46 protein-coding genes are annotated in these 55,421 nt (G+C 43.7%); 37 read left to right on the top strand and 9 right to left on the bottom strand.

Annotated features, from left to right (window positions below; all coding sequences use genetic code 11):
- Positions 1–431 precede the first annotated feature (431 nt).
- The gene (locus HC733_RS12700) at positions 432–1,196 is read right to left on the bottom strand and encodes an isocitrate lyase/PEP mutase family protein (protein WP_190365419.1); all 765 of its coding nucleotides are present in this window, start codon (positions 1,194–1,196) and stop codon (positions 432–434) included.
- A gap of 349 nt (positions 1,197–1,545) precedes the next feature.
- The gene (gorA, locus tag HC733_RS12695; RefSeq protein WP_190365418.1) at positions 1,546–2,904 is read right to left on the bottom strand and encodes a glutathione-disulfide reductase; all 1,359 of its coding nucleotides are present in this window, start codon (positions 2,902–2,904) and stop codon (positions 1,546–1,548) included.
- Between the two features lie 144 nt (positions 2,905–3,048).
- Here gorA and prlC point away from each other — a divergent pair, with 144 nt between their 5' ends.
- The 19 genes from prlC (at position 3,049) to HC733_RS12600 (ending at position 23,997) form a co-directional block, all read left to right on the top strand.
- Positions 3,049–5,094 carry an oligopeptidase A gene (gene prlC / locus HC733_RS12690; protein ID WP_190365417.1) on the top strand — a complete coding sequence of 682 codons (2,046 nt, stop codon included), beginning with the start codon at positions 3,049–3,051 and terminating at the stop codon, positions 5,092–5,094.
- A 124-nt stretch (positions 5,095–5,218) separates the two neighbouring features.
- On the top strand, positions 5,219–6,367 hold the full coding sequence (locus HC733_RS12685; protein ID WP_190365416.1) for a response regulator: 1,149 nt from the start codon (positions 5,219–5,221) through the stop codon (positions 6,365–6,367).
- 95 nt (positions 6,368–6,462) lie between these two features.
- Positions 6,463–7,233, top strand: a complete 771-nt coding sequence (locus HC733_RS12680) for a class I SAM-dependent methyltransferase (protein ID WP_190365415.1) — start codon at positions 6,463–6,465, stop codon at positions 7,231–7,233.
- 140 nt (positions 7,234–7,373) lie between these two features.
- Entirely contained in the window at positions 7,374–9,299 is a 1,926-nt protein-coding gene (locus HC733_RS12675) for a methyl-accepting chemotaxis protein (protein WP_190365414.1), read from the top strand.
- 379 nt (positions 9,300–9,678) lie between these two features.
- Entirely contained in the window at positions 9,679–10,242 is a 564-nt protein-coding gene (locus tag HC733_RS12670) for an RNA polymerase sigma factor (RefSeq protein ID WP_190365413.1), read from the top strand.
- A gap of 149 nt (positions 10,243–10,391) precedes the next feature.
- Positions 10,392–10,934, top strand: coding sequence for a UpxY family transcription antiterminator (locus tag HC733_RS12665; protein ID WP_342366015.1), 543 nt, complete (start codon positions 10,392–10,394; stop codon positions 10,932–10,934).
- A 2-nt stretch (positions 10,935–10,936) separates the two neighbouring features.
- Complete coding sequence (locus HC733_RS12660; protein ID WP_190365412.1) at positions 10,937–11,365, top strand: glycoside hydrolase family protein; 429 nt, start codon at positions 10,937–10,939, stop codon at positions 11,363–11,365.
- A 3-nt stretch (positions 11,366–11,368) separates the two neighbouring features.
- Complete coding sequence (locus tag HC733_RS12655; protein ID WP_190365411.1) at positions 11,369–13,348, top strand: ATP-binding protein; 1,980 nt, start codon at positions 11,369–11,371, stop codon at positions 13,346–13,348.
- On the top strand, positions 13,326–13,964 hold the full coding sequence (locus tag HC733_RS12650; RefSeq protein WP_190365410.1) for a Pvc16 family protein: 639 nt from the start codon (positions 13,326–13,328) through the stop codon (positions 13,962–13,964). Before HC733_RS12655 ends, HC733_RS12650 begins: the two co-directional genes overlap by 23 nt.
- Before the next feature lie 95 nt (positions 13,965–14,059).
- Positions 14,060–16,609, top strand: coding sequence for a hypothetical protein (locus HC733_RS12645; protein WP_190365409.1), 2,550 nt, complete (start codon positions 14,060–14,062; stop codon positions 16,607–16,609).
- A 108-nt stretch (positions 16,610–16,717) separates the two neighbouring features.
- Positions 16,718–17,224, top strand: coding sequence for a hypothetical protein (locus HC733_RS12640; RefSeq protein WP_190365408.1), 507 nt, complete (start codon positions 16,718–16,720; stop codon positions 17,222–17,224).
- A gap of 13 nt (positions 17,225–17,237) precedes the next feature.
- On the top strand, positions 17,238–17,726 hold the full coding sequence (locus HC733_RS12635; protein WP_190365407.1) for a hypothetical protein: 489 nt from the start codon (positions 17,238–17,240) through the stop codon (positions 17,724–17,726).
- A gap of 54 nt (positions 17,727–17,780) precedes the next feature.
- Positions 17,781–20,030, top strand: coding sequence for a GNAT family N-acetyltransferase (locus HC733_RS12630; RefSeq protein ID WP_190365406.1), 2,250 nt, complete (start codon positions 17,781–17,783; stop codon positions 20,028–20,030).
- Between the two features lie 284 nt (positions 20,031–20,314).
- A complete protein-coding gene (locus HC733_RS12625) occupies positions 20,315–20,767 on the top strand; it encodes a hypothetical protein (protein ID WP_190365405.1) in 453 nt (150 codons plus the stop codon).
- Positions 20,768–21,072: 305 nt separating this feature from the next.
- Complete coding sequence (locus HC733_RS12620) at positions 21,073–21,582, top strand: scabin-related ADP-ribosyltransferase (protein WP_190365404.1); 510 nt, start codon at positions 21,073–21,075, stop codon at positions 21,580–21,582.
- A 14-nt stretch (positions 21,583–21,596) separates the two neighbouring features.
- Positions 21,597–21,833 (top strand): hypothetical protein, encoded by a 237-nt coding sequence (locus HC733_RS12615; RefSeq protein ID WP_190365403.1) that lies wholly within the window; start codon positions 21,597–21,599, stop codon positions 21,831–21,833.
- Positions 21,834–21,893: 60 nt separating this feature from the next.
- Positions 21,894–22,733 carry an REP-associated tyrosine transposase gene (locus tag HC733_RS12610; RefSeq protein ID WP_190365402.1) on the top strand — a complete coding sequence of 280 codons (840 nt, stop codon included), beginning with the start codon at positions 21,894–21,896 and terminating at the stop codon, positions 22,731–22,733.
- A gap of 103 nt (positions 22,734–22,836) precedes the next feature.
- Complete coding sequence (locus tag HC733_RS12605) at positions 22,837–23,175, top strand: hypothetical protein (RefSeq protein WP_190365401.1); 339 nt, start codon at positions 22,837–22,839, stop codon at positions 23,173–23,175.
- A 219-nt stretch (positions 23,176–23,394) separates the two neighbouring features.
- A complete protein-coding gene (locus tag HC733_RS12600; protein WP_190365400.1) occupies positions 23,395–23,997 on the top strand; it encodes an alpha-ketoglutarate-dependent dioxygenase AlkB in 603 nt (200 codons plus the stop codon).
- Positions 23,998–24,110: 113 nt separating this feature from the next.
- Here HC733_RS12600 and HC733_RS12595 read toward each other — a convergent pair whose 3' ends face one another.
- The 5 genes from HC733_RS12595 to HC733_RS12575 form a co-directional block, all read right to left on the bottom strand.
- Positions 24,111–24,887 carry a M48 family metallopeptidase gene (locus HC733_RS12595; RefSeq protein ID WP_190365399.1) on the bottom strand — a complete coding sequence of 259 codons (777 nt, stop codon included), beginning with the start codon at positions 24,885–24,887 and terminating at the stop codon, positions 24,111–24,113.
- A complete protein-coding gene (locus HC733_RS12590) occupies positions 24,865–25,236 on the bottom strand; it encodes a TM2 domain-containing protein (RefSeq protein WP_190365398.1) in 372 nt (123 codons plus the stop codon). Before HC733_RS12590 ends, HC733_RS12595 begins: the two co-directional genes overlap by 23 nt.
- Before the next feature lie 9 nt (positions 25,237–25,245).
- A complete protein-coding gene (yidD, locus tag HC733_RS12585) occupies positions 25,246–25,470 on the bottom strand; it encodes a membrane protein insertion efficiency factor YidD (protein ID WP_190365397.1) in 225 nt (74 codons plus the stop codon).
- Entirely contained in the window at positions 25,463–25,687 is a 225-nt protein-coding gene (locus tag HC733_RS12580; protein WP_190365396.1) for a DUF4177 domain-containing protein, read from the bottom strand. Before HC733_RS12580 ends, yidD begins: the two co-directional genes overlap by 8 nt.
- 280 nt (positions 25,688–25,967) lie before the next feature.
- Positions 25,968–26,714: a hypothetical protein gene (locus HC733_RS12575; RefSeq protein ID WP_190365395.1), complete on the bottom strand. Its 747-nt coding sequence runs from the start codon at positions 26,712–26,714 to the stop codon at positions 25,968–25,970.
- A 185-nt stretch (positions 26,715–26,899) separates the two neighbouring features.
- Between HC733_RS12575 and HC733_RS12570 the strand changes: the two genes are divergently transcribed.
- Complete coding sequence (locus tag HC733_RS12570) at positions 26,900–27,316, top strand: hypothetical protein (protein ID WP_190365394.1); 417 nt, start codon at positions 26,900–26,902, stop codon at positions 27,314–27,316.
- Positions 27,317–27,319: 3 nt separating this feature from the next.
- On the opposite strand, the gene HC733_RS12565 is transcribed toward HC733_RS12570, so the two are convergent.
- A complete protein-coding gene (locus HC733_RS12565; RefSeq protein ID WP_190365393.1) occupies positions 27,320–28,081 on the bottom strand; it encodes a substrate-binding periplasmic protein in 762 nt (253 codons plus the stop codon).
- A gap of 120 nt (positions 28,082–28,201) precedes the next feature.
- On the opposite strand from HC733_RS12565, the gene HC733_RS12560 reads away from it, so the two are divergent.
- The 15 genes from HC733_RS12560 (at position 28,202) to HC733_RS12490 (ending at position 51,310) form a co-directional block, all read left to right on the top strand.
- Positions 28,202–28,600 carry a 3TM-type holin gene (locus HC733_RS12560; protein ID WP_190365392.1) on the top strand — a complete coding sequence of 133 codons (399 nt, stop codon included), beginning with the start codon at positions 28,202–28,204 and terminating at the stop codon, positions 28,598–28,600.
- Between the two features lie 287 nt (positions 28,601–28,887).
- The gene (locus HC733_RS12555; protein WP_190365391.1) at positions 28,888–30,639 is read left to right on the top strand and encodes a phage tail sheath family protein; all 1,752 of its coding nucleotides are present in this window, start codon (positions 28,888–28,890) and stop codon (positions 30,637–30,639) included.
- Positions 30,640–30,773: 134 nt separating this feature from the next.
- Positions 30,774–31,220: a phage tail protein gene (locus HC733_RS12550; protein WP_190365390.1), complete on the top strand. Its 447-nt coding sequence runs from the start codon at positions 30,774–30,776 to the stop codon at positions 31,218–31,220.
- A 49-nt stretch (positions 31,221–31,269) separates the two neighbouring features.
- A complete protein-coding gene (locus HC733_RS12545) occupies positions 31,270–31,725 on the top strand; it encodes a phage tail protein (RefSeq protein ID WP_190365389.1) in 456 nt (151 codons plus the stop codon).
- A gap of 24 nt (positions 31,726–31,749) precedes the next feature.
- Positions 31,750–31,938 carry a hypothetical protein gene (locus tag HC733_RS12540; RefSeq protein ID WP_190365388.1) on the top strand — a complete coding sequence of 63 codons (189 nt, stop codon included), beginning with the start codon at positions 31,750–31,752 and terminating at the stop codon, positions 31,936–31,938.
- 2 nt (positions 31,939–31,940) lie between these two features.
- Positions 31,941–32,675, top strand: a complete 735-nt coding sequence (locus tag HC733_RS12535) for a CIS tube protein (RefSeq protein ID WP_190365387.1) — start codon at positions 31,941–31,943, stop codon at positions 32,673–32,675.
- Position 32,676: 1 nt separating this feature from the next.
- A complete protein-coding gene (locus tag HC733_RS12530; RefSeq protein WP_190365386.1) occupies positions 32,677–34,326 on the top strand; it encodes a phage baseplate assembly protein V in 1,650 nt (549 codons plus the stop codon).
- A gap of 30 nt (positions 34,327–34,356) precedes the next feature.
- Positions 34,357–34,761, top strand: coding sequence for a GPW/gp25 family protein (locus HC733_RS12525; protein WP_190365385.1), 405 nt, complete (start codon positions 34,357–34,359; stop codon positions 34,759–34,761).
- A gap of 89 nt (positions 34,762–34,850) precedes the next feature.
- Positions 34,851–38,030 carry a hypothetical protein gene (locus HC733_RS12520; RefSeq protein ID WP_190365384.1) on the top strand — a complete coding sequence of 1,060 codons (3,180 nt, stop codon included), beginning with the start codon at positions 34,851–34,853 and terminating at the stop codon, positions 38,028–38,030.
- Between the two features lie 124 nt (positions 38,031–38,154).
- Positions 38,155–40,890, top strand: coding sequence for a hypothetical protein (locus HC733_RS12515; protein ID WP_190365383.1), 2,736 nt, complete (start codon positions 38,155–38,157; stop codon positions 40,888–40,890).
- A gap of 14 nt (positions 40,891–40,904) precedes the next feature.
- Complete coding sequence (locus HC733_RS12510; RefSeq protein WP_190365382.1) at positions 40,905–45,875, top strand: hypothetical protein; 4,971 nt, start codon at positions 40,905–40,907, stop codon at positions 45,873–45,875.
- 2 nt (positions 45,876–45,877) lie between these two features.
- The gene (locus HC733_RS12505) at positions 45,878–49,684 is read left to right on the top strand and encodes a contractile injection system tape measure protein (RefSeq protein WP_190365381.1); all 3,807 of its coding nucleotides are present in this window, start codon (positions 45,878–45,880) and stop codon (positions 49,682–49,684) included.
- A 28-nt stretch (positions 49,685–49,712) separates the two neighbouring features.
- Complete coding sequence (locus HC733_RS12500) at positions 49,713–50,294, top strand: hypothetical protein (protein ID WP_190365380.1); 582 nt, start codon at positions 49,713–49,715, stop codon at positions 50,292–50,294.
- Positions 50,295–50,347: 53 nt separating this feature from the next.
- Positions 50,348–50,818 (top strand): hypothetical protein, encoded by a 471-nt coding sequence (locus HC733_RS12495; protein WP_190365379.1) that lies wholly within the window; start codon positions 50,348–50,350, stop codon positions 50,816–50,818.
- A gap of 186 nt (positions 50,819–51,004) precedes the next feature.
- Entirely contained in the window at positions 51,005–51,310 is a 306-nt protein-coding gene (locus HC733_RS12490; RefSeq protein ID WP_190365378.1) for a hypothetical protein, read from the top strand.
- 132 nt (positions 51,311–51,442) lie between these two features.
- Here HC733_RS12490 and HC733_RS12485 read toward each other — a convergent pair whose 3' ends face one another.
- The gene (locus HC733_RS12485) at positions 51,443–53,242 is read right to left on the bottom strand and encodes a S8 family peptidase (RefSeq protein ID WP_190365377.1); all 1,800 of its coding nucleotides are present in this window, start codon (positions 53,240–53,242) and stop codon (positions 51,443–51,445) included.
- Positions 53,243–53,646: 404 nt separating this feature from the next.
- Between HC733_RS12485 and HC733_RS12480 the strand changes: the two genes are divergently transcribed.
- Together HC733_RS12480 and HC733_RS12475 are read left to right on the top strand one after the other, a co-directional pair.
- Complete coding sequence (locus HC733_RS12480) at positions 53,647–54,471, top strand: TnsA endonuclease N-terminal domain-containing protein (protein WP_190365376.1); 825 nt, start codon at positions 53,647–53,649, stop codon at positions 54,469–54,471.
- Positions 54,461–55,324, top strand: coding sequence for a hypothetical protein (locus tag HC733_RS12475; RefSeq protein ID WP_190365375.1), 864 nt, complete (start codon positions 54,461–54,463; stop codon positions 55,322–55,324). The genes HC733_RS12480 and HC733_RS12475 overlap by 11 nt, the downstream gene beginning before the upstream one ends.
- Positions 55,325–55,421 lie beyond the last annotated feature (97 nt).

Below are 55,421 nucleotides of genomic sequence, written 5' to 3'. Positions count from 1 at the left end.
TTAATCTCCATTTTGCAAGGTTTTGAGGGGTGAGAAAACAAACGTTGCAAAATGAGGATAGTAAGATCGTTTAGATCATCAAGAAGATCAATGCATTAAGTGATTTTCAGTGTCGACTACATAACACACACTAGCAAGCTAAACATGTGTGGCGGATGCGTATTTAGCTCTGATTAGTTATTTATTTTTTAGCAACTTATATGATGTGTGGTGGATTTACAATACGGTTTTGTGCCTAATTGTCAAACAAAGGGGCAAAAGCCAAGTGCCATCCGACGCTTTAACCGTTTTACACAAAGGACTAAATAGAGTCACAAGTAGCCTTTTTCCTCGTGATATTTTTAACGCATGATTATGCCTGAATGTAGTTGCCCATAATGGTATTTATAAATGTCGGATGGCGTGGCTTCGCCACTTATCCAACCTACTCGCTAATTATCAAATAACGTAGTAAAAGCACCAGAAGCGGTGATGGCGGTTAAGGTTGCTTTAAATGAGCTCAGCATCGCTTGGTGAACAAAGTTACCCATGCTGATACGCTTTACGCCAAGGTTTTTTAACGTATCAAAGTCAACCAACTCAGGTACACACATAACATTAATTGGTAGCGTTGTTACACTTGTTATTGCTTGTATATCGGTGGCTAAATGCAGACAAGGATAAAACAGCCCATCGGCCCCAGCTTGTTGATAAAGCGCAGCCCTGTGCAAACTGGCTTCAAGTGGTTTTTCAACATTAAGCAAATAAGTATCACTGCGCACATTAATAAATATATCCACTTGCGCTTGTGTTAGCTGCGCCTTAATTGCGCTGAGCTTGTGTGCAAATTTTTCTGCATCAACCAGTGTTCGTTGGCCGTTTGCTACGGTGCTGTCTTCAATATTAATGCCCACCACACCCAGCTTAGCCAACTTAATGATGTTATTAGCAACCTCTTGAGGCGAATCTGCATAACCCGCCTCAATATCAACGCTCAGTGGCAAACTTGAATGCTGAGCAATGGCGGCCACTACGTTTAGTAGCTCAGCAAAGCACACCTCTTCACCATCTTGTTTACCCAACACGTTTGCAATCGCCGCACTGGATGTGCCAATCGCTGCAAACCCCAACTCTTGCGCAATCTGCGCACTGGGCACATCCCACACATTACAAAGCAGCAACGGTTGTACTTGGGTATGTAACTCTTTAAAAGTCATTGTATTTCCTATTATTTATCAAAACCTGTTTGTTGAGGTGAATAATAGAGGGAGGCAGTGATGACTACGCGCCATTTGTGGAACTGAACGTGAAAAAGTGGGGGAATTTTATGCTACGGTAGGTTGGTATAAGCGAAGCGCCATCCGACATTTTAACCGTTTTACGCAATGGGCATATTTGTTTGTAAGGCGCAGCTCGTCGGCATGTAATTGTGCTTTATGGTGTTTCTCAATGTCGGATGGCGTGGCTTCGCCACTTATCCAACCTACTCGCACAGGTGTTCAGGCACAAAAAACGCGAGTGTGTTGCTACTCGCGTTATATTTTAAATTGGTTTAATATCAAAATCTTAACGCATTGTAACAAACTCTTCTGACCCCGTCGGGTGTATAGCCACAACCGAATCAAAGTCTGCTTTGGTAGCGCCCATTTTCATTGCTACGGCAAAACCTTGGATCATTTCATCAACGGCAAAGCCGATGCCGTGTAGGCCAACTACTTTTTCGTCTGGCCCTGCGCACACTAGCTTCATTTTGCATGGCTGGCGGTGTTGGGTTACGGCGGTGTACATGGCGGCAAAGGTGGAGGTGTATACCTTAATGTTGTCTTCGCCATATTGTGCAATGGCTTGTGGTTCGGTTAAACCAATGGTGCCAATAGGTGGGTGACTGAATACCACGGTGGGTACTAGGTTGTAGTCCATTTTGGCATCGGGCAATTCTGGATTGAACAAGCGCTCTGCCAGCATGCGGCCCGCTTTTACTGCAACAGGGGTTAGCTCAATGCCGCCTTCCATAATATCGCCAAGGGCATAAATGCCTTTTACAGAGGTATTTTGGTATTCATCTACTTTAATAAAGCCACGTTCATTGGTTTGTACATCGGTGGCTTCTAGGTTGATGAGGTCGGTCACAGGCTCACGGCCGATGGCCCAAATTACTTGGTCTACGCTATGCGATTGGCCATTTTCTAAGTGTAGCGTTACCGAGCCATCGGCTTCTTTAGTTAATGCTTTTGGTATTGCGTGGGTGTGCAGTGTTGGGCCTTCTTTTTCCATCACTTCTACTAAGGTTTCAACCACCATTGGGTCAAAGCTGCGCAGTGGGGCATGTTTGCGTACAAACAGATGGGTTTCTGTGCCTAGACTGTTTAACACACCGGCCAGCTCTACGGCAATGTAGCCTGCGCCAATCACGGCAACGCGGCGTGGTTGTTCATTAAGAGCAAAAAAGTCATTAGAGTCTATGCCGTACTCTGCACCGGGAATGTTAGGAATGCTAGGGCGACCACCTACGGCAATACTGATATGATCGGCGGTATAGTGCTCGCCGTTCACTTCCACGGTGTGGTTGTCTACAAATTTGGCAAAGCCGTTTACCACGGTTACGCCATTTTTAGCCAGATATCCTTCATAGCCTTTGTGAATACGGCCAATGTAGGCTTCGCGGCTTTCAACCAGTTTTGCCCAGTCAAAGTTTTTTAACTCAACATCAAAACCATAGTCAGGGGCGTAGAGCTTAATGGCTTCTGCCACTTGGGCACCGTGCCACATTACTTTTTTAGGTACGCATCCTACATTTACACAGGTGCCGCCCATGTGCTTTGCTTCAATTAAAGCCACTTTCGCACCGCGCATTGCCGCACGGTTTGCCGATGCAATGCCACCACTACCGCCGCCAATGGCAATATAATCAAAATGTTGAGCCATAACTTCCTCTTAAATTCTTGAAAAATACACTACGCTTTGGGAATGTAGACCTCGATACGTAGGAAAAAATAACAGTCTAACTTGTAATTGCGGCGTTTGCCCCAATTTCAACTCAATAAGCCTAAATAACGATAGAGAAAAAATATGAGTAACCCATTAATTGGGCTAGAAGGCCTACCACCGTTTTCTAAAATTCAGCCGGAGCATATTGTTCCTGCATTAAAAAAAGCCATTGCTCATTGTCGTGAAACCATTGACGAAGTATTAAAAAACGACGCTTTTACATGGCAAAACTTGGTACTTCCAATGGAAGAAGCCGACGATAAATTATCTCGCATGTGGTCGCCTGTTTCTCATATGCATTCAGTTGTAAATAGCGATGCTCTGCGTAAAGCTTATGATGAGTGTTTGCCGTTGATCTCAGAGTATTCAACGTATGTAGGCCAACACCAAGGTTTATACCAAGCTTATAAATCTATTAAAGAGTCTGATGAATTTGCAAAGATGAGTGTGGCGCAGCAAACAACCATTAATAACGAGTTAAGAGACTTCGCCTTATCTGGTATTGCTTTGAGCGAAGACAAGCAAAAGCGCTATGGTGAGATAAGCGCGCGTTTGTCTGAACTCGCCGCTAAATTTGGTAATAATGTGATGGACGCCACGCAAGCTTGGCAAAAACACATTACCGATGAATCGCAGCTGTCAGGGTTACCTGAGTCAGCATTGGCACTTGCCAAGCATACTGCGCAAGCAAAAGGCCTTGAAGGGTGGGTGTTTACCCTAGATTTTCCATCATACCTACCGGTAATGACTTATGCAGATAACCGCGAACTGCGTGAAGAAGCCTATCGTGCGTTTGTTACAAGAGCATCTGATCAAGGCCCAAATGCTAATGAGTTTGATAACTCGCAGATAATGGCAGAAGCGCTGGCGCTGCGTCATGAGTTGGCGCAATTGCTAGGTTTTGAAAGCTATGCGCACAAATCACTGGCCACAAAAATGGCTGAGTCGCCAGAGCAAGTGTTTGCGTTTTTAAACGACCTTGCTGCAAAGTCTAAACCTCAAGCGCAAGCGGAAGTGGCTGAACTGGTCGAGTTTGCAAAGAGTCAGCATGGCATCGAGCAATTAGAAGCTTGGGATTATGGCTACTACGGCGAAAAGCTTAAACAAGCTAAGTATGCAATCTCTGATGAGCAGCTGCGTCCTTATTTCCCGGCAAACACGGTGTTAAGCGGTTTATTTAAAACCGTAGAGCGCTTGTTTGGTATTAAAGTAACTGAAATCAAAGAGTTCGATTCGTATCACCCTGATGTACGTTTTTTTGCTATCCATGACAGAAACGGCGAGCTTAGAGGCCACTTTTACCTAGACTTGTATGCGCGTGAAAACAAACGTGGTGGCGCGTGGATGGATGACTGCATGGGCCGTAAGGTGCGTGCTAACGGCCAGCTGCAAACACCTGTGGCTTATTTGGTTTGTAACTTTAACAAAGCGGTAGGCGATAAACCTGCGTTGTTTACCCATGACGAAGTCACCACGTTGTTCCATGAGTTTGGTCATGGTATTCACCACATGCTTACGCAAGTTGACGCCGCTTCTGTTGCGGGCATCAATGGCGTGGCGTGGGATGCGGTCGAGTTGCCAAGTCAGTTTTTAGAGAACTGGTGCTACGAAGAAGAAGCGCTTAGTTTTATTTCTGGTCACTACGAAACTGGCGAGCCGTTACCAAAAGAGTTATTGGATAAGCTATTGGCTGCTAAAAATTATCAATCAGCCATGCAAATGCTGCGTCAAATTGAATTTAGTTTGTTTGATTTCCATATTCACGCAGATTATAAGCCGAGTACGCAGTGTAATATTCAGGGCATATTAAACGCAGTGCGTGAAAAAACCGCGGTTATTAAAGCGCCTGAGTTTAACCGTTTTCAACATAGCTTTAGTCATATTTTTGCTGGTGGCTACAGTGCGGGTTACTACTCATACAAATGGGCGGAAGTGCTCTCTGCTGATGCATTTTCTAAGTTTGAAGAAGAGGGCATTTTTAACGAGCAAACGGGCCGTGAGTTTATGGAGCACATTCTTGAAAAAGGCGGTTCTGAGCCACCTATGGTGTTGTTTACTCGCTTTAGAGGCCGAGAGCCGCAAGTGGACGCGTTATTGCGCCACAGCGGCATAAACTGTGCCGCTTAACGCATAAAGCGCATATAAAAACGAACAAAGGCACCAAATTTGGTGCCTTTGTTGTGTTTAGCGTTCGCAAATTCGTTTTCTAGGTCTATGCTTTTTAAAGAATAGAGCGAATTAGGGTAGCGATATGAGCAAGTTGGTGTTGGCCATTGATGATGACAAGTTAGCGCATTGCATTATTGAAGAAGCGCTCTCGTCGTCGTGTCGATTACTACACGCAAAAAATGGCGAAGAAGGAATACGCTTAGCACAAAAATACCAACCCGATATCATCTTGCTTGATGTAGAAATGCCCGGCATGAAAGGCTTTGAAGTATGCGAAAAAATGAAAAGCATGGAGCTGCTAGCCGATATCCCCGTGATGTTCTTATCATCCAAAGGCAGTCTTGCTGAGAGAATGAAAGGCTATAACTCAGGAGCCGCAGACTATATTGTTAAACCCTTCGAAAGCTTAGAGTTGTTAGCGCGTATCGAAGTGCTTGATACCTATCGACAGCAATCCGTTCAGCTAAAACAAGACATGCAGCGCGCACAAGTCACCGCCGAAATAGCCATGACTGACTCAGGAGATATGGGGCGCATTATGCGTTATGTGGGTCAATCGTATCATGCCCATGACCTCACCTCATTGAGTGAGTACTTTTTTGAGTTTTTTGTACCACTCAAATTAGATGTAGCGGTGGTGTTTTGGTATCACGACAGTGAGGTGTTTTTTTCTCACAATGGCACCATTCAGCCCATTGAGCAGGAGCTACTTGAAAAGCATCGTGATAGCAGCCGGTTTGTGGATTTTGGCCAGCGCACAATCATCAATTACCCTAAAGTCTCGCTTTTAGTTAAAAACATGCCGATTGACGACCCCGCTTTATATGGCAGATATAAAGATTTACTCCCGCATATTTTAGAAGCCACCAATGCAAAGCTCAAAGATATGGAAATAAGTGAAGATGCACTTAACAAAGTGGAGCAAATTGGTTTTGAGTTTGAAGAGCTCAGTGAGCAGTTACATGGTGTAGACGAGCAACATGCCGTTAAGGTTGCAGAGTTTATTGAGTTGACCCACAGAATGCGCAGTCAATTGCCAAGTGATCAGGCGGTGCAACTTGAAAAACTACATGAACACTTTGAGTTTTTAAATCTTGAACTGAATTTGATTAAATCAAAGTTAAACGAAATTACCAGAGTGCGTTATCAGCTCATCGAAAGCTTAAATAAAATATCTAAACCGTGGGGGGAAGACGAGGTGGCTGCGCAAACCGACATCGAGCTATTTTAACACCTTGAGGGTGCTGTAAAACTTTATGTAGCCAGAGGCTATTTAGCACGAAGTGCTTTAGGTATACTAGCGGCGCATGAACACAGGAGTTTGCAGTGCTTATTCATACCCCATTTGTTGAAAACCATCCTTACCTGACCGGTCTTGAACAGCGTTTTGCTTTAGGGCAATGGGCTGCACAGTCAGATAACATTGATAATCCTAAGTTTAAGTTGATATATGATGAACTTGGCTTGCAATTAATCAAAGCGGACGAGCCAAAACTTGGCGCTGTGCTTGTTGACTTTGTGACAGGAGCTGCGGCACATCGTCGCAAGTTTGGTGGTGGTAAAGGTCAAGCGATTGCAAAAGCGGTTGGATTAAATAAAGGTGCAACACCTCATGTACTTGATGCAACCGCAGGTTTAGGACGAGATGCCTTTGTACTTGCATCGCTTGGCTGTAAGGTTACTTTGCATGAACGCCACGCGGTTGTTGCTGCGTTACTTTATGATGGCTTGCAACGCGCATATCAAGATGCAGAGATTGGCCAATGGATGCAACAAAATATGCAAATGCAATTTGGTTCAAGCCATGATTTATTAGCAAGCACTGAAGTACAGCCCGATGTGGTTTATCTTGACCCTATGTTTCCTCATCGTGAAAAATCCGCCTTAGTTAAAAAAGAAATGCGGGTGTTTCAAGACTTAGTTGGTAGCGATGACGATGCCGATAACTTACTTGATTTTGCCTATCAGCTTGCGCACAAGCGGGTTGTAGTAAAACGTCCAGACTATGCACCTTTTTTAAATAATAAAACCCCCAGTATGCAGATCAAAACCAAGAAAAATCGTTTTGATGTTTATGTAAAAGCGGCAATGAAATAGCGGTGTTACATTGGGTTGTACAGTATCTATACGATGAAAGTATGGTTTTACATCTAGACGGCTAAATTAAGAATAAATTACATCAAATTGTCATAAAAGAGTAATACTCTACGCGCGCTTAAAATTTATAGGGTGTGCTTATGCGTGTTTCGTCGTTTACTCGGTTATTGGCAATTTTATTGGCATCAGCCAGTGTGTTTCTAGCTGCTGTGCTAATATGGGCTTCTCAGGTGCTCAGTGCCCTCGATAGCCAAAACATGGCATATACACAACTCAAAAATACCATTTTAATTGACCTTGAAGGCAGTATTGAAGATTACCTCGGTACAGGAGATGGGCAATACCTTATTCAATCTTCAGATCTTATCAAAAAAATAAAACAGCAATATTTGAATGCGCTTCCCGCCTCATTGAGCGAAAAAATGCATATGCAGCTTGATCAACTTGATACAGATATAAATGGTAAATATCGTGCGTTGGGAAAGTTGTCGGGCAATGAAATGGCACTGCTTGATAATGCGCTTAGACAAATGGCAGGCTCCGCTTCGTCGCTTATCAATTACACGTTAAAAGCATCAGGTCATGAGTTGGCACCACAGTACTACGAACTCGCTGCGGATTATTATGCGCAAGTGAGCAACTTAAGTATTTACACCTATCAATTGGTGATGAGCTTTGATGAAGACACCGAAAAAAATCTTCAGCAAACGGTTTTGCGTTTGCAGCAACTGGCAGATCAAATCGCCAATTTAGACAATTTAGGCGTGATGTCTGAGGTTGATGAAGATGAATTATTTCTAGGCACGGAAGCGGAAGATTTAGCAGAAGAGATCAAAGCCGAATTAAATAGCTGGCCAAATCGCTTTGACCGTGATTTGCGAGCCACATTAACTCAGGCTAAAAAGCGCCAGTCGGGCATTCTTAGTTTGCGCGCCGATATTAAAGAGGTTTCGGGTGTGATGCTCTCTGCTGAGCAACAGCTCAAAGTACAACAAGATGCGCTGTCTGAACGCGTGTTGATCATTTTTGGTGTTGCCATTGGATTGTTAATGTTACTTGCTGGTGGTATGTATTTAATGCAGCGAAGCCAAGTGCTGCAACCTTTACGTCATTTACGTGATGGTTTTGCCTATTTGATTGAAAGTAACGATTTAAAGAATATTCAAAGTAAAAACCCAAATACCGAACTTGGCGAGATAGCTACTTACTTTAACCAGTTAATTGAGCGCCAGCGTGATGAAGCACAAGAGCGTGAGCAAATGCTTAAAGTGATCAACGAGTTTATGCAGCAAATGAGTGATCACTTGGCGAAGATCAGCAACCAATCAGACACCACTTACGCACGTGTTGAGCAAACGCAAACAATGCTTGAGCAAGTAAAAAGTCTAGGCAGCGAAGCGAGCGAGATAAACAGCCAAGTATCTGATAACGCCAGCCAAACCTTTAGCGCCATGAATCAAAGTGTCAGCTTTGCCGATGCAATGCTCAGTGCCAGCTCTAAAAATCAGCAACGGGTAGAAGAGGGCTTAGCAAGCTTAAACGAGTTGCTAAATGGTGTGGCCGATGTGGGTAAAGTAATTGAAATTATTCGCAACATTGCCGATCAAACTAATTTATTAGCACTGAATGCTGCCATTGAGTCTGCGCGTGCAGGCGAGCATGGACGCGGGTTTGCGGTGGTTGCCGATGAAGTGCGCAAGCTGGCACAGCAAACCCAAGACTCGTTAACCGATATAAATGCACAACTGAATATTTTGGGTGAAAACTCCAGCCGCGTTTCAACACAAATTTCTGCATTAGCCGAAGATGCCGAGCTGCAAACCAATCATGCGCAAAAGTTAAAAACCAACTCAGAAGGGGTGGCGCAAAGTGCGCAAAATGCCAACCAAGTTGCCTCTCATGCCATGGAAATTGCACAGCAGCAAAGTGGATTGCTAGATAATTTCAGTGAAGAAATGGACCAAATGAAAGCGCAAGTGAATAGCTCAAGCCAGCAGGTATGTGATATTCAAGCGCGTTTACAAGAGCAAATGCAGCAAATTAAGCACAGCTTAGGGCTGGTTTAATCTTTTGTTTTATCTGCAAGCAGGTTTATGCCTGTTTGCATCCCCCCTCATTGTTGATTTTATATTCTATTTCAAAACGCCTCACATTAACGTAACGTATTCATACTTAGTTGTTTTTATCGATAAATGGAGTTGTCGTAATACATGAGTTTGTTACGGTTCAGTATGTTTTAGTTTGACGTGTAATGCTTTGTAATAGACAGTGTACCTATATTAATAATAAGGTCATCCTTATCTCGAAACCACCTTCTTAAAAATTGATTTTAATCATAAAGTGCTAACTAAGGTTAATTTTAAGTGTTAGTTATGTGAATTTTAATTCACATAACTTTGGTTTCTACGTCATCGCTTCGTAAATTCAATTTCAAGCGGAGAGATGATGTTAGTATCAAGGAATTCTTACTTAGGTGCGCCAAGTCGTACCAACCCTCATGTTGAGTTTTGGGGGGTGTGGGCAGAATATAACGAGCGAGTTTTGTCGTGCTGCTATAAATGGCTACACAATGATAGTGGCATGATAGAAGATGCCATGGCATTAACTCGTGAAAAAGCTTATCAAGCCTATGGTAATAATGCTGGCAATATAGAAAACACATTTGCTTGGTTATGCCGTATTGCACACAATGTATGTATGGATGTTCACCGTTTAAATAGCAAAGAAAATGATTTAGTGGGCATTGTTAGTAGTAGCCCTTCTCAATTTTATTTTAGCGAAAACTACTCACCTACACTCGAAAATGATTATGAGCGTCATGATCTTTATCAGCAATTATCTCATGCAATAAATAACCTACCAAATGATCTTAAGCAGGCTATTCAATATAAATTTATTTATGAAATGGAATATGCCGAAATTGCAGAGCAGCTGCAAATAAGCCAAGAAAATGTGCGAAAACGCGTGCAGTTAGCGAGAAAAAAACTTAGCGCACTGCGAGTGTGCTAAGGGCATGTGCAGCACTTTAAACCCCGTTAAATATTTTTTATCGGGGTATTCACAAACGTCGATTTAGTTCGTTATCAAAATAGCAAAAAAGCGAATGTCGCTTTTAGTTTTAATCAAAACGCTTTTACATCATCTCATCTGGGAGTGATGTGGCGGAGCTTGGCTGGAGTATTTTAATGAATAATCAAAGACAGTGGTTTGTGGTGTATAGCAAAGCCAATTGTGAAAAGAAGTTTGCCGATCAGGTTTGTAAATTACAAAGCGATTGTGAGGCATTTTTACCAGTAATAAAACAGAGTAAACAGTGGAGTGATCGAGTTAAGGTTATTAATACTCCATTATTTAAGTCTTATGTTTTTGTTTATATAGACGGTAACGAATTTCAGCAGTTAAAGCGTTTTTCTGGATTCGTTTCTTATGTCAAATTTAATAATTTACCTGCCATTATTGCTCCAAATGAAATCGAAAAAATAAAACAATTTGTTTTAAATGGTAATATTGTCGAAGTGCTTGCAAATCGTTTAATTAAAGGCTCGCATATTGAAATAATCAGCGGCAGCTTAAAAGGCTATCGCGGGAAACTAATAGAGCGACGTAACAAGAAGTTCGTAGCCGTAGAAGTAGAAGGTTTAGAGCAAAGTATGTTGCTTACTTTACCCGTTGAATTACTAAAACCAGTGATAGAGGATTAACCATGGCAGTATTAACAGAGCAAGGATTACAAACACTTAAAGAACAGCTATTACGATATGAGGGCCTATCGTTAACACCTTACCAATGTACGCAAGGTAAAATAACCATAGGCATTGGCCGTAATTTAACTGATCGTGGGATCACACTTGAAGAGGCTCACTTTTTACTGAGTAATGATATTAAAGATGTGCAGCTTCAAGTAAGTAGTAATATTAGTATTTTTGAAGCGCTCAATGAAACCAGAAAGCTGATTTTACTTGATATGGCGTTTAACCTTGGTGTGGCGGGTTTATGCAAGTTTAAAAAGATGATTGCGGCACTTGAAAGGCAAGACTATGACGTTGCTGCTCGCGAAATGTTAGATTCGAAATGGGCAAAACAAGTTGGCCGTCGCGCGCAAGAACTCGCTGCCAAAATGATTGAGGGCTAATACATGCCAAGCCATGCCTTTAGCCTTGATAGCGAACAAAGCGCGCTAGAGCGAGAAACAGCGCATCGGCTTTATGTGTTTGCTAGCGCATTAAAATCCCAAGATGAGCAAATAGGCGATGCGTTTGCTAGTTTGCATCAAGTGCTCGATAAGTTAATTGCTACACCACGCTTTGTGCACATTATGCGGCTATTTTCACTGTCTAGCATGCAGATGAGAATGTTAGCGCTGGTGTATTTGCAAGCGCAAGACCCGGATGTAATTGCACCATTTTTAGGCCTCAGTTGGTTTGAACAAGGCCCCACGCTTAGCCTAGATAAGCTATTGACTTTGGTGGATACAACACTTAACAAGCAACAAGCCATGCTGGACATTAATCAAAGCTCAGCGGTGTTTGAATGGGGCTTATTCAGATTGCAAAATGAGCTGCCAAGTTTACAGCAGTGTGTTTATCTTGCGCCTTTTTTGCAGTCTTTTTTGTGCTTGGGAGCGCATGATAGTAAGCAGTTAAATTATTTTTCACTGGGGCAATCTCAAGTTGACCCAGTATTTACACAATGTGGTTATACGCAATGTGATTTTTTGCAATCCGATTTGGTGCAACTGCAAGGTGGTGATGAGCAACTCAACCACTGGTTTGTCGCGCAAAGTGCCGTGCAGCTCGGTGCAAAAGCCGCGTACTTTATCGGTGAGCAAGGGGAGCATTTGCACTTTGCTGATGTGGTGAGTGAACTGGCAAGTTTGCAACTATTGGTAAATGGTGAGCCTGTATTGCTGTACTGGCCTAATTTAACTGCATTACCAAAAGCGTTTCAACGCAAGTTGGCTGCCCTTGTTAACACTATGAGTACCTTAACATTAGTAACACAAAGTGAAGAAGCTCTGCTGAGCGACACTTTTGGCAATATACGCAGTGAACATATTCGAGAGCCGAGCTTGCAACAGCGAGCACAAGCTTGGTTAACATTGTACGCTGCAGATGTAAGCTCTGAGCAAGATAAAATCTATGCCAATCAACTTGCTGCTAAATACCCAGTAGCGCTTGCTAATATGCAGCGCTTGGCTGATAAAGCCTGGCAACTAAGCGAAAGCGACTATTGGCAAACACTACAAGGGCTGTGTTTTGAAGCACAAAGTCAACATTGCGATGAATTAGCTAAGCTGTGCCAAGCACGCTACACCCTAAAAGACATGATGTTGCAAGACAAAGTTGCCTTGCAACTGCGCGAGCTGGTGGCGCGGGTGAATATGCAAACCACTTTGCAAGCGCGATTGCCAAGGTTTAATCAAGGCTGTAAAGCGCTGTTTTGGGGGAAGCCCGGCACGGGTAAATCGATGGCTGCCGAGGCCATTGCAGGCCAGCTGCAACTGCCTTTGTACATTGTTAACCTTGCTAATATTGCCAGTAAATGGATTGGCGAAACCGAAAAACATTTGGCCAAATTGTTTGACTCTGCTGAGCGTAACAATGCGGTGCTGATGTTTGATGAGGCTGACGCCATTTTTGCTAAACGTAGTGAGGTGGAGTCAAGCCACGATAAAAATGCCAATATGGGCGTAAGTTATTTATTGCAACGCATGGAGCATTACTCTGGGTTACTGCTACTGAGTACCAACTTTAAGAACAATTTGGATGAGGCGTTTTTAAGGCGTTTTCATGGGGTGATTGAATTTACGCTACCTACCGAGCACGAGCGAGTTGCCGTTTGGCGTCGTCACTTAGAAGGTAACGCCGACAGCCACTTACAGCAAGGCATCAACAAACTGGCTGAGTTGTTTGAACTGAGCGCCGCACAAATTATCAATATTTGTGAAGTGGCACTGCTACAAAGTTTAATGGCCAATAAACCCCTTATTAGTCGCAACGAAGTCGCCATAGCCATTCACCGTGAAATGGCCAAACAGCACGGCGGCTTTATGGCCCAGCAATCTCTAACCTCTTGGTTACACGGAGACAAACATGGATCCAACGCTTATTTATAAAGTGCAGCAAGCACTCAAAGCCTTACTTGAGCAAACTGTTTTACCCTACAGCAATAACGCCTTACTTGGCCTAGGAGGGTCACAAACCAAGCTGAGTTTTCAAGCGCCAGACAAGGCATTTTTTGACAAAATGGTGAGCGACATTCCGGTTATTAATTGTTACTTAATTGGCATTAGCGAGGATATTCAGCGCCGTCAAAGTGAGCCACCGCGCACGCAAATGAACTTTACGCAAACCCACCGCACCCGATTTATCGAGCCAAGATTTATCTCGCTGAGTTACATGATGACGGTGTGGAGCAAAGACGAAGAGCAAGGCGCTGAAATTGAACATTTGTTTTTAAGTCATTTAATCGCCGGTTTAGGCAAATTTGATTTTATTCCAGAAGACATCATGCAAGCGCAGCAAATTGATATTTCGCCTTACGGTGTACGCAGCCAGTTATTTGGCAACGAACACAGCGAAAAAATCACCGGGCAAGTATGGCAAGCACTTGGCAGCACGCCAAAACCCACCGTTATCTATTCGCTATCACTTCCTATGCCAGTGTTCGACCCTGTTCAGTTGCCTATCATCAAGGAAATGAACAACAAACTTGATAACAAACCCAGCTAGTTTCTTCTTTTTCCCAACATTCATTCTTTATTCGGCTAGTGTTGAGCGCTCGCTCTGCGGCTGACATTTATATTTAAAGATCACAAAGGACAATTATGAGTACTTCAGATCGTAATGCTGAAATAAAAAGCTATTTCCAGCGTGGAGATATTCCAACGCAAGAAGACTTCGGCAAACTCGTTGATGCCGCAACCACAGATAAAATTGCGAATCAACGCTTACCTGAGCAAATAGACCTTAGTGTACTTGGCCAAAGCTCGTCATTAAAAGCTAAAGCGCTTATCGGCGATGGCGCGCAAATCACCAATCTTGCTAACGAACACTTACCTAAACAAATTGATTTAACCACGGCAACCGGTGATGGCACGGCGAGTTTAACAACAGAGCAACTTACCGCGACAACGGTTAATGCTACCACTTTGATTGGCGATGGTGCGCAAGTGACTAATCTTGCCAATAGCAATTTACCTAAACAAATTGACTTAACCACGGCAACCGGTGATGGCACGGCGAGTTTAACAACAGAGCAACTCATTGCGACAACGGTTAATGCAACTGCTTTGATTGGCGATGGTGCACAAATCACTAATCTTGCCAATAGCAATCTACCTAAACAAATCGATTTAACCACAGCAACTGGTGATGGCACGGCGAGTTTGATCGCGGATAAAGTTTACGCCACGTTAATCGGTGATGGCTCACAAGTGACAGGGTTAGATGTCAGTAACTTAAGCGGTGGCAAGATTGATAACAGCTTATTGAATGAAGCGAGCCAATCAACACAAGGGATCGCAAAGTTTGCAACGGCCAGCGACTTAGAAAATGGCACAATAGACAGCGTAGTCTCAGCAGGAGATCTAAAAAGTGCGTTAGATACCAGTAAAAGCTACGTTGATAATGAGTTGGCGCTACTCCAAGCAGGCGTAAAGTTTAAGAAAGAAGTCGCGACAGTTTTCACTGATAATTATGATTTAACTGTAGGTGTGCCAACAGAGCCTGTTAATGGTTACCTTATCCAAACTGGCGATAGGGTGTTGTTTAGTGCTCAAACTGAGCTTTCAGAAAACAAAGTTTGGGTAGCACAAGCAGATCAAACATGGTTACTGGCAGATGATTTTGACAATACGCCTGAGCAAGAGCTATCTGCTGGCATATCTGTTGAAGTGTTAAAAGGCGGAGACCTAGAATACAGTATTTGGACAGTGAGTGAAGTAAGTACAGTCGATACGCACGTGCTGTTAACATGGCGAAAGCGTAATGATGTTATTAATTACCAACCTGGAGACGGTATCGTTTTTGATGGTTTAACGATTAAGGGCGATCAAACTTGGGTTGAAGGGGTGGTACAAAACACCGCCATTAACGTGAGCAGTTTACAAGGCGAAATCGCCAGTAATCAAATTGCGAACACCATTGAAAACAAGACGTTTTCTGGCAATGGGACCGGGCTAACAGAATTAAATGCAAACAACATAACCAGCGGTAGTCTTGGCATAGAATATTTGCCTTCACAACTAGATTTTACGCGCGGTGATACGGTTCCTAACTCAAGTATTCAAGCTGGCAAGTTCATTGGTGATGGCAGTGAACTATCCAATATCAGCATAGGTAGCTTACCAGTGGCTAGCTTAGAAGAAATTTTAGCTGGCGATCAGAGCAAACTCACCACCGCACAGCATGGTGCGTGGTTAAATCAAAAAATTGATGTTTTAAGTTGCCTAACACGCATACCTTTACCTATTGCTTGTATTGAAACTACACAAGACATTGATATTGATAATGTGCCTAGTGAAATAGATGGGTATGCACTTAAAAATGGCGATTTAGTGCTTTTTAACGCACAAGTTAACCAAAGAGAAAACCATATTTGGCAAGTCAACAAACTCACAGAAGGGTTCAGTGCACAGCCGACCGACTTATATTTACCTACAGATATGCGACAAGGCGATGCAGTTATTATTAGCCACGGTGACAGGTATCAAAATCAGGCATTTTTGCTAAAAACACATCATAGAACAGAAAGTGGTGACGTATATAAATGGCAGGCCACAGAGACGTTATCAATTGCTGGTACTGGTTTAGTGCAAGACAACAGCCGCTTTAGTGTAGACTTTGCTAGTGAAGATGATGTTACCAATGGAGCATTAGATAAAGTGGTTGGTAGTGCCTTGTTGCAACAACAGCTGACCACTCTTACCCCAAGTCAGTTGCAATTTTCAGGTGCTAATCAACCATCGGTGCAAAGCATTGCGCAAAATTTAGAGGCTATTGGTGCGCAGGCAGAGCAAACCTTACCGACGGTGTCTGCAGTAAATACATTGCTAAATAAGATCCAAGCAGTGGACTCACAGAGTCATAACACAGACTTTACCATTGAGCATAATACCACCTGCTTTTTGCAGTTGAATGCTGGACAAGAGGTAACGATAACATTGGATGAGTCAGTGAATCACTTTAGGATTATAGACTTTGCCAGTTGGGACAATACCAATGCAATTGTATTGAGCCAGGCTTCGCAAGCAAACACGCTAAAGCTTCAGCTAGAAACCAGTTTAAAGAAAATTGATTTTTATAAAGTAGATAATGGATGGCATATTTTTGACGGCATGGGTAACAAAGGAGAGTTACAGGCATCACCCGCGTAAAAATGCCTTTGATGGGCCTTGTCTTTATCACTATTCGGCTCGCTATCAATCAGTATAGCGACGACAAAACTCCCCGCGGGAAACCGCTTCTAACCAAAGGAAATTCCTATGAATAACTTCGTTAACGTGATCCAAAAACTGGAAGAGCTGAGCGCTCGTGATAGTAATCAAACTCTGAATATCAACCAATTAAGCAGTGCGCTATATAAGGTGCGAACCGATATGGCCCAACACCTTGATACACAAAGCACCGACCTGCATCGCATCGAAGATATTGCTGATGTACTGGGATATTCGGGCCGAGTGCAGGTAAAACTCACCGAATGGCCTACAGATCAATTGGCTAACCCATCTCTAGATCTTGTTTTGCTAGGCTTAATGGACGTTTTTATAGATGATCGTATCCTTATTCAAGAGGGACAATGGCAAGGTATATACCAAGTTAAAGATCAAGGAGGCACGCGAGTGATCGATCAAACTGATCGGCAGCTTATCCCTGAAGATGCGGTTGTTGTTGTTAAGCGCTTAGATGGAGTTGGTGCAGTTATTGAGCATATTATTTGCCAGTTATCAGGTAATGTGTGGACTGAACGCGTTATTCTTGCTGCACCTTAATTTGTGAGCTCCCATGTTTACCACATTGCGTGAACGACTGAAGCGCTATTTTATTACTGGGGCAAAACCTACTCAGGCGCAGTTTGCCGAGTTTTTAGATGCAGCGCTCATTCAAAGTGATGATGGCATTACTAAGCAGGCGTCGGCAGCAGGGCAAATACTGGCCTTTTCACTGCCAGAGCACCATCAAGCTAACACGGTTTTTCAACAAAGTGTGTGTATTCAAGGGGATTTAATCGTTGAGGGGCAGCTACTCGGTGCCCCTTCATCGAGCACGACAACAACACCAACAAACCAAGTTTACAGCGCACCGGTAAGCCAACATGCAGGTTATGCCAATACTCAATCAGCCAGTATACCTATTGGTTGTATTTTACTTTACTGCGGCGTGCACATTCCCGAAGGTTTTCTAGCCTGTGATGGTTTAAATGGCACACCTAATTTGGCACCGTTGGTGGATAACCCCGTACAACCCATTCGTTACATTATTAAAATGCGTTGATTACGCATTCAAGATTCTAGATTTTAACGTTAAAAGCATTGAACAGGAATTAATATGCTTGAAATAGCCACGCTTTCGCCAGCCCCCCAAGCGACACCTATACCAGAGAACGCGACATTTGCAGGGGAATATAAAGCCACGCTAGATGCCGATATTTGGCCTATCACCTCAATCGTGCAGACGCAAGCAAGCTGGTTTAATCAAGCATGGTTAGAGGCTTATGCGCAAACCATCGTTGCTTGGCTGTACGATGGTATTAATAACCAGTTATTTGACTTAAATAAGCCCATTTATATATTGCAAGTACAAGCAAGTGCTGGGCAATTTGGTTTAGCTTTGCTAGATAAACTGACTGCAGCACTAACGCAGCCTGAATTTAAAGGTGTAAAGCTGTGTTATCTCTTTGCTGACTCAGAACTATCTCAGTTAGCCAAGCTCACCGAACATCCTTATTTTGAACATTATCAGCAGCAGAATCTAGTGAGCACCTTGCACTGGCAACTAGAAAAAAATCTGCCGCTACCTCAGTATGATGATGACGGAGGTAGGCTTGATTTTAGTGCTAATCCCACCGTGTTTATTGCCAATGGTGTATTATCGCAACTGCCACAAATGGTGCTGCAAGTGCATTATCAGGACTTGTATTTAGCTGAGGTCGCTAAAGTGACGTTAGAAAACAAAGCACCGTTAACACTACCTTTAGCGTGGCAAAAATCAGGTACTCAACAACATGAAGAACCTAAATCTAACACTCACACGCAGTTGGTTTATCGTTGGCAAAAAATGACCGTAGAGCAGGTGATGTTACAACTCCCTGAGTTAGCTCAAGTTCATTTTACTCAGATATTACACTCCTATTCACAGCAAGGCATTTGTCAAACATTCTCCTTACCTGTTTCGGCGCGCAGCTTATTCTCTGAACTAGAGCAATCACTGTGCGACGGAAGTTTAATGTTAGTAAGCGATTTTTCGACAACCTCAGAGGTGGATATCACACTTCCCAATAACGACGATGCTGCGGGTATAAAGCTTCCGCTCGATTTCTCGACATTAATGGAAGAAAACACCCCATTTTTACAGTGGTTGGCCCGCAGTCATCAATTTAAAAAATCTAACCTGATGTGTGTTAAATCGAGTCAAACACAGCAACTCTATAGGCATACACAGCAGGCGTTTTATCGCTACTTTGCTGAGCAATCGCCAGAAGATTGTGAACGCATCATACAAAGCCTAACTGGGGCGATTAAGGCTCTGGGGGATACGCAAGTATTAGCGTTCATGCGCCAATATGATTATGAACCTAAGCTACTTGCCATTTTTTTACCACGCCTACTAGAGCAGGGAGTAGCGGCCGACTTAAGGCTAACGTGGCATCAAGTATTAGAGCGGGTTTGGCAAGCTTATGTACCTTCAAATAAACGTGATGAATTTGTATTTCAATTGGGGCTTTTTGCCATTGATTTAAGTTATTGGCCCTTAGCGCGGCAGTGTTTTTTGACTTTAACGGAATTGGATGGACCCATTACGGCTTGTTTACATAACTTAGCGCTGGTGGCACATGCAACGGGGCAAGAAGCACTCGCCAAACAGTGTATTGAGCTTGCGTTGGAATTAAACCCAGATGATAAACAAGCGCAACGGTTGCATAACGATATTACGGCATATCAAGCGCGCCAAGCACAGCTTACTTGGTTCGATGATGCAGTAAACCACAGCGTTGGGCTGAACGATGGTCAGCAACTGAAATTGCTGCCATTAGGTCAACAAAGTTTGGCCGAGTTTTATATGCAATATCGCCGTAACGACGTTGCTCAGCGCCTTCGCGGCGTAAAAATTGAGAGCTTTTCACAACTTGAACAGCTTTGGTTCCATTGGCAGCAAGAAGGTGATGAAGGACTAAAAGCACACTTTGCTTTAATACACAGTGAGTTGGGCTTTATAGGAGGGGTTGTGATTGATTTAGAATCTCAGCCTGAGCGTACACAAGGTGAGCAGATTGAAGAGCAAATAGAACCATGCTCAACTGCTGCTGTTGGTGCTAATTTATCATTTTGGATAGGTTGTGATTATCAAGGTCAAGGTTTTGGTAAAACAGGTGTTGAACTCGCGGTTGAGTATATTCGCATGCTTGCTCCGCGTATAAATATCACACAATTAGCTACTTCTGCATGGAAGCATAACACCGCTTCACGACGTATTTTGCAACACGTAGGGTTTGAAGAATGCGGCAATGTAAAAGGTGAAGGGAGTGAGCAGGAAGTTTTTTATTGTTTGGGTTTAGGCTTTGAAAATAAATGTGGGTAGGGAGGGCAAGTATTACTTTTCACCTTTTTAGTTTTCCCTCGGGACACACTCCCCAGTTTTTCATTCGCTAAAGTCACTAGAAAGGAGGCAAAACGGAACCTGTTGAAACCTAAAGGCTATTGACTCTATTGTAAAAAATCAAGATGCGACCCCAAAGTCATCCGACCCCAAGGTCGTCAGCTTTTGAAAGTGACTATAAGGCCTACGTATATAAGTAGAACACAGAAAAAGTGTAGAGCTACTTAACCCATCATTCATCGTTTATAAGAGTAATTGGAGGAAAAATGAAAAAATTATTAAAAGACGCTGTATTTAAAGGTGTTGAAGTAAAATATTTCCGTGCAATGAGCAAAGTTGACTTTGAAAAACTAAAGCAAACTCAAAAACTAGTTTCACCAGCTGGACAGAGAAATATCAAACCTCAGACAGTGAATATGACTACCAGATTGAAGCATGTGTATGTTGGACCATCTAGTGATACTGAATGGAACTCTCCATATGTATCTTGTAGTGCGGATATACGAACCGCTGTTGGATACTATGATGATCTACTTGCTAAGAAAATTGATGCTGTTGTTGCCGAGTTTACTGCGCCTAGGAAAGATGCATATCACTATGCGATCAACAGAGGTCTCGAACCAGAAGTTTTAATTGAAGGAGAGGTACCTGTGAAAGATGTTAAAGAAGTTCCTGAGGGCTTGTTTGAGCGATTTAGCGACATAAGCCAAGATCAATAGACTTTCTAAATTGTATTAGCTCAGTACTCCAGAAAGTCACGGGATCAGGTCTAGTGAAATGGTTCGCCTCAATATCACCTGCTAAGGTGTTGTTGAGAAGACAAGCGGGATGTTCAAGTCATGCTTTTTGCCTCTAAGTGCACACTGGAATTCTCAGTTTTTCCACTCTCTAAAATCACTAGGAAGCGAGCTAGATTAAATCTTACGGTGCTTAAGATTTATTATTTCTCATAGCAAAAGGCAAGATCTGATCCCAAAGTCCTCACAAGAGCTAACAAAATACCATTTAATGAAGGAGCCACAACATGCAAGAGCAAGAACAAACTGTTTACAGGGGAGATAAACGTTCTCCTGAAGTCGTATTCTCAGATGGTTTTAAGGCCCGCAAACCTAAAGATGATAGTGTAACGTTACAAGAATTTTGGGACAATAACACGCCATCTAGGTGGATTAGTACAACAGTAGATTGGTTTACAGCAAGAAAGTTTTCAATACCAAAAGGTAATACTTACGAGATACGCACTGCTGATGAATTGATACCAGCAACTACGAGCAAGTTCAATGAAGCAGAATTGACAGCGAAGGATATAATAAAAAACACAGATATCCGCTATAACTTAAATCTTTTTAGTGGATATAAGTTTAATCCTTACTATAAGAATTATGACCTTCAACATGAAGCTCTAGAAAGAGCACGATTGTTGGCAAGAAACAAGTATCGACGTTTAGCGTGGTTTGTTTTTGTTCCGACCGCAATGTATTTCATATCGCAAAATTTCTCACAGCCAACAGTGCTTAATGATAGTGATGAGTAAAAATAGGAGATAATATGATTAAAAGTCTTTATAAAAAAGGTGTTGAGAAGGTTTTTGGTGTTCAAGGAGGGGTGATCCCAAAATCTCTAAAAGATTATGGTTATTTGTATCGAGCCGACAGGCGTTCTTATGATGAAATCAAAAAAGCTGGAGGGTTTAACCCTTTATCACCTGATTACAGAGCTGTCTTGACGCAAAAAGTTTGGGGTCACAAAAAGTTTGGGGTCAGGTCTTGCTTTTTGCCTTTTTAGTTATTTTCCATCACATCAACTAGACTCATTATCCCAACCATTTATGTTCATGGAAGAACAATGGCAAGACCACTACGATTAGAGTTTGCTGGTGCGTTATATCATGTAACGTCGCGCGGTAATGAGAGAAAGCCGATTTATCTTGAACCGACTGACTTTGAACTATTTTTGGCGCAGTTAGGGCGAGTATGTGAGCGGTTTAATTGGCACATTCACGCTTATTGTTTGATGACCAACCACTATCACTTACTTGTTGAAACACCTGAAGTCAACTTAAGTGCAGGTATGCGGCAGCTCAATGGGGTTTATACCCAGTCTTTTAACCGAACTCATCGCCGAGTAGGGCATTTATTCCAAGGGCGTTTTAAATCGATATTGGTGGATAAAGACGCCTATTTACTTGAACTAAACCGATACATTGTACTTAATCCCATCAGAGCAAATATGGTCGATACCCTAGAGCAATGGCCTTGGAGTAGTTGGCATGGCGTAATGGGGTTAAGTGATGCGCCCAAGTGGCTCAACGTTGATAGTCTTTTAAGGCATTTTTCAGTTAACCGCCAGTTGGCTCGGTTACGCTTTGCTGAGTTTGTTGCAAATGGAAGAGGGATAAACATATGGCACAACATTACTAACCAAGTGTTTTTAGGTAGTGATGCTTTTGTTCAGAGTTTTTTATCAAATGAAGAGGTGCTGAAGGCTGATTTATCAGAAGTCCCTAAAAAGCAAGTTCGGGCGAAAGCATTAACCTTGCGACAATATGAGCAAACCAGCCGTAATCGCAATGAAGCAATACAACAAGCCTACTCATCAGGGCACTATAGCCAAAAAGCGTTAGGGGAGCACTTTAATCTGCATTATTCTCGAGTTAGTCGAATAATAGCAAAAGGCAAGACCTGACCCCTCAAATCGACATTATTCTCGAGTTAGTCGAATAATAGCAAAAGGCAAGACCTGACCCCTCAAATCGGGACCCCTCAAATCGGAAAATATTGCAGTATCGGTGTCTGGCAGCTCCGTTGCAGAGTTTGCTCAGGATAACAAGCAAATAGTGCTCAATGTATTAGATACATCCAATGCGCACTCAAACAAGCTTAACCATTTTTCTTCTGTGCAAACATCTGGGAATGCTTACTTTTTATCTGACAATCAAACACATATTGACGTTTTGATGATCTGGAGTAAATCCGCAGTAGATATCAACAATGAGTCATCAGTAGGGCAGCTCATGATGGGTGGACAGACGCTCTTTGCTGCTTTTAGTAACTCAAGGATCAGTGGGCCATATGGTATCTATGGCAACGTCGTTTTTGAGCTTGAAAATTCAAGTGCTGAGAATTAGCAAACTATAGATAAGCCACACGCTATTTTTACTGGGAACAATGCCACGGTTAATGGGATATTTTACCCAGGGTGGAGTTGGTCGGGGCAAGACGCTGCGCAAGAATAAGGTGAATTAGAAGCAGCTCCTCACTTGAGGAGCTGATCTTCAAGTGGGTATCTGGCTCCTGAGTGAACATAAGCTAAAATGAAGTTTAAAATTAGCGAAAAGGAATATGCAGTGAAACTTCCCCTAACTTGTAACGCTTATTACGACTCTAACTTTATGTCAGATGAATTGAGCACATCATTATTTAATTGGCTCATGAGTGAATTTGATTTATCTAAACCCGAAGAGCTGGAGTTTCCAGATGGTACACGAGGTACCATATTACCTTGGCGTATGATGTTTTTAGAACCTAATTTAGCCAGCTCGAAGCAATTTCCTTTGCATCATGGTCGCCGAGCAGCCACGTGCTCTGAGCTTGAACAACTGCGACAGCAAATTGCACAATCTACAGGTGTTAATTTGGAAGTTGCGGTGTGTCTATATTATCCAAATGGCGAGCAAAGCCTTGGCTTTCACTGTGATTTACCCGCTTTTGGTTCAACCGATGTTATTGCCTCAATAAGTCTCGGTGCTCCGCGAGAGTTTTTAATTCGCGCCAACAATGATCATAACGAACAACATAGTCTTATCTTAGAACATGGTTCATTGTTAGTGATGGGGAAGGGCTTTCAAGATACTTATCAACATGCCTTAGCGCATGGTACTGCTGATACAGGGCCTCGGTTTAATATCTCATTTAGGCAATTTGGGCATGCTCACGCTGCCGTTGCATAACAAAAAACATGCTACATATTGGGTAATAACTCAAAAGCTAACGGTGTACGTTAGCCTCATTATTTTCTTCGGTACAGGATAGGATAAGTGCGAAAACTACCGCACCTTGGCTGCTAAGGGGCGGTACGCTCAATCTGTTCTATTCGTGCATCAAAGCTAGGGTGTGTGCTTAACCAGCTGAACTCACTGTTATGCTCTTTTTCTAGTTTTGATAAGACGGATTTGATAGCTTGGTCGCTGCCGTATAGCGCGTTGAGTTTAGCTAAAGCATATTTATCAGCTTCAAGCTCTGCTTGTCTTGAATAGCTGTTGTGTATACCAACCACGGTACCTTGTAGTGCGATGTCTGAGACGGCAGAAATGTCTCCGAGCAAAAAAGATAAACTCACGTACACAATCGATGAACTCACAAGCGATTCCATCACATGGTTGTGTTCAATATGGCCAATTTCATGCAGCAACACGGCACTCAGTTCTTGCTTGTCAGTAGCGAGATTAACCATGGCATCGGTTATTACAATAGTACCATTGGCTAACGCCATGGCATTTGCTTGGTCATTCCAATTGCGAAATTTTAACTTAAACTCTCGTTCACTATCTGATTTATCTTTGACCAACTCATCAAATAGTAGTTGGAGTTCTTGCTGTTTTGCCTCGCTGAGATTGCTATTCTTAAGTTCTGCGTTATCCAGTGTAGAAAGGCTATTTTTATCAATGGCTTGATAAATCGATTTTGGAATGGCAGCGGCGATTTTCTCAGCCAGATAAGGAATTGATTGGGTGTAAAATTGGTAGCCTGCAAATACGACCACAATCAACGCACTGATAATTATCCATAGCCACTGTTTTTGCTGCTGTGCGTTAATTCTAGTCTCTAGACTTGAGTTCATTGATAACGTCTTCCATTACTTTAATGTTATGTTTCCTAACTATTTTCTGGCTTCTAAATAGTTGCGGTAGTTCAATTAAAAAAACCAAAACTATGAGAACCCAGCCACCGATAACGAAGGTCGCCAGGCCTATCAACATGAGTATAAAATTGATAAAACCGCGGACCATTTTTCCAAGATAAAAGTGGTGTAATCCTGCTGCAAAAAAGTAATTTAATACCGCATACGTATCAGGGTCTTTGACAAGCTTTTGTTCAAGCTGATAATAGCGTTTGCGAGCGTCTTTTGATAATGATGAAACGGCGTCACGCAGCGCCTCTTCTCTGTCTCTTAAACTTGTATCATCCATTGTATGTTCCTAGGGGAGAGGATCTGATTTTACTTCTATACAATCAGGATCGTTGCAGCGGCGTATGCGACTTAACCCCAATCGTCCACCTTTGAGTAGGCCATACTTTTCAATTGCTTGGTAAGTATACTCGGAGCAAGATGGGGTAAAGTTGCATGTTAGATTAAAATGCGCTTTGGCTCCGCCATTAGCCTGATAGCGACGAATAGCGGAGAGAATAACGCGTTTAAGCACGTTTTCGACCAAGTGTTAGGATCACCGCTTCACGGCTCCAAAACAGCAAAAATCGTTTGTTTTCTATCACTTGAAACACCAGTTGCCAGCCATCTTGCGCTTCACGATTCAACGTAGCTTCTAGCTTTTTTAAAGGTAGGCCGCTTGAACCGAGTAGTAATGTACCACAGCCACCTTCAACTACGTGGAGCACTTTATATTCGTCGTATTGCGTCATAATACTTCCCTGATTAAGTTTAATTGTATAATTGCGAACATCATTCTAGCGACAATAATTAAACCAAACAACTACTTAACAACAGCTTTTTATAGCTAGTTTAAAGGGGGAGTACAGTGTAAGTGATAGTTTGAACGAGCAAAAGACAAGGCCCTAAGCTCATAAACACTCAATAACTGAACTTGGGTTAAACTGCAACGGCACAGGTAAGTGTAAACACGTGCCGTTGATATTATCTTCTAATTAAGAAGTGAGTGTCGTGATAGCACCATTGTTTAATTTAAAATACTTCAACGCTATATTCACGGCGCTGTTGTTGTTCATTAATATGCCAAACTTCCACTGCGCGCGTTGTACCACCAGTGCTTTTGCAAATTAACTCGCTGACCAGCACTTTCGCACGTGCATCGTATTTAGCGTCGCCAGTGACACTGAACGCATCGCTCTGCAAGCCAAACTTATGGCGCTCACTTAGAAGCTCTGGCGCTTGACCGACTAAAGTTGCTGATCGGCAATAGCCATTAGGTTCATTGGTCGTTAGGTTCAGTTGCGCGTTGTAGGTTACATCTTGAAAATAGCCAGGGTTATGTCCGTCGGAGTCAATCCAATTAGCGACATCAAGTTGGCTATTGAACAGTACTTTCGGTGCTGCTGCCAGTTTGTGTCTGAGTGTTTGGCGGTTGCCAAATTCATCGGTGCATGTTGCTTCAACATATTTCTCTTTATCTTCATATCCTTTGGGAATGTTTCCTGACAAAGTCTGAAATTCAGCCGTGAGCACACTGATAAGCGCATCGGTATTTTGATCGTACACAGCAGCGCTTTGACATGGTCTACGGTTGGTATAATGCGGTGTATAAATACGTACATCATAGGCTGAACTGGATTGCGTCACCATTGCTTCTACGGGGGCATTGTTAAAGGTGGTAACACGGCCAGCATTGCCATCGGTGTCATAAACAATGTGTGATGCGGCTGCGTTGCAACTTAAAAATCCAAGAGCCAGCGCTATAGCGAGTTGTTTCATGGTCATTTCCTTATTTTGAAAAAGTGATTGAGTGAAAAGCTCGTCTCTACATTAAGGTCAAAGTTGTTCCTTTAAAAGTGAATTATTCGATATTTAAATTAACAAAATCGCACTTGTTATTCACATTGTTAAGCGTTAGGCGTCTATGAAGTAACAGTTCGATTTTTAAAAAATTAAGGATCAACATGCCACTTGTATGTGTAGATGGTGCGGCCATTAAAATAACGGTGAATGGTGCTCAACAACTGGTAAAAACCAGTGACAAAATTCCCTCAGCAACAAAAAACAAGTTATCTCAAGGGAATAAAGCCGTGCTTGTAGAAGACGATGTAAAACAATGGCTACAAAAATTTCAATCTAACTATGACAATGCTGCGTTTAAAGGAGGGATTGCCATGGGTAAAGCAATTTCAGGCAAACCTAATTTAACCGTTAAAGGCAAGTCTAAAACTGGGCTAGTGACCAAAGATACGAAGATTATGGCGTTGTTACAAGTTTCTAAACCTGCGCAAAACCCACAAGGCGTGCCAGATCCTGCGCCCATGATTAACATCAGTATTGAGTTTACCGATGCAGGACAAACTAAGTTAACAGTAGCGTAGAAGTTAATAAGATTTAACGGCCTCAATGAATCGATTTTCTTCGATGTACGCTGACAAAATCTGATTGTATTCACCATTTTGTTGAATTTTACTCAAGCCAAGGTTAAAGCGTTTAATGATCTGCTCGGCATTTGGATTGGCTTTACTCACGCCAATATGAAGTGGCCATCGAATAATGGCAGGAAAGTACGCTTTTAATTGATTAAATTCAGGATGTTTCGAGCGTTCGTATTCAAAGGCGAGATAATCTGCGATGGCAAGCTCAACCCTTCCTTTGTTCACCAGTTCTAAGCAGGTATGTAGGCTCAGTACATCAGTTATGGTTAATTCATCAATACCATCAAGCAATGCGTGATAACTATACCCGCGTACGGTGGCCACACTTCGAAAGCGAAGACTTTCAATGCCTTGATAGTCGATTGGGGTGGTATTGTTACTGATCAGTACCAGTTCATTGTGAAAGTAAGGGGTGCTGAAAAGCATGCTTGCACGCCGTTGTTCTGTTGTCCAAAGTGCGGCGACTAAATCTATTTGGTTATTTTCAGCCATCTTCACAATACGGCTGAATGGCGCTGTTTTAAATTCAAACTCAATGCCTTGCGCTCGAAATGCCGCCGAGACAAGGTCATTAATAAGACCATGGCCATTTTCATTGATGTAAGGGGGCCAAGTATTGTGCCCCCCCGTCAGCTTGGTTATTTCAGGCTGCGCTTGAATAGAAGTAAAAAAGAGTAAAAGAACTAAGTAAATGAGCCGTATTGTCATAAATATACCTGCCAACAGCCGCTTATTACTGAGTTTAGACCAAACACGTAAATTTACTGTACTGACGGTGTGTGACTTAAGTTTACCGTCGTTATTCACAATCATAGATAGGAGATGGCAATGGGATTATTGTCAGCGTTATTTACGTCAAACGCACAGGCACCTGTCGCTGCTATAGGTTCTTTGCTCGACGAGTTATTTACCAGTGATGAAGAAGCATTGAATTTGGAAATACTCAAGCAGCGGGTGGCACAGCAACCCAATCTTGTGCAAAGCAAAATCAATCAAGTACAAGCTTCTCATCGCAGTTTATGGGTTGCTGGTGCGCGGCCATTTTTAATGTGGGTATGTGGCTTGGGGTTTTTGTTTGCCTTTGTAGTGAACCCTATTTTGCAGTGGTTGTGGCCACAAGTTGGGACGCCGCAATTACCACTTGATGCCATGATGGAGCTAACTTTAGCCATGCTGGGGCTGGCAGGGTTACGCACCGTTGAAAAACTACAAGGTGTAGCGCGTTAAAACGCTTAAACGTACCTCAGTTTTAAATTACTCAAACTTTATTTTCACACTTCTTATATTTCATCGTCTTCTTAGCACAAGTTAAAAAATTCATCATCAGTTGTGACTGATGAGGCGGAGCCGTGGGGCAACCCACACAGTCTTTTGAGTGCCAAGCAAGGCCCGCCAACTGTTTATCCATTTTTTATTGGTGGGTAGGCCTTAACTAAAGACTTGCTTGGCACTCATCCCATTATTCTTGCCAATTTGGCATTTAAGAATGCGTTCTATTAACTAAAGGAAATACTATGTCTCAATATAAAACCCCTGACGTCTACGTTAGAGAAAAGTCAATTCTACCGCCGTCGGTTGCTGAAGTGGCTACGGCTATCCCAGCATTTATTGGTCACACTACTAAGCTAAATGAAGCCCGTGATGCAGCTAACTTCTTAAACAAGCCAGTGCGTATTACCAGCATGGTTCAGTTTGAAGCTAACTTTGGTGGCCCACACAAAGAGAGTTTTACACTAACGCCAAGCTCTAAGGTGTTTGACATTATTAATGTAGAGGCTGTTAAGGCAGTAAAAGATGCCGATGGTAAAATCACACAAAAAGCTGAGCCTGCAAAATTAGAAGCGGCAAAGTTTTTCCTTCACCAAGCAGTAAGCCACTTTTTTGCAAATGGCGGCGGTGCATGTTATGTGGTATCAATTGGTGCAGCTGGCACGATGGCGTCAAAAGAGGATTATAGCGCTGGTATTGAGCTGTTAAACAAAGTCGATGAAGTTACTCTTATTTCATCGCCTGAAGCCATTGGTCTAGATGAGGTCGGCCACTATGAGGTGCAAAATAAAGCATTAAAACATGCCGAAAAGCGTATGGACCGCTTTGCACTGGTTGATGTGCAAATGCAAGAACCGGCTGATGGAAAAACAGCCATCAGCCATGACTCTGAGCGCTTGCGCGCTAAAGTCACGCAGGGCTTAAAATATGGTGCCTCTTACTATCCATACTTAACGACGACCATGGCTCGCAGCTACAACGAGGCGGCGGTGATGGTAATGGTTGAGCAAACCGTTAATGCCGTGGTAGAAAAGGATAGTACTTATACATTACATTCACCGATAGCAGGTTTTGATCAAGCCGCAACTATAGCAGATCTTACTTGGCAAAAACTTGCAAATACATATACCTATGAAGATTCGGCACAAAAAACTCACCACGTAAGTATGTCTGATGTGTATATCAAAAATGCCGCCGGTGACAAGTATTATGAATTGCTAAGTTTGAAAGAGGTGTCTTTTAATGCAGAAACCAAAAAATTAGAACCCAATGAAAACCCTAAGTTTGCTGAGGCACTTGAGCATGCAGATGTGACACTTGAAAGTTACCCACTTAAGTTACTTGGCGATCCTAATTACCTTTTCTCATCTGCGAGCCTTTACAACCAAGCTAAAGCAGTACTTGCAAAAAATTACCTTGTGCTTCCTCCTTCACCTGCCATTGCAGGCGTGATTGCCAAAACCGACAAAGACCGTGGCGTATGGAAAGCGCCGGCTAACATAGCACTATCTCAGGTACTTGCGCCAACGCTTGCGATAGACAGCACAGAACAAGAAAACCTCAACGTAGATGCCACTTCGGGTAAATCAATCAATGCTATTCGTACCTTTGTAGGTAAAGGCACTTTAGTGTGGGGCGCTCGTACACTGGCTGGTAACGATAATGAGTGGCGTTATGTGTCGGTTCGTCGCCTATTCAATACAGTTGAAGAGTCGATTCAAAAAGCCACGCAATTTGCAGTATTTGAGCCAAACACGCCATTTACTTGGTTAAAGCTTAAAACCATGATTGAAAGTTACCTTGAAAACTTATGGCGTCAAGGTGCGTTCTTTGGTGAATCACCAGCTCAAGCGTTTTTCGTCAATGTGGGCCTTGGTCAGACCATGACAGAAGACGACATTAACAACGGCATCATGAATATCGAAATTGGCCTTGCGGCGGTGCGCCCAGCTGAGTTTATTGTGCTGACGTTCTCACATAAGAGCCTAGAAGGCTAATGAACCCAACCAAGATTGGCTAAGGCTCAGGTTGATACGTTTCTTTGGGTCATTAGCCAGTCTTTTCTTATTTTATTTATATCCCTAAGTTGCTAAGCAGCTTAGGCACGAAGATTATTATTTTTGGAGTTTTTATGGCTACTACAGCAGCAGATATCGCAGCAGAATATCCGATCCCAGTGTATAGATTTGTCGTTAGTTTTGGCGCGGAGAGCATTCCGTTCTCTGAAGTCTCAGGCTTAGACATCGGCGTTGAAACCATCACTTATAAAGATGGTTACGGCAAAAAACACATGCCTGGGCAATCAACCGATGTGAACATCACCCTCAAACGTGGTCTTGTGCGTCAAAAGAGCCAGTTCTATGACTGGATCTCATCTATCAGCCTAAACTTGGTTGATAAAAAAGACATCACAATTTCACTGACCAACGAAGATCGCTCGCAGCCATTGGTGACTTGGAAGGTGATCAATGCTTTTCCTAAAAAGCTTACTGCGCCAAGTATCAATGGTGGTTCAAACGAAGCCAGTGTTGAATCGTTAGAAATGATGGCAGACGACATTAAGATCGAATTCCACTAATTTTATTCTCCTTGTCTTGGGCACAGCAGTGCCCTTTTTGGACATTATTATGATTCAAGAACTTACTACACCTATGGTGGGGTTTCGCTTTGCGGCATTGATCACCTCTGCGGCAATACCCAACCCAATAGATATTTTCTTTAAAGAGATCAGTGGTCTTAAAGTCAGCCGTTCACTGGATTACGAAGGTAACCGCGTTTCAGTTAAAAGTGAGCGGCAAGCTAGAACTTTGACTTTCAAACGCGGCGTTTTACGCACGGGCAGCACTTTGGAGTTAACCAACTTTATCAGTTTACCGCAGTGGAATCAGTTTGCAGTGCGCAACGATATTTTGATCACGCTTTTAAACGATAACAATTTACCTACTAAAGCTTGGCTTGTTACCCGCGCGTTTATGGAAAGTTGGGAATGGGATAGCCTAGATGCAACTCGCAATGATGTACTGATTGAATCGATTAGTTTCAGCTACCAAAGCTTGGTAACGGTGCCCATTCCTTTTACTTAATTCTCATTACGGGGGTAAAACAAAGTGGAAATTCAATGTGATGCTATCAGAGTTAAGGCTAAATTGTCTGAACAGCCTGAAAATGAACCGCAAGGGAAAAATGCTCAGCAACAGCCCTGTACACGTGATAGTGCAATAGAACAATTAGAACAGTCTTTAAAGCGCTACGTTGACAAACAATTTCAGCAATTTACGAAACAAAGAAGGCCATAGACATGTTAGGAATTGGCTTAAACTCTGCGGGGGTGCCACTGTGCGATGTCACCTTTTATAGCAAAAGAGCGCGCGGTGCTGGTAATCAGCTAAAAAAATTAACACTTCCGTATGATACAAAAACCTTACACACCACATATCGCAATGACATTGTAAAATCGCGAGCGATAGGGGCTGAAAGTGGTGCAACTCGATACCAAAAATCTTCACCTTCGCAACTGACGATTACTTTTATTTTGGATGATACGGTGATCGAAGACCCTGCTTCTTTTACGGCTAAATTGCTGGGGGAGATTGAAACAGAAAATACCATACAAACGCTACTGGAATACGGAACCGCTGTACAAAGCGAAACCCATGAGCCAGCATATGTCACTATTCTGCCCTTAAACATGACACTCAATGATGGGCCAAATATGAGTTTCAGTGGCATGATCTGTAGTACCTCAGTTGAAACCGAATTAGTTGATAACAAAGGACGCCGTTTAAAAGCCAAAGTTCATTGTTGTGTAGTGGAATGTTTGCCTGAAAAAGAAATGAAACTGAAGTCAGGTAAAAGCTCCCCAGATCTTACCCATGTTATCCAACATAAAGCGGGCGACTCTGTCTTGATACAAAGTGCCAAAATTTACGGTGATCAACAGTTTGTACATCAAGTGGCTAAGGCCAATCGATTAGCGTCTATTCGCAGCGCTGAAGTGGGGGCGTCTATCCTTTATCCACCGTTGGAGCGTTAACATGGACTTGCGATATACCATTACTGTGGCAGGCAACACGGTTAGCGACAAAGTTGCGGTACGTGAAGTGCGGGTGAAAAATGGCGTGAACCAAATTTCACAACTGTGTTTGCTGATTGAAGATGGCGACATGGCCGAAGAAACTTTCACCAAAGCAGATGAAGACTTATTTAAAATGGGCAAAGCCATTGAGGTCAAAGCGGGCTTTGGTGATGGTGAACAGACACTCATTTATAGCGGCATTATTACCGCGCAAAGTATAGGTTATGAGTGCCAGCCATATTTGCGCATTGAGGCCAGAGCCGATGCCATCAAACTTTGTCAAAATGCCATGAGCAAGCTGTATGACGAAAAGACCAAAGATGGCGACATACTCAGTGATCTATTGAAAACCTACGGTGCGGCGGCGGGGACCATTGCGACGAGCCAAATTGAACACCAACAATTTTTGGTGGTGGATGAGCAGCCCTGGTCGGTATTTATGCGCCGTGTGTTGTGCAATGGCTTTGCTTTTTTTAATGATGGCAAAAATCAGGTGGTGGATTTAGCCAAACACACGCCAACGGCCTATGAGTTTAATGTCGCGATGGATGGTTGCGTAGACTTTGAGTTGCAGTGTGATGTGAGTTCACACTTGAAAAAGCTGCAATACAGTGGTTGGGACATCAAAGAGCAAAAACTCAATGATAATGCCGATCCTGTCGCGCCAGCGGCCAAATTTAAAAGCCATGCTGATGCCGATACGGCCCTTGCGATTCCTGACACTTTGCGCTTAGCACAAGCACCAATAGATAAGTTAGAGCTCGCAGCTAAAGCCAGTGCTGAGCAATATTATCGTATGCTCGATATGTACCAAGGATATGTGCGAGTGGACATGTCAGCCACTAAAGCCCCTGTGAACGTCAAACTTTTGGATGCATTAACGCTCTCGGGTGTTGGCAAGCAATATGCGGGCGATTATGTGGTGGGCGAAATGCAGCATCATTTATCTAACGATGGCTGGTTTTGTGACTTTATGTTTGGTGTACCGCTGACGTTAAGTCTTTACTCACAATACGCTAACACACCCTACACGCCAATGCTGATTGGGAAAGTAGCTAAAATTGAGGAAGATGAACATAAACTGCACCGTATTCCCATTTTACTTCCTAGTGTAAGTGGTAATAAAAAGGTTTGGGCACGTCTGGTCAGCCCTTTTGCTGGTGTTAAAGAAGGTTTGTTCCTACCACCGAGTCAAGGACATGAAGTTATTATCGGCTTTATTGGTGGAGATAGTCGACACCCAGTTATTCTCGGTGCGTGTCACAACCCCAAAGCGGAACCACCTTTTAAGTATGACGATAACAAAGAGCAACGAGGTTTGTTCTTCAATATTGATAGCAAAAACGAAAAAATGCTTGCGTTGCAATTTACTCTCAATAAAGAACTCGAAAAGTGTGAATTAAAGTTGCAAGTAGGTGCTGAACACAAAGTCTCTTTTGATGGAAAGAATGGTTTCAAAGTGATCCAAAAAGACATGACTACGTTGGTGGCGGGCAAATCAATGTTCATCGAAACTGCCGATAAGCTCACTTTAAAAGCCAAGAAACCTATTAATGTTAAAACCTCAGACAGCATCACCCTTGAAGGTAAAGGAGTCGATGTGAAATAGCCTCCATTGAGGCCAAAACAAGGAGCAACTATGTTAGAACAAGCATTTTTAGGCACTGGCTGGGGCTTCCCCGTACGCTTTCGAAGTGCCAGTAGTGGGCCTGTGATGGATAGCGGTGAAACGTTGTTAAAGCAGGCTATTCACTTAACCTTAAATACCTTGGTGGGGGAGCGACCGCTTTGGCCCGAGATGGGTTCAGGCCTTGCCAGTTACTCATTTGCCGATGCCAATGAACAAAGTTTGGCGCAGCTTAGGCAGGAAATAGCCACAGTATTACTCAATCATGAACCGCGTATCATTTTGGAGTCTATCGACTTTGATAGCAGTGAACTGTATGACGGCGTGCTGTTGATCCAACTTAATTATTTAATTCGACAAACCAACAGCCGTAGCAACATGGTTTTCCCATTCTATTTGACCGAGCAATCGGTTTAACGCTTGCCACAAACAACTTATTCGCACTTTGAGAGCAATTAACAACTCGTTTTGCTCAATTCAAACCTTTTATTGATCAAGGTATTATCATGACTGTGAAGTCTAACAACACAACCACCTTGGCGGCGCTTACTGCCGTCAATCCAAGTGAAGTGGGGCGTAGTCAACTTGGACGACAGGTAAAGGCGCTGTCGCGCTCATTTTTTAATATCGAACCGCGTACGGTAGAGGCTTGGCTTACGTATTTATCTACATTGGCAAAGCAGGTTAACTACATTGACGAGCGCCTATTAACGGCCAATGGTTCTTGGGAAGCCTTATTGCCAGAACCTGAAAAACTGGCGGGTCTTGCCAAACTCGTTGAGCAAGGAGAGGCAGACGAGCACATTAAAGCGTTAGCGGCGCGCCCTGATATGGCAATGTTGCTTACCTTTATTGATTTACTCACCCATAGTAATAAACAATTTAATCAATTTGTATCGCGTCATTTAGCACATTTTTACGCGCATGTTTTACGCTTTGAGCCCTTGCCAGCAACGCCAGACAGTGCCCATTTAGTAGTATCTTTAAACGATACTGACGCATTAACTTTGCCTGTGGGCACTGAGTTTGATGGTGGTAAGGACGCCGATGGTAAACCACTGGTTTATAGCACCGAGGAAGTGGTTACCATCAACCAAGCACAAGTCGATTATGTGGCAACGGTAAATAAAATTAAATCGAGCCAGTTGGTCGATATTAAACATCAAGTTTTACTGGACTCTGCGCAAGGCGTACTACTTGAACAAAGCCAGCCTACCTTTGGTCAGGCGCTTGAAGGGCAAGACGCCAATATAGAAATTGGCTTTAAAATTGCCTCGCAGGATCTGTTTCTCAGTGGCGGCACACGAACAGTCATTCTCGATTTTGGTGACCAAACCGAGCTGCTGAATTGGTTGTCGTGGTTTGATTTTTACATCACCACCAGCGAAGGGCTCAGTTTAGTTAACCTTGCCCATATCAATGTTGTAGATCACAAGCTTTCGCTTAGCTTTGATGCGTTGTTTCCTGCCATCACGGCACTTGCAACTGCACCAATTGGTGCAGACAATGCGTTGCCATTTATCGCTTTAGTGCTTAAAAGTGAGCATTACCATCTGCTATATGGTGACGACTCGAGTGTTTATGCGCGCATGAATACATTTACCGTCACGCAGGTGAGCTTAACCACACAAGTATCAGGGCTAGATGGACTGATTGCCAACAATGGTGAAGTGGATTTAGATACCAGTAAACCGTTTGAGCCATTTGGATTGTCACCTAGGCTTGCGACAAAAGTGCATTTTACCCACCCTGAGCTGGTGACAAAAAATATTGTCAGTGCCAGTGTGGAGTTTGCTTGGCTCGACAGGCCTCAGAGTTTTGATACTTATTATCGTGCTTATAGTTATTACTTCAGTGAGCAAAATGGCTTAGATGCTGGGTATTTTGATAAAAGCGCCGTGTGTGCAAACGAGGAATTGTGCGATGGCATTGTATTGAGCCCCGAAAAGCTATTTGCAAGTGACTGTAATTGCTTAGTTTGGCCAGACAGCACCGTTAATATCTCACGCTCAGATGCCACGGGTAATATGCAAAGCAATGTTGCCTTATTTTATAACGACAGTGACGGTACGTTGCCTTTGCCGCACAACAACATAGCCAGCAATACCCTGACATTTTTGCAAAACGATAATAATGCGCTGCGTGATTTTCAACAGTTGCCCGTTGATGAAGCTACCGCAACTAAGTGGCCCAAGTGGTATACATTTGAGCTATCAACACAAGATTTTGCCCATAAAGATTACACCAAAGTCATTGAATATTTTGCTTATAAAAATGCCACGTCAAACAGCCCTGTATTGGTTAACCAACCTTATACGCCAACATTAGAGAGTTTACGTGTGCACTATCAAAGTGAAAGCGTGGTATCGCCCGCTATGATGGTTGGTAACCCCATTTTTGTTGAGCATATAGCCCCGGTTGGTCGTCCAACTGAGCGGTTCACCCAGCAGAGTTTATTGTCTTTGCTACCTAAAATGGAAGAGTTTGGATATCTTTACATGGCGATCAATCAAGTGGTTACTCCAGGCCAAGTACGTCTGTACTATCAGATTGACCCTGTAGATGGCTATAACATGGGAAATAATCCTGTGTTTGTTTGGGAGTACTACAATGGTGGTCTGTGGCATCGCTTCAAACGTGAAGAATCCCAAGGGCAAGTGGGAGAAGGGCGTATTCTCAGCGACAGCACCTACGACTTGCTTGATTCTGGTCTTGTGGTGTTTTACTTGCCTGAGCTTACGCAAAGTGGCTCGTTTAACCACGATGGTAAGCTTTGGTTGCGGGCCAAGATTGATCACGCCAGAAACGAGACGCTTGATAGCTTTGACTACACTTACCCTGTGTACTCCAAGCTTAAAGGGATCTTTACACAAGGGGTTAAGGTCACCTTAACGAGTCAAGATAATGCGCCTGCTCATTTTGAGCAGCCGTTGCCCAAAGAGTCTATTAGCAAGTTGGTTATACCTAACCCTAAAGTGGATAAAGTTGTGCAGCCATTTGCGTCATTTGGTGCCAAAGTGCTCGAAACCACCGAGCAGTTTGACCGTCGCATTAGCGAACGGCTAAACCACCGCCAACGCCTGCTCAGTGCGTGGGATTACGAACACTTTGTATTACAAGCTTTCCCGCAGTTACATTCGGTGCGCCCTGTGGTCACCGAACCGGGTATAAGTCTGGTTGTGGTACCGCTTAATCATGATCTGTCTGTGCTGCAACCTAAAGTCCCTCGTTATCTTAAACGACAAATTCGCGAGCAGGTTAATGCGCTGTCAGTGCCCAATCTAACGGTAGAAGTAGACGACCCAAACTATGTCGAAGTACAGCTTGAGCTGATTGTTAAGATTGACCCACTGTATGATATCCAAAGTACCGTGATTGAGCTAAATGAACTAGTTGTTGATGCGCTTACACCTTGGAATAAGCTTGATAAACCTTTAGAGCGCACTATTTATTTAGCTGCTATTGCACAAGTGCTCGAAACCCATCCTGCGGTTGATATGATCCAAGTGATCCGCGCCACCAAAGATGGTCAAAGTCAAAAACACTACAGTGTTATTAGCGCTGATAATCCACACGATATTCTTGTGCCAGCGCGCAATCACAAAATTGCACTCGCCAACACGCTAGGTGATGTGTTTGAAGGGATCGGCAAGTGGGAAATCGAACTGGACTTTGTGGTTCAGTAATCCCGTTTCAGCGCTTTATCCATAGACAAAACCCGCCTCTTTTAAAAAAAGCTGTGAGATTTATTTCACAGCTTGTCGCTGCGCGCGTCTTGTCGTTATTCAAGACCTTAAATTCAGGAAAGTTATGGACAATCAAGTTCTGCAGATAGTCAATCAGGCTCCAAGCAATACTGGGCAAGATTTGGCAAAGCTCCGTCAGCAAGGCATGGATCGAATACAGCAATTTGCACCAAACACGTGGACCGATCATAACCGCTTTGACCCCGGTGTGACGCTCTTAGAAGTGTTAGTGTATGTGCTTTCAGATCTTAGTTATAAATTAGATTACTCAGTCCCAGAGCTACTCGCACAGGCAAGTCCTAGCGGCAGCGTAAAATTCTATGAGCCAGAGCAAGTGCTGTTCAGCCATTGTGTAACAGCAGATGACTATCGACGTCTTATTCTCGATTTACCCGACGTTAAAAATGTGCATGTCGCCACGCGCCAAAGCATTGATGCGAGCACTAATATTATCGATTTTAAGGTGCTGCTGTACACGCCAGATGAAAACAAAAAAATGGCAGTCACTGAGCAGCTTAATCGCGCCTTTGCCAAGGCTCGGTGTGTTAATCACACCCTTGGTAATGTGGTGTTCTACGATATTAGCAAAGTCAATGTGGGCATGACGTTATCACTGAAGCATGTTGATGATTTAGTTGCTCTGCTGGTGGAGATTTACACCCTGATTGGCAGAGAAATATCCCCAGACGTTAGTAAATATTCCGCTCAGCAGCTGTTACAAATGGGCCTTAAAATTGATGACATTTACCAAGGCCCAAGGCCTCAACATGGCTTTGTACTTGATAAAGATTTAAATAAGTCGGCCTACAGTGTGCGGTTATTTAGCTCCAACATTTTAAGTGTGTTGCATGAGCATGAACACATTGAGCAAGTTAATGCATTTCATTTTGTAACAGAGCAAGGCAGTAGCAATTATAACGCACAAGAGGGCTACGAATTTTGGCAAATTCAATTTGGCAGCGATGACAACCCACAAATCGCTAATATCGCGCAGTTGGGCTTTGATGAGCCTAACTTTTTTGATGCATTAGCGTTGTTAATTGATGGTCAACCCTATCAATTAACCGAGCTTGAAAAAGCCGCCATTCGCAGCGCTTTGCAGGTACTTAACCTACCACCAGCGTTACCGACAACAAGCATGTTACCGAGCTTTCAAAGTGGTGAATATTTAGGGCTCAGTGACTACCGCTCATTGCAGCACGAGTTGCCTCAGGTATATGCCGTTACCGAGCACACGCTTGATGGCCGTATCGACAGCGAACAAAAAGCACAACTCCTCCAATTTAAAGGTTATTTGCAGCTATTCGACCAAATACTAGCAGATCAGCACAAACAACTGGATGTACTGCCCGATATTCTTTCTTTGCCACAAGCAAGCGTATTTGAAGGTTTAGGTAAGTTGCTAGATCGCATGCTTGCCAGTGAATCACTGAATGAAGATCAAGTGAGCGCATTCTGGCAGCAAGTCTGTGCTTTACCCCATACGCAATTGAGCCAAGCGCTAACCGGTATCAGCGGTATTGAACATCTGTTAGATACGACCTCTTTGACTTATTGGCAACGAGGTATGCAACTCAGTCTTGAAAGTGATTTTTCTATTGCGCAACTCACACGACTGAATCAAAGCGCTCAGCATTTATTGGCCCGTTTTGCTGAACGCGCGGTTGATGCCAATTTACTGAAATACAAAGCGGTCTTTGCGTTTTATACGCCAAGCTTAGCGGATGAGCGAGACCCAAGCCCACAGGAATCGTTACTTGAGCGGCTGGTGTTACTGCGCCAATACATCGACAAATGTCGTTTGTTGAATGAAATTGGCATGTTGGGTGAAAACCGTTGTCGAGGCTATGACTATCTTGCCAATGACATTCAGCAAAGCCAATGCAGTTCAATGGCAAAAGGTATTATGCGCCGATTGGGTTTGTCGCATCCGGCCCATATGCCGTTGGCGATTTATAATCGTGAGAGCTTTTATTTAGTTGAAGGTAGCTTAGTCGAAGCGTGCGTGCCGCAAGAAGGTGGCAAGTTAGAGGCTATGCAGCGTATGCAACTTGGTCGCAGTTTGTACTTTGTATTGCCAGATTGGACGACGCGTTTTGCCTCAGGGGAGTTTCGTCAATTTACTGAGCGTAAAATTCGAGAACTGACCCCGCTGCATATGCCTGTGCATTGCTTGTGGATCGATAGAGAAACCATGAGTTTGTTTGAGCGCCTTTACTACGGCTGGTTGAACTACTTTTCGCAAACACAAAAAGTCCGCTTTACGCAGCCAAGTGAGTCATTGTCAGACATTCAGCAGCAATTGAGTAAACTGTTGGGGGCGTTTTTTACTTACCCCATACCAGTTGAGCCAAACTCAGGGCCGCAATGGCCATTAGCAACTGTGCTGTTAACCCATCAGGCGGGCCCAAGTAATCAATGGGATACGGTTAAAGCGACCATGGTCAACCTATTAGCCCAGTATTGCACAGACGACTCAGATCATGAATTTGTTGTTGATGGCCAAACAAGTAGCGCCATTTATCAAAGTGTGGCGGCTAATATTGCCCAGTATGTTGCACATTTTCCCAGTGGTTTTAGTGCAGATGATATTTTTTACCTAAGTGCCCAACACTATATCGACGATATTTGCCGCCCCAGTATTTCTGATCACGCTGAGCGCGCGCAAAGACTCACAGTGGGTTACACACCGCTGGCCTATTTAAGACCGCTCTATCCGGTGTCAATTTCAACCATTAATCCAAGCGCGACCGAGCAGTCCAAATTTATCGTTGCCTACAGCAAGCCTAATCGTATTTAATCAAGGAATAACCCATGAACACACTAAATGAGCAAGAAGCTACGCTATCTGCACAAGCGACCACATTGGTCGAAAAAGAAGGTCGTCAATCACTGATTGAAAAGTTTGATGATTTAAAAACGCCGACAGGTGATGATTTTGAAGCCATGATCCGCTCGAGCTTTAACCAAGTGGATGATCCCATTAAGGTGGTTGAGCAAGATGGGCAAGCTGAAGTTGAAGTTTCATCCGCTGTGACAGTTCGCTCGGACGCTCAAGCTGATGAGCAGTTAAGACTGACCCCTGCACAATTGAGTATGACGCAAGGCGAAGCAAACACGCTTAGTATCGACAGCGATACCATGGCGGTATTTGACGATGTATTAACTGTGTCGAATAGCGAGAAAAAAGTCACAGTAGCCAATACGCTGCAAGCCGATAACGTTATTGCCAACACACAGTTAAGTACAGCGCAAGTACAGACACAAGCTCTGTCGGTATCTGGTGGCGAGCTAGAGGTGATGCGTGCGGAACTTGATGGTAATGGTCAACCTAGGGTGAGTGTATTTGGTGATGCAGGTATTGAAGGCACACTGAACGTCATAAACACCGTAGAGACGGCCAATTTGAGCGTCTCAGCAACGGCCTCTTTAGCTGATACTCATGTACAGACTCTAACGGTTGCAGCAGACACAACCCTTAACGATAAGCTCAATGGTCGCAGCGCCATATTTACTGAGCATTTAGAAGCGCGCGATGCGTTGGGTGTTGGCATTGATGCGCAAAGCACCCGAGCTAAATTACATATTTCTAAAACCAGTAGTGATATGGACGCGTTACTGCGCGTTGACGATCACAACAATGACACAACTCCTTTTTATATCAATTCTGAAGGCAAAGTGGGCGTTGGCACAACAAATATTCAAGCTGACTTTCAGGTTGATGGCACTGCGCTGATTGGTGACTTAACAAGTAGTCATTATGTGCAACTGAATAATTTAGATAACAGCCACTTTCAAGGCAATGTCAGTGTATCTGAGTCGGTGGCAATTGCTGGGCAACTTGCACTGGGTAAACATACGGCTTCAGCCAAATTAGATGTACAGGGTGAAGCTGGCTCGTCATTGTTACATGTTGCAACCGATACAGCCGCTTTTGTTAAAGTGACAGATGCCCCTATGCAAGGTGAGTCAAAGGTGACTGTTTACCAACAAACAGCGATTAAAGATGACTTATTCGTAGCAGGTAATACAACAACCAACAACCTGACGGTACAGACTCATCTAGTGAGCGATAGCGCCTCTGTTGCAAACGCTTTAACTGCAGGTCAAACAACAACGGACACATTAACCGTTAACAACAATGCGACCGTTGCGCAAAAAACCACAACGCAAAAGTTATGGGTCGGCGATACTCAGTCGGGCGTGAGTGAGCAAGACAGCGTTACAGGCGCGCTTATCAACACCACAATGACGGTAAAAGACAGCGCGCAGTTTAAAAATATCAGCGCCAGTGAAGATATCTCAACACAAACGGCATTGAACGCACAAAGCGCTTATATCGCGCAAGGCATCAACATTGGTCAACTGGGTGAGTCGCTAGCGGCAAAAGTGGCGGTTAAAACAAATGGGGAAGATGAGTCGGCACTGCTGATTAAAGACTACGAAGATCACACGCTTTTGAGAGTGAAAAAGCAAGGTGTGCAAGTTGGCTCAACGGCAATGTCAGTGCCTGTTAATGTTGCGGGCAAAGTGAGCGCGCCAGAGCTGGCTATCTCTTATCATGCACAGCTTGAGCAAGCCGATGTGAGCAAACATCTTCATATTGCATCTGCGGTTGAATTATCGCCTTGGCAGCCGAGTGCCAAGTTGGCTGTGTTGAGTGATTTGGCCAATAACAGCGGTTTTGAAGTAGGGCATTTTGATGGTCAGGGCATTAAACCCATCATTACTACTAAAGCCGACAAATTGGGTATCTTTGCGCCAGAGCCTCTAAAACCGTTTCATGTGGCTTGTGAAGCACTCATGACGGGTCCCGTTGAGATCTCTGGCGATATGAACATCACTCATGCCGACAATAGTTTGTTCAGCATTAAAGACATGAAGGTCACGATAGGCCAAGCTGATTTTGCTACGCCGTTTCAAGTGTTTGGTGAGAGCGCATGCTGGGGAAGTCACAAGGTCATTGGCAGTTTTGCGGCTTATAACGAAGGTGAGCAACAGATCATCTACGTTGGTGACTCGCAGGTACATGTGACACAGCATAGTGATGCGCCTGTGTTAAACATTAGCGATCCACAAAAAACTAAGACAACACATATCGCCGCGGGGCAACTGACGATTAACCAAGCCCAGCCAGAAACGGATGTAAACTTTGCCCTGACTGGTAAAGCACACATCAATGGTGAAGTGCACATCGAAGGGCGTGAGTTAACGTTAACCGTGGATGGCGACACGCACTTAAACAATGCGCTGAATGTGCAAGGCGCAACGACAATTGAAGATGGTGTAAGTATTAGTGTCACTAACAACAGTGCTGAATTTGCCAAAGATGCACTGAGCGTCACAGGCAATAGCAGCTTAGATGGCACATTGTCGGTGACCGACAGTGTTGACTTACATAATGGCTTAACGGTAACCAATGGTGAAACGCATTTAAATGAAGGGTTGACGGTTGAAGGTCAAACCATGATTGATAACACTCTTACCATTAATGGCCGAGTAAACGCGAACGATGGCGTTAAAATTGCGCAATTACAAGAGGGTAACTCGCTGCAAGTCGAGGGCAGAGCACAATTTGATAGCCATGTGGATATTGATGGCGACTTAAATTTATCGGATAGGCTTGCCAATGCACGCGTACATATTCAAGAGCAAGGCAAGCAAGGCTTATTGATTGAACGTCAAGGTGGTCAAGTTGGCTTAGTGTTTAACGATGGTCGCTTAGGTTTAGGCGTTGAGCGTCCAGACTATGCGCTGGATGTGGCCGAAGATAGCCAATTTAGAAAAGACGTGCAGATCAAAGGCCGCTTAGAAGTTGATGAAAGCTTACACGTTGATGAGTACGCCAGCTTTAGAAGTAACATTAATGTGCATGGTAACGCTGAGTTGGCTGGTGAAGCACGTTTTGGTTTACCGTTTAGCAGCGTTATGGATAGTGAGTCTACAGGCATGCCTGCTGGGGTTGCGCAAGTGGCCATTGACCAAAACCACTTTGCCAAAGCTTTTGCGGTTTATCATCAAGGCGAAAAACCCATCGTGATTGAAGACGGTAAACTGGGTGTGCAAACCGACTCACCTCGTGAAGCGCTAGACATTAATGGCAATGCGGTGTTTAGAGGCGACATTGAGCTAGATGGCGTACTGCGTGGCTCTGGTCGTTTGGAATGTTTTGATGGCGCAAAAATTTTTGGTGATGTAGAGCTGCGCTCGGATTTAACCGTACACGATGACGCCTTGTTAAAAGACACGTTAACGGTGGAGGGTAATGCCACATTTAATCGCCAAGTTGAGGTGCAAAGCGACAGTACCTTCCAAGCGTCGGTGCGCATGAACGATGAATTATCAGTACAAAAACGAACGCTGTTACGTGACGACTTAGTGGTGGCCAAGCAAACCACCTTGCAAGGAGGGTTGAATGTAGAAGGTATTGAGCTTGGTTCTCAAGTTTCGATTTGCCCTGCGGCTACCTTTAAAAATGATGTTACTGTGCATGGGCAAGTTGAGTTTTTAAGCTCACTACAAACGGCTCACGAAGTGAGCGCCAAAGCGGTACAGATAGTGGGTGAGGTGGGCGAACATGCAATTACACTCGACTCAAGTCAACATGCTGCACCATTGAATATCACGACCCCAGAGTCCGACGCACTGCATATTACCTCTAGAGGTGAGGTGGGCATTGGCACACAACTACCTAGCCACAAACTAGATGTGGCGGGGGATGTACGCGTACGTAATATGCTGGTGGTTGACCAAGGCTTGACACTGGCCGGTGGCGCTGTGGCACAAGGAGATTTTGCGGTTCAAGGAGCATTGAGCGCACACTCTTTGATGCTTAATGACAGTCAGGCTATTTCACATGTATCAACGGATGTTGAACTAGGTGGTGAGCTTGCTTCAGATCAAGCGCTGGCCACACAGGCGGCAGTAAAAGCCTACGTGGATGCCCATTGTTGGACGCTGGCACAAAACAACAAGGTTTTACTGGTACAAAACCAATTAGAATTTGATGAGGTGATGAGCCGCGAAATACTATCGAATGTGACCATTTTGCTGATGCCTCACATGTGCCACCCGCAAATGAACCGTGCGTATAAATTAAAGCAACCAGTACGCATTGGCTCCAATGTGAGCATTATCGGCTTTAATGAACGCGAAACGCGTATTGTTAAAGAGCATGCGGGTTGTCGCTTCCTTATTCACGGACAAAGCGATGCCTTAGTGAAAAGCGTAGAAATGCGCGGTTTCACTTTTGATGGCTCGCTGATTAATGGTGGCGTTTACGAGGGTAACGGTGGTGCATTCCATTTACGCTATGTGCAAAGCGCCAAGCTTAACTGTGTGATTGAGAATCATCATGTGAATGGCGATGGTGGCGCGCTTTATGGTGAAGCTGAAGTGAGTTGCATTGAAGCAAACAATATCAAAAATTGTAGGGCCACGCGTCAAGGAGGCGGCGTATTTGGGGTGACAGAGTCAATCCTAAACGTGTCTATGTGTCGCGCTGAATATGGCGGTGGGGTTGCTTATTGTGATGACTGTCAAGTAGTTGCAAAAGCGAATATTGCCTTGATGTATGGTGGTGGTGCCTACAAGTGTCAGAGTTTAATGGCACAAGGACATTGGCGCGACAACCGTGCACAAGGTGATGTTGGTCATCATATCTATAGTTCAGGTTGTGATAATCCCGATGACACGCACACACAACATGATTACTTGTGGCATGCGCTATATTTAGATGCGCCAGTAATGTGTGGTACGCAACCTTGGCGTCATGACCACATCTAGCTATGAAACTTGTTATTAAACAAATAGGGGCCCAGATCCAGGCCCCTAAATCAACCTTGCAAGCCACCAACACCAGCCTAGCAGACTTAGAAACTCAGTTTGCTCAGTGGATTATGCGTGGCTTGTCGCAAATGGATTGGTCTGAATTTGAGTCATATGAGTCGGCAATTGATACCCTGAAGTTGCCAGATATCGACATTGACCTTGCGCAAATTGATTGGCAGCAAGTGCAGCGTGACCCATATTCAGCGTTTAAAACTTACTTATATCCGCAATTAAAGCAAGTGCTTGAAAAACAGTTGGCGCAAGCAAAACAAGCACATAAAGCGCAAAGTCAGTATTCGGTAAGTGACGCACTCAAGCGCCAAGGTCGTGCGCATCTTACTTTAGAAGTGCAGCGCTTGTTGGCTAATTTACTGGCAGAACAATCCCCCACAGTGATGGCAAAAGCCACTCTCAGGCTGGAGCTTAAACGCCAGATAACTGAAGCATTTAAAAAACAGCAAAATGCGCTTATAGCGTTACAAAATCTGCCCAACTGGCCTATGTTGCGAGTGCAACTGGTTAATTTGTTTAGGCATGAGAGCGGGGTATTATTTGAGCTGCTAGCACCACTTTACCCAAGCCATACGCATACACGCTTAAACAAGTTACTCGCGCTATTATCAGTTCCACATTTAACGCACTTTATTAGCTGGTTAGAGCTAACAGCCAGCAGTGACAAAAGCGTACAAAACACGCCCGAAAAATACCAACATAGAACATTACTGTTGAGCGTATATGAGCATTTTTTTATCCGCAAAAGCTTTGATGAGCAGCTATTGCAGCAAGTTTGTTTGGCGTTAACTTGGCCAAATCACAGGCAGGCTATCAGCATGTGGTGTGCCGTTGAACTGGCTCAAAGTACGCCAAGTAACGTGGCGCATTTAAAGCGTATTGTTAGACAAGCCGCCGCGCAGAGTGATTTAGCCATTGAACTGGTAAATAAGGCTGCGCACAGTACGTCAAATAGGTCGCTTATCAGCGCATCCACATCGCAATTGCCTGTATTTGGGCAAAACCATGATATTGAAAAGCCATCAACGAATAATACTAAAAGGGCTCTGTTACGTACTACGCTCACACAAATCATGAGCTTATTGCGGTTACTATCAAGTGATAACACTTTGCCAAACCAGCAGGTAAAATCGTGGATGACATTACAAACAATTCGCGCAGGGCAAACATTATTAACTGCGCAACTGACTAACCAACTGACGCAGCTGAGCAAAGCACTTAGTCGTTGCTGGCAAGCTCGCACACCTGAGGCCATTTTGGCTCAGGTGGATGCACTACTTAGCACGATACGGGCGCAGCAAGCTAAAAACTCGCCATACACAGTGAGTCAATTTAGTTTGTTGAAGTTGTATTACCTGTTAAGTCAACTGAGCGATGTGCCAGCGGTGCTATTGCAGGTATCCGCTGACACACAAAATACGCAAACGTTTACCGAGCAGCAGGTTTCGAGTTGGCTTGATAAAGTCAGCACTTGGTGTGCTCGGCAGAATGCTCAGCAGAATGCTCGGCAGAATGCTCGGCTGAATGCTCGGCTGAATGCTCGGCAGCAACAGGCATTGCAAGATAAGTCGCACCCGATGTTTGCCGCTGGTATAGCACCAAGGGATTTGGTTGGCGTACTAACAGCATTAAAAAAGCAGCTGGCCGAGCAGCAAAAGGCCGCTTTGCTCCCTCATCAACACAGTGCATTGCAAGGCTGTGTGCTGGGCATACAAGCACTGCTAAAAAGTTTGCCTATTCAAGCCTATTCTAATACATGGTTGCGTATTCACAGCATTGAGCATTGGACTGAGTTAGACAGGGTGCTGGATAACTTACTAGCGCACTGCGAGCAGCAAAAAAACAACCCTGAAGTAGACAGTCAAGCAAAGGCTATCACCCTAAACGAGCGTCAAATAGAGCATACTTTTAGCCTGCAGATCACCACGCTTTATGACCAGCTGGTTTTGCGTTTGCAAGACATGCTGCAGCAGTTTGCATCGCAAGCGCTGACATCAAGCTCAAGCATCACGCAAAGTGAACGCGCACCGTTTGTGCAATGTGCTCAGCGCGCTGCGCAAATCGCAATATTTGCGCAGACGTTACATAACAATTACTCAGGCGGGATAGGGCGTTTATTTGCTTTTGTATCAACGCAAAAAATGTGTTTTATACATGAGTTAAGTCAACTACCCGCAGGTGAGGCTTTGCAAGGCACGCAAGGCTTAACACTACGCAAACTATTGGTTGAGCAAATTCAAGCGCTGCAAGCGATCAGCAAACAAATAACGCAAACCGTGCCACACATCGCACGGTCTTATTCAAGTCCCGATGCTTGGCTTATGCCTTTAATTGATGTCGCGTGCGAGCAAGTGAGTGTAGAGAGCTCTACAGTGCTGTCATCACTAAGCGCTTATAAGCATGCTCAATTGAATGAGCAAGTAAGTGATAACGTGACAGTACTTCAACTTGCATCGCTACCAGCTGAACTCGTGTCTTTGCATGGCAAAGGAGCAGCAAAACCTAACGCTTATGTGTCGCAACAGCGTGAAAATCTGAGCCATGAATTTACAGATAAACGCCTTGTGACGGAGGCTGTAAACAGCCAATCGATAGCGCTGCAAAATGCCAGCGAGCTGCCAAAGCAAATAGAAGGCAAACCAGAGTTAGCACAAGATCTTGCGCGCCATAACGTGGTTGAACAGAGAGTTGCGCTTGATGACGAAGCAGAGCACACGCAAGCAAAACAGCCTCACTTACAACAGCAAGGTAATTCAGAGCATCATGTTACAACTTTACTAAAGCCGCAAGTAAATCAACAGCCAGAAACCGCGCTAGAAACACATCTAGCTGTTAACTTAGGTGAGCCGCTTCCAACTCAAGTATTAGCGTGTGAAAAAAATGGTGGTACAAATAAAGTGCATGGCACACTAGCGCCACAGCAAGCTGAGCGCACTGGCGTCAATGCGCAGCCAAACACATTGCTACAGGCACTGATGAATGTACAAAACTCCGCGCAAGCACATCAGTTACTTGCTGAGATTGAAAAAAATATCGCCACAGAGAAGCAAGCCGCTATGACGGCAGATGAGCAAACTCAGTTACAAAATGCCATGTCGCAAAGCCGCAGTCGTTTGCAAAAATTGCGCAAAACAACGCTCGTTAAGGCAGATAAAAACCTCATTCATAAAACCATGGCACAGGTAAAAGCACAGCTTGAGCAGTTACAACAACAGAGCGAGCAAGCTGCAAGCCCCATCACCTTTGATGTGGGCTTGGTGATCTTGTGGCCATTTTTACCCACCTTGTTTAACAAACTATCGTTGTTGCATAGCGACGAGCATGAGCACCGAGGTCTGTTTATTAATGACCAAGCCCACAGGCAGGCACACGCTGTGCTGTGTTACATCGCCAATATTGACCCGTTAATTGAAGTGAGTCATACCGCAAATGCTTTACTTGGTTTGCCGTTAGACATGGAAATTGATGATGTCATTGAGCTTGACGATAAAACCATAGCTGCGGTTGATTACATGCTGCATGCATTGGTCAGTCGCTGGGAAATACTCAAAGGTATGCCCGTTGATGAGTTTGTGCGCTTATTTATTGTGCGTGAAGGGCAGGTTGAGCAAACCGATACAGGTTATCACATTAGCGCAGAAACCATGCCTCAAGACGTACTCATGGCAAAACTCCCTTGGGGATTAGGTATGGTGCAACTGCCTTGGTTGGAACAAACACTCCTGCACATCGAATGGAAATACGGATTTTAACAGCAACGCTATTTTACAGAGGATAATTATGCATACCTACAACGAAGCGGATACCCATGAGCTGATCCTTGAACATCAGCATCGCTCACAGCTTTATGCCACTGCCAAAGCCAATGTGCAAACCGTGAGCACACACAATGAATATGACCGAAAACGTTATCTGGATGGATTATTTGTACATACCGTGTTAGCGCAGCTAGGCAGTGCCAAAGCTGAACTTGCCAATCACGGTTATGGTAGTGAGATTGTCACTAAAACAGAGCAAATAGAAGATAACGGGGTAGTGGTAGATGTCATCTATGAAGTGGCATTTAAATTTAGCGGTAACTTGCAAAGTGATACGCCAGTTGTGTCAGACGATAGCCAACTGGTGTTTTTTACCCAATCGGGTAGTAATTACATTGCTTGTCGTTATAAGACCGCGCAATTAACGAGTCAGGTGCAAGTGCTGTACTTTGACGACGAAGGCTATAGTCATTTTCGTACACATGGCACTAGTAATATGCAGTGGCACGCGTTTACTCATAGTCAGTCGGAGTTAGCTTGCGTTATTAATGATTTTATCTCTCTTATTTTTATTCAAAAAAGGGCTAATTTAAGCCGCATTTAATCATCACATTTTGCACTTTATTGCGTCATCTAAAAAAGTAAAAAGCGAGGTAGATGATGGCAAGTTATGCGCAAGCATTTAAACGAGTAATGACTTGGAGTGGCCAAAAAGCCGATGTGTATTGCATTGTGTTAGATCAACTCGCTTGCTGGCAAACCATGAAAGGCGCAGGGTTTTCTCAAAGCGAGCTGTATCGGCTTTTTAAACAGCAATATTGCGATGAAATTTGGCAGCAATTACGGGGTGATGAGTTACTACATCAAGAAGTTGCTAACTTACTATTTAAAGCATCGGTCAATGGCTTTATAGACGTATTGCTCAGTGAGTTACAACACCACTTTAATTTAGCCATCAGTGGTCAAATGTGTGACCGCACGCTTGAGCAAATTAATCAACAAGAGCCTAGTTCATTCCTTAGGTGGTTAAGGTTAAGCATTGCTTATTTTGACCTGCTGCAAGCTAAACAACCAGACAGCACCAACACCAAACGCCCTGCGTACAGCGCAACAGACTGGTTGCATTAAGTTTTTCTGGGCAGGTGACTTACCTAATAACGCAAGCTTTAAACCTTTATTAAACCAGAGGTGAATAACCGTCTTCCATACCTTCCCACCTTTATCCTGCGAGCTGAAAAGCGAGTAGCGACAACTTATTAAGGAGGCGTTCGCCTCCCCCTTCTAAAAAATTTTACAGTCAATGGAGTATTTTTGATGAAAAAAAATTTTAACAGCACCTCGCCACCCGAGGGCGAAGACGACCCTAACTTGAAAGATAAGCACAAACAACAAGCTAAAAACCGTTTTACGCCACACGATATCGTGATGGTGTTAGTAGGAAAATGGGCGATGCCGACCACAGTGATATTGGTATTGGTGACGTGTCTTTCAGGCTACTTTCTTGAAATGGAAGCGTTTACAGCTGTTGTTGGCATGATCTCACCGGTTATTATGGCCTTGATCATGGTCATAAAAGAAGCCTCATCCGTGGATAAAGATAAGCACAATCGAAAAAAGTAATGGGAGATACACCATTGCTGGTTTATGTATAAAAAAATCGGTCACACTGTTTGGTGTGGCCGATTTTTTTTTGCTCAACTTAGCACCTCGTACAAGAGTAAGTAGGTGCTGATGGTTATAAAACGTGGGTAGTTATAAGTCGTACTTCACGTTCATGGTCAGTCCTGTGAAGCTATAGTATGCTTGTAGTTCTATAATCCATTTCCCTGCACTTGGACTTGCAATGCTGCAGCGTTCAGCATTGCTGCTGTTTTGTGAAAGACAAGCGTAAGTGCTTGCACCGTCTTTATAAATACCCAGATCGACGTCACCCTGACCGCTTGAAGTAGTAACTGTAAAGTTTTTTGCTCCTTCTGGTATCTCGATGCTATATCGTTTTTGTGTTCCTTGCGAACCTGATAAGTTGTATAACGTCTTGACAAATGGTTCTTTTGGCAGCTCGGGATCTTGTCCAAAAGCTTTAAGCACTGCGGCATTGGCATCAACAATACCCGTGCCACAACCAGAGCATGAACCCGGGAAGCTACGCGTTGTTGTTTTTATGATACTTTCAATTTCATCAGGCGTTGCAGATGGTTTGGCTTGTTTGATTAATGCTGCCACACCTGCGACATGGGGGGCTGCCATTGAGGTGCCTTGTGAGTTGCCATAGCTATCAAATGATGGGCTACCTGTGCCCGTGTTATAGGTAGATAATACACCATGGGTAAGCGTTCCACCTGGTGCCGCAACATCAATTGAAGAGCCATAGTTAGAGTAGCTTGCGCGGCTACCACTGCGATTAGTTGATGCAACGTTGATAACCCCATTACAGTTACCAGGGTTATAACTCGATGCATTGTCATTATCATTACCAGCAGCAACCACAACCACAGTGCCATTACCACGTGCTTGGTTGATCGCATTTTGAGTAGTTGGGCTACAGCTTCCTTCACCACCCAGGCTCATATTAATGACGTCGGCAGGGTTAGCATTAGAAGGGGCACCTGACACAAAGCCACCTGATGCCCAGATGATGCCATCTGCAATATCAGATGTTAAACCACCGCACTTACCAAGTACACGCACTGGTACTACTTTTGCGCCATAAGCTACACCGGCAACGCCTTGTCCATTATTGGTCACTGCTGCAACTGTTCCTGCCACGTGTGTACCGTGCCAACTTGAATTTCTGTCACGGCTTGGAACTGGGTATCCAAAGCTGTCGGTACCACACTCTCCGCGGGTTATTGCGTCACCTGGGTCGCGGGCATCGTTATCGCGTAAGTTCCCATCATTAGCAACATCAAGATTAGATATCATGTCGTAACCAGGTAAAATATTAGCGGCTAAGTCAACATGTGGGCGATAACCTGTATCAAGTACAGCAACTGTGACGCCTGCACCCGTTGCTCTGTCCCATGCACTTGGCAAATTTAGGCCACCTGTTGGTTCATAGTAGTGCCATTGATCAGCATAACGAGGGTCATTTGGTGCTGCAAATGGTTGTAGCATTTGGTCAATTTCGATGTATTCAACATTACCTGATGCCGCAATTTCTTGCATAAATGAGTTAGCTTCCGCTGGAGATAGTTTTCTATCAACACGCATTACGTGGTGGTTGCTAAGCGCCATAGGACGAACATATTGCGCTTTTACATTTGATTTTTTGCTTGCAAAGCCTTGCACGAAGCTTTGCGCACGTTGATTCATTACTGCTTGAGAGGTTGTAGCGTCTGTACCTACACCCATCAATGATTGATCGCTATTTTTGTACTTGATGATGAACTGCGTACCAAACTTACCTTGATGTTGTAACTTAGCTGCTGTTTGCGCAAAGTTGATATTTGCTTGTGCAGATAAATCGGCTGTAGCAAACGCTGTATTTGCCGTGAACAGAGTAGTCATTGCCAGTGACAATGCACCTAATTTGAACTGATTTGTTGTTGTCATAAGATTCCCTAACATGTTGTGTATTTATTAAATCTACACTGCGCAAGTGCAATGTAGACGTTACAGAACGTAAAGTTAACGTTAATGGTTTAAAAGAACTGTTTTGTTATTTACATTGTTAGATTGGTTATAAGCGGATGGCTATATGACATTTTTGTTACAGTAACTGCTTGTTTTTAATGCATTTGAGCCTGTTTTTTATACGGAGGTAAAATATCGTTATGTTATGTAAATAAATGTAAATGTAATCGATATTTTATTCACTTGGTAAAAATGTGTAGCGACAATAGAGTTTGCCCGTAGACAATAAAGTTTGCCCGCAAGAGGTGCTTTAAACAATATTCTGCCCGTATTGGTTTTTTACTGTCTATACTCAGTTAATGTCGTTAATACTGGCGAAGACTATGGCTCGTGGCAGAAAGCTGGAAACTCTTAGCGATTTCAACCGGTCGCTCAAAAATAAGTATGGATTAGGGGAAGGAATCGATTACAAGCCTTGGCTTCGAATTCAGGACGTTAAATCCAAAAAAGGACAAAGAACTCAGGTTTGGGGTAGAAAAACAGGGCGTGAGCATCACCTGCTTTCATCGATTGAAAGCCAATTCTTTTATTTAGCCGAATTCAGCGATTCGGTGGTCGATATCCGAGAGCAATTCCCACTCCTTCCACTCAACTTATCCCAAAAGATTGCCGCAACGTTAGGCGTCGACCACCCAACTGTTCCCTATAGCGGTGAGCCCAACATCATGACGACGGACTTCCTTCTTACTTGCCGACAGGGAGAACGAGAGTTTTATAGGGCGGTCTCCGTGAAACCCGAGGACGGAATCGATCAGAGAACAGCTGAAAAGCTGGATATTGAACGCATCTGGTGGGAACTCTTAGGTGTTGAATTTTTATTTTTCACGGGCAATGAAATAACGAAAGCACAAAGCAGCAACATACAGTGGGCAACATCGCCATTTCGTTCAGGCATTCAAACATATACACCTTCTCAAGTCGAAGCTGTATTAACGGTGCTGGAACCAGGCAAGCACCTGTTATCTGATTTATGTGGCAATCTCGTGTCCATAATACAAGGTAGAAGCGAAGATGGGCTCAATATAGTGCGTTACCTGATTGCCGAAAAATGGATTGATGTTGATTTGAATTATTCTATCGAATCCTGCGGAGGCGTAGACATTCTGTCCGTAAACCATGATAAACGGCAGGTATCCAATGGCGGTTGATAAAAACAGCGTATGGCGTTTGAACGGAGCCGAAGGTCTGCAAGACGACATCTACCGCGTCATCGAAATAATCCCTCACCTGGATTGCATCATTTTATTTCAACTGACCGACACTGGTCACTTGCAAAGACCCGTTGCGAAAATGTTGTCGACGTTTACGAAGTGGAGCCGTTCGGGAATCGCTGGGCTTATCGAGTGGAAAGCGCCTTATTTTCTATTGGAGGCAGAAGAAGATATCCCTCCTAAATCTAGAACCAAGCGAGATAAAAATTTCGATTTGATAAACGAATTGGCCTCTGATATCGAATTTTTATTTGCCTACGCTACGTCAAAGAGAATGCTGGGACTGGCCGAGTATGCAAAGCGAAAGGGTGTTGACCGAAAGAAAATTTCCCGGCTTTTAAATACTTATTGGCGCCTTGGTCAGACTAAAAATGCCTTCCTACCTGCTTACGCGAACAGTGGAGGCTCAGGGGGGGAGCGTCTTGCCATGAATGGAGCGTTGGGAGCTCCGAGAACATCAAGAACACTCGGCGTCGAGCGCGCCCCAAAATATGTGTTAAATACCAAGGATAAACAGAATATTCGTAAGGCTCTGAATAAGCATTATTTAAAGGTCAACGGAAAGTCTCTTAAAGAGTCCTACAAGCAATACCTTAGGCAGTATCATGCTGAAGAGATAAAATTGGCCGATGCTTGTAAAAGGGCGCCTATAGTGCCTTCATTACGCCAGTTTTCATATTGGCGAAACCGTTTGATTTCGGAAGATACTATAATACGCAAGCGTTCGACGGAACGAGACTACCTTCTTAAAAAACGTAGCGTAATTGGCCTAAGGTATCCCCAAAACTAGTGTTTATATATCAATAAGATGGAGATTTTAGAAATTTTGGAAAATGTGGGGAACATTCATGATGTTTAGTGATCTTATGAATCGCTAAATAAAAAAA

The organism is Pseudoalteromonas sp. S16_S37, assembly GCF_014694405.1.
Lineage (GTDB): Bacteria > Pseudomonadota > Gammaproteobacteria > Enterobacterales > Alteromonadaceae > Pseudoalteromonas.
The sequence above is the reverse complement of the archived record's forward strand: the minus strand, read 5'-3'. Positions and strand labels throughout refer to the sequence as shown.

What these genes read in the sequence shown, in the direction of transcription:
- HC733_RS12700 (WP_190365419.1), bottom strand. Translation starts at nt 1,196, where the DNA reads ATGACTTTTAAAGAGTTACATACCCAAGTACAACCGTTGCTGCTTTGT.
- gorA (WP_190365418.1), bottom strand. Translation starts at nt 2,904, where the DNA reads ATGGCTCAACATTTTGATTATATTGCCATTGGCGGCGGTAGTGGTGGC.
- prlC (WP_190365417.1), top strand. Translation starts at nt 3,049, where the DNA reads ATGAGTAACCCATTAATTGGGCTAGAAGGCCTACCACCGTTTTCTAAA.
- HC733_RS12685 (WP_190365416.1), top strand. Translation starts at nt 5,219, where the DNA reads ATGAGCAAGTTGGTGTTGGCCATTGATGATGACAAGTTAGCGCATTGC.
- HC733_RS12675 (WP_190365414.1), top strand. Translation starts at nt 7,374, where the DNA reads ATGCGTGTTTCGTCGTTTACTCGGTTATTGGCAATTTTATTGGCATCA.
- HC733_RS12670 (WP_190365413.1), top strand. Translation starts at nt 9,679, where the DNA reads ATGTTAGTATCAAGGAATTCTTACTTAGGTGCGCCAAGTCGTACCAAC.
- HC733_RS12660 (WP_190365412.1), top strand. Translation starts at nt 10,937, where the DNA reads ATGGCAGTATTAACAGAGCAAGGATTACAAACACTTAAAGAACAGCTA.
- HC733_RS12655 (WP_190365411.1), top strand. Translation starts at nt 11,369, where the DNA reads ATGCCAAGCCATGCCTTTAGCCTTGATAGCGAACAAAGCGCGCTAGAG.
- HC733_RS12650 (WP_190365410.1), top strand. Translation starts at nt 13,326, where the DNA reads ATGGATCCAACGCTTATTTATAAAGTGCAGCAAGCACTCAAAGCCTTA.
- HC733_RS12645 (WP_190365409.1), top strand. Translation starts at nt 14,060, where the DNA reads ATGAGTACTTCAGATCGTAATGCTGAAATAAAAAGCTATTTCCAGCGT.
- HC733_RS12640 (WP_190365408.1), top strand. Translation starts at nt 16,718, where the DNA reads ATGAATAACTTCGTTAACGTGATCCAAAAACTGGAAGAGCTGAGCGCT.
- HC733_RS12635 (WP_190365407.1), top strand. Translation starts at nt 17,238, where the DNA reads ATGTTTACCACATTGCGTGAACGACTGAAGCGCTATTTTATTACTGGG.
- HC733_RS12630 (WP_190365406.1), top strand. Translation starts at nt 17,781, where the DNA reads ATGCTTGAAATAGCCACGCTTTCGCCAGCCCCCCAAGCGACACCTATA.
- HC733_RS12625 (WP_190365405.1), top strand. Translation starts at nt 20,315, where the DNA reads ATGAAAAAATTATTAAAAGACGCTGTATTTAAAGGTGTTGAAGTAAAA.
- HC733_RS12620 (WP_190365404.1), top strand. Translation starts at nt 21,073, where the DNA reads ATGCAAGAGCAAGAACAAACTGTTTACAGGGGAGATAAACGTTCTCCT.
- HC733_RS12615 (WP_190365403.1), top strand. Translation starts at nt 21,597, where the DNA reads ATGATTAAAAGTCTTTATAAAAAAGGTGTTGAGAAGGTTTTTGGTGTT.
- HC733_RS12610 (WP_190365402.1), top strand. Translation starts at nt 21,894, where the DNA reads ATGGCAAGACCACTACGATTAGAGTTTGCTGGTGCGTTATATCATGTA.
- HC733_RS12595 (WP_190365399.1), bottom strand. Translation starts at nt 24,887, where the DNA reads ATGAACTCAAGTCTAGAGACTAGAATTAACGCACAGCAGCAAAAACAG.
- HC733_RS12590 (WP_190365398.1), bottom strand. Translation starts at nt 25,236, where the DNA reads ATGGATGATACAAGTTTAAGAGACAGAGAAGAGGCGCTGCGTGACGCC.
- HC733_RS12580 (WP_190365396.1), bottom strand. Translation starts at nt 25,687, where the DNA reads ATGACGCAATACGACGAATATAAAGTGCTCCACGTAGTTGAAGGTGGC.
- HC733_RS12575 (WP_190365395.1), bottom strand. Translation starts at nt 26,714, where the DNA reads ATGAAACAACTCGCTATAGCGCTGGCTCTTGGATTTTTAAGTTGCAAC.
- HC733_RS12570 (WP_190365394.1), top strand. Translation starts at nt 26,900, where the DNA reads ATGCCACTTGTATGTGTAGATGGTGCGGCCATTAAAATAACGGTGAAT.
- HC733_RS12565 (WP_190365393.1), bottom strand. Translation starts at nt 28,081, where the DNA reads ATGACAATACGGCTCATTTACTTAGTTCTTTTACTCTTTTTTACTTCT.
- HC733_RS12560 (WP_190365392.1), top strand. Translation starts at nt 28,202, where the DNA reads ATGGGATTATTGTCAGCGTTATTTACGTCAAACGCACAGGCACCTGTC.
- HC733_RS12555 (WP_190365391.1), top strand. Translation starts at nt 28,888, where the DNA reads ATGTCTCAATATAAAACCCCTGACGTCTACGTTAGAGAAAAGTCAATT.
- HC733_RS12550 (WP_190365390.1), top strand. Translation starts at nt 30,774, where the DNA reads ATGGCTACTACAGCAGCAGATATCGCAGCAGAATATCCGATCCCAGTG.
- HC733_RS12545 (WP_190365389.1), top strand. Translation starts at nt 31,270, where the DNA reads ATGATTCAAGAACTTACTACACCTATGGTGGGGTTTCGCTTTGCGGCA.
- HC733_RS12535 (WP_190365387.1), top strand. Translation starts at nt 31,941, where the DNA reads ATGTTAGGAATTGGCTTAAACTCTGCGGGGGTGCCACTGTGCGATGTC.
- HC733_RS12530 (WP_190365386.1), top strand. Translation starts at nt 32,677, where the DNA reads ATGGACTTGCGATATACCATTACTGTGGCAGGCAACACGGTTAGCGAC.
- HC733_RS12525 (WP_190365385.1), top strand. Translation starts at nt 34,357, where the DNA reads ATGTTAGAACAAGCATTTTTAGGCACTGGCTGGGGCTTCCCCGTACGC.
- HC733_RS12520 (WP_190365384.1), top strand. Translation starts at nt 34,851, where the DNA reads ATGACTGTGAAGTCTAACAACACAACCACCTTGGCGGCGCTTACTGCC.
- HC733_RS12515 (WP_190365383.1), top strand. Translation starts at nt 38,155, where the DNA reads ATGGACAATCAAGTTCTGCAGATAGTCAATCAGGCTCCAAGCAATACT.
- HC733_RS12510 (WP_190365382.1), top strand. Translation starts at nt 40,905, where the DNA reads ATGAACACACTAAATGAGCAAGAAGCTACGCTATCTGCACAAGCGACC.
- HC733_RS12505 (WP_190365381.1), top strand. Translation starts at nt 45,878, where the DNA reads ATGAAACTTGTTATTAAACAAATAGGGGCCCAGATCCAGGCCCCTAAA.
- HC733_RS12500 (WP_190365380.1), top strand. Translation starts at nt 49,713, where the DNA reads ATGCATACCTACAACGAAGCGGATACCCATGAGCTGATCCTTGAACAT.
- HC733_RS12495 (WP_190365379.1), top strand. Translation starts at nt 50,348, where the DNA reads ATGATGGCAAGTTATGCGCAAGCATTTAAACGAGTAATGACTTGGAGT.
- HC733_RS12490 (WP_190365378.1), top strand. Translation starts at nt 51,005, where the DNA reads ATGAAAAAAAATTTTAACAGCACCTCGCCACCCGAGGGCGAAGACGAC.
- HC733_RS12485 (WP_190365377.1), bottom strand. Translation starts at nt 53,242, where the DNA reads ATGACAACAACAAATCAGTTCAAATTAGGTGCATTGTCACTGGCAATG.
- HC733_RS12480 (WP_190365376.1), top strand. Translation starts at nt 53,647, where the DNA reads ATGGCTCGTGGCAGAAAGCTGGAAACTCTTAGCGATTTCAACCGGTCG.
- HC733_RS12475 (WP_190365375.1), top strand. Translation starts at nt 54,461, where the DNA reads ATGGCGGTTGATAAAAACAGCGTATGGCGTTTGAACGGAGCCGAAGGT.